At 72.8% G+C, this 49,913-nt stretch carries 42 protein-coding genes; 9 read left to right on the top strand and 33 right to left on the bottom strand.

The features are described 5' to 3' along the window. From B5D66_RS25635 to B5D66_RS03180, 3 genes are all read right to left on the bottom strand, one after another. Window positions 1-632 (bottom strand): hypothetical protein (locus B5D66_RS25635; protein WP_200813501.1); only part of this gene is annotated, 632 nt, incomplete at its 3' end. 25 nt (window positions 633-657) lie between these two features. Beyond that, window positions 658-2,058 carry a hypothetical protein gene (locus B5D66_RS03185; protein ID WP_078760084.1) on the bottom strand — a complete coding sequence of 467 codons (1,401 nt, stop codon included), beginning with the start codon at window positions 2,056-2,058 and terminating at the stop codon, window positions 658-660. Between the two features lie 538 nt (window positions 2,059-2,596). Continuing rightward, window positions 2,597-3,607 (bottom strand): hypothetical protein, encoded by a 1,011-nt coding sequence (locus tag B5D66_RS03180; RefSeq protein WP_078760083.1) that lies wholly within the window; start codon window positions 3,605-3,607, stop codon window positions 2,597-2,599. A gap of 594 nt (window positions 3,608-4,201) precedes the next feature. On the opposite strand from B5D66_RS03180, the gene B5D66_RS03175 reads away from it, so the two are divergent. After that, a complete protein-coding gene (locus B5D66_RS03175; RefSeq protein ID WP_078760082.1) occupies window positions 4,202-5,398 on the top strand; it encodes a serine hydrolase domain-containing protein in 1,197 nt (398 codons plus the stop codon). Window positions 5,399-5,500: 102 nt separating this feature from the next. Here B5D66_RS03175 and B5D66_RS03170 read toward each other — a convergent pair whose 3' ends face one another. From B5D66_RS03170 to glnII, 4 genes are all read right to left on the bottom strand, one after another. Beyond that, window positions 5,501-5,770, bottom strand: coding sequence for a DUF6406 domain-containing protein (locus B5D66_RS03170; RefSeq protein WP_078760081.1), 270 nt, complete (start codon window positions 5,768-5,770; stop codon window positions 5,501-5,503). A gap of 184 nt (window positions 5,771-5,954) precedes the next feature. Continuing rightward, window positions 5,955-7,064 (bottom strand): barbiturase, encoded by a 1,110-nt coding sequence (bar, locus tag B5D66_RS03165; RefSeq protein ID WP_078760080.1) that lies wholly within the window; start codon window positions 7,062-7,064, stop codon window positions 5,955-5,957. Window positions 7,065-7,603: 539 nt separating this feature from the next. Continuing rightward, window positions 7,604-8,848: a cytochrome P450 gene (locus tag B5D66_RS03155; protein WP_078760078.1), complete on the bottom strand. Its 1,245-nt coding sequence runs from the start codon at window positions 8,846-8,848 to the stop codon at window positions 7,604-7,606. Between the two features lie 84 nt (window positions 8,849-8,932). Then, the gene (gene glnII / locus B5D66_RS03150) at window positions 8,933-9,946 is read right to left on the bottom strand and encodes a glutamine synthetase (RefSeq protein ID WP_078760077.1); all 1,014 of its coding nucleotides are present in this window, start codon (window positions 9,944-9,946) and stop codon (window positions 8,933-8,935) included. A 271-nt stretch (window positions 9,947-10,217) separates the two neighbouring features. Between glnII and B5D66_RS03145 the strand changes: the two genes are divergently transcribed. From B5D66_RS03145 to B5D66_RS03135, 3 genes are read left to right on the top strand one after another with little or no spacing between them, the layout of a single operon-like run. Further along, on the top strand, window positions 10,218-10,730 hold the full coding sequence (locus B5D66_RS03145; protein ID WP_078760076.1) for a (2Fe-2S)-binding protein: 513 nt from the start codon (window positions 10,218-10,220) through the stop codon (window positions 10,728-10,730). Then, complete coding sequence (locus B5D66_RS03140) at window positions 10,727-11,722, top strand: FAD binding domain-containing protein (protein ID WP_078760075.1); 996 nt, start codon at window positions 10,727-10,729, stop codon at window positions 11,720-11,722. Before B5D66_RS03145 ends, B5D66_RS03140 begins: the two co-directional genes overlap by 4 nt. After that, window positions 11,719-13,794, top strand: coding sequence for a xanthine dehydrogenase family protein molybdopterin-binding subunit (locus B5D66_RS03135; RefSeq protein WP_078760074.1), 2,076 nt, complete (start codon window positions 11,719-11,721; stop codon window positions 13,792-13,794). Before B5D66_RS03140 ends, B5D66_RS03135 begins: the two co-directional genes overlap by 4 nt. Before the next feature lie 152 nt (window positions 13,795-13,946). Here B5D66_RS03135 and B5D66_RS24910 read toward each other — a convergent pair whose 3' ends face one another. Both B5D66_RS24910 and B5D66_RS25375 read right to left on the bottom strand, forming a co-directional pair. Next, window positions 13,947-14,153, bottom strand: coding sequence for a hypothetical protein (locus B5D66_RS24910; RefSeq protein ID WP_144290686.1), 207 nt, complete (start codon window positions 14,151-14,153; stop codon window positions 13,947-13,949). Between the two features lie 123 nt (window positions 14,154-14,276). Then, the gene (locus B5D66_RS25375) at window positions 14,277-14,441 is read right to left on the bottom strand and encodes a hypothetical protein (RefSeq protein ID WP_159457207.1); all 165 of its coding nucleotides are present in this window, start codon (window positions 14,439-14,441) and stop codon (window positions 14,277-14,279) included. A 186-nt stretch (window positions 14,442-14,627) separates the two neighbouring features. Between B5D66_RS25375 and B5D66_RS03130 the strand changes: the two genes are divergently transcribed. Further along, a complete protein-coding gene (locus B5D66_RS03130; RefSeq protein ID WP_078760073.1) occupies window positions 14,628-14,918 on the top strand; it encodes a hypothetical protein in 291 nt (96 codons plus the stop codon). Window positions 14,919-15,241: 323 nt separating this feature from the next. Here the strand turns inward: B5D66_RS03130 and B5D66_RS03125 are convergent, their stop codons facing one another. The 18 genes from B5D66_RS03125 to B5D66_RS03040 all read right to left on the bottom strand — a co-directional run bounded on the left by B5D66_RS03125 (window position 15,242) and on the right by B5D66_RS03040 (window position 36,190). Next, the gene (locus B5D66_RS03125; protein ID WP_235000701.1) at window positions 15,242-16,009 is read right to left on the bottom strand and encodes an ABC transporter permease; all 768 of its coding nucleotides are present in this window, start codon (window positions 16,007-16,009) and stop codon (window positions 15,242-15,244) included. Window positions 16,010-16,016: 7 nt separating this feature from the next. After that, on the bottom strand, window positions 16,017-16,925 hold the full coding sequence (locus B5D66_RS03120; protein ID WP_235000699.1) for a 2-aminoethylphosphonate ABC transporter permease subunit: 909 nt from the start codon (window positions 16,923-16,925) through the stop codon (window positions 16,017-16,019). Continuing rightward, window positions 16,922-18,028 (bottom strand): ABC transporter ATP-binding protein, encoded by a 1,107-nt coding sequence (locus tag B5D66_RS03115; protein ID WP_078760071.1) that lies wholly within the window; start codon window positions 18,026-18,028, stop codon window positions 16,922-16,924. The genes B5D66_RS03120 and B5D66_RS03115 overlap by 4 nt, the downstream gene beginning before the upstream one ends. Continuing rightward, a complete protein-coding gene (locus B5D66_RS03110) occupies window positions 18,025-19,062 on the bottom strand; it encodes a 2-aminoethylphosphonate ABC transporter substrate-binding protein (protein ID WP_078760070.1) in 1,038 nt (345 codons plus the stop codon). Before B5D66_RS03110 ends, B5D66_RS03115 begins: the two co-directional genes overlap by 4 nt. Before the next feature lie 3 nt (window positions 19,063-19,065). Then, complete coding sequence (locus B5D66_RS03105) at window positions 19,066-19,731, bottom strand: phosphonatase-like hydrolase (RefSeq protein ID WP_078760508.1); 666 nt, start codon at window positions 19,729-19,731, stop codon at window positions 19,066-19,068. A gap of 35 nt (window positions 19,732-19,766) precedes the next feature. Further along, entirely contained in the window at window positions 19,767-20,876 is a 1,110-nt protein-coding gene (locus tag B5D66_RS03100) for a TIGR03364 family FAD-dependent oxidoreductase (protein WP_200813527.1), read from the bottom strand. A 161-nt stretch (window positions 20,877-21,037) separates the two neighbouring features. Then, window positions 21,038-21,814, bottom strand: coding sequence for a GntR family transcriptional regulator (locus B5D66_RS03095; RefSeq protein WP_078760069.1), 777 nt, complete (start codon window positions 21,812-21,814; stop codon window positions 21,038-21,040). A gap of 62 nt (window positions 21,815-21,876) precedes the next feature. Beyond that, on the bottom strand, window positions 21,877-24,174 hold the full coding sequence (gene secA2 / locus B5D66_RS03090) for an accessory Sec system translocase SecA2 (RefSeq protein ID WP_078760506.1): 2,298 nt from the start codon (window positions 24,172-24,174) through the stop codon (window positions 21,877-21,879). Between the two features lie 119 nt (window positions 24,175-24,293). Further along, on the bottom strand, window positions 24,294-25,523 hold the full coding sequence (locus tag B5D66_RS03085; protein WP_078760068.1) for a styrene monooxygenase/indole monooxygenase family protein: 1,230 nt from the start codon (window positions 25,521-25,523) through the stop codon (window positions 24,294-24,296). A gap of 110 nt (window positions 25,524-25,633) precedes the next feature. Continuing rightward, window positions 25,634-26,869, bottom strand: a complete 1,236-nt coding sequence (locus B5D66_RS03080) for a styrene monooxygenase/indole monooxygenase family protein (protein ID WP_078760067.1) — start codon at window positions 26,867-26,869, stop codon at window positions 25,634-25,636. 9 nt (window positions 26,870-26,878) lie between these two features. Then, a complete protein-coding gene (locus B5D66_RS03075) occupies window positions 26,879-27,466 on the bottom strand; it encodes a GTP-binding protein (protein ID WP_078760066.1) in 588 nt (195 codons plus the stop codon). A gap of 273 nt (window positions 27,467-27,739) precedes the next feature. Then, complete coding sequence (locus B5D66_RS03070) at window positions 27,740-28,402, bottom strand: SRPBCC family protein (protein ID WP_078760065.1); 663 nt, start codon at window positions 28,400-28,402, stop codon at window positions 27,740-27,742. Further along, a complete protein-coding gene (cutA, locus tag B5D66_RS03065; RefSeq protein ID WP_078760064.1) occupies window positions 28,399-30,849 on the bottom strand; it encodes an aerobic carbon-monoxide dehydrogenase large subunit in 2,451 nt (816 codons plus the stop codon). The genes B5D66_RS03070 and cutA overlap by 4 nt, the downstream gene beginning before the upstream one ends. Further along, on the bottom strand, window positions 30,846-31,391 hold the full coding sequence (locus B5D66_RS03060; RefSeq protein ID WP_078760063.1) for a (2Fe-2S)-binding protein: 546 nt from the start codon (window positions 31,389-31,391) through the stop codon (window positions 30,846-30,848). The genes cutA and B5D66_RS03060 overlap by 4 nt, the downstream gene beginning before the upstream one ends. Continuing rightward, the gene (locus B5D66_RS03055) at window positions 31,388-32,293 is read right to left on the bottom strand and encodes an FAD binding domain-containing protein (protein ID WP_078760062.1); all 906 of its coding nucleotides are present in this window, start codon (window positions 32,291-32,293) and stop codon (window positions 31,388-31,390) included. Before B5D66_RS03055 ends, B5D66_RS03060 begins: the two co-directional genes overlap by 4 nt. Continuing rightward, entirely contained in the window at window positions 32,290-33,051 is a 762-nt protein-coding gene (locus B5D66_RS03050; protein WP_078760061.1) for a PucR family transcriptional regulator ligand-binding domain-containing protein, read from the bottom strand. Before B5D66_RS03050 ends, B5D66_RS03055 begins: the two co-directional genes overlap by 4 nt. A gap of 662 nt (window positions 33,052-33,713) precedes the next feature. Then, complete coding sequence (locus B5D66_RS03045) at window positions 33,714-34,730, bottom strand: GNAT family N-acetyltransferase (protein WP_078760060.1); 1,017 nt, start codon at window positions 34,728-34,730, stop codon at window positions 33,714-33,716. A 104-nt stretch (window positions 34,731-34,834) separates the two neighbouring features. After that, window positions 34,835-36,190, bottom strand: coding sequence for a uracil-xanthine permease family protein (locus tag B5D66_RS03040; RefSeq protein ID WP_200813525.1), 1,356 nt, complete (start codon window positions 36,188-36,190; stop codon window positions 34,835-34,837). 193 nt (window positions 36,191-36,383) lie between these two features. Here B5D66_RS03040 and hisS point away from each other — a divergent pair, with 193 nt between their 5' ends. Next, complete coding sequence (gene hisS / locus B5D66_RS03035; protein ID WP_078760058.1) at window positions 36,384-37,703, top strand: histidine--tRNA ligase; 1,320 nt, start codon at window positions 36,384-36,386, stop codon at window positions 37,701-37,703. A gap of 805 nt (window positions 37,704-38,508) precedes the next feature. Here hisS and B5D66_RS03030 read toward each other — a convergent pair. Then, window positions 38,509-39,000 (bottom strand): ATP-binding protein, encoded by a 492-nt coding sequence (locus tag B5D66_RS03030; protein WP_078760057.1) that lies wholly within the window; start codon window positions 38,998-39,000, stop codon window positions 38,509-38,511. A gap of 357 nt (window positions 39,001-39,357) precedes the next feature. Between B5D66_RS03030 and B5D66_RS03025 the strand changes: the two genes are divergently transcribed. After that, the gene (locus tag B5D66_RS03025; protein WP_078760056.1) at window positions 39,358-40,320 is read left to right on the top strand and encodes an ATP-binding protein; all 963 of its coding nucleotides are present in this window, start codon (window positions 39,358-39,360) and stop codon (window positions 40,318-40,320) included. Window positions 40,321-40,376: 56 nt separating this feature from the next. On the opposite strand, the gene B5D66_RS03020 is transcribed toward B5D66_RS03025, so the two are convergent. Next, window positions 40,377-41,810: an extracellular solute-binding protein gene (locus tag B5D66_RS03020; RefSeq protein ID WP_078760055.1), complete on the bottom strand. Its 1,434-nt coding sequence runs from the start codon at window positions 41,808-41,810 to the stop codon at window positions 40,377-40,379. Then, window positions 41,797-43,893 carry a vWA domain-containing protein gene (locus tag B5D66_RS03015; protein WP_078760054.1) on the bottom strand — a complete coding sequence of 699 codons (2,097 nt, stop codon included), beginning with the start codon at window positions 43,891-43,893 and terminating at the stop codon, window positions 41,797-41,799. The genes B5D66_RS03020 and B5D66_RS03015 overlap by 14 nt, the downstream gene beginning before the upstream one ends. A 344-nt stretch (window positions 43,894-44,237) precedes the next feature. Between B5D66_RS03015 and B5D66_RS03010 the strand changes: the two genes are divergently transcribed. Together B5D66_RS03010 and B5D66_RS03005 are read left to right on the top strand one after the other, a co-directional pair. Beyond that, a complete protein-coding gene (locus tag B5D66_RS03010; protein WP_078760053.1) occupies window positions 44,238-44,960 on the top strand; it encodes a Crp/Fnr family transcriptional regulator in 723 nt (240 codons plus the stop codon). Between the two features lie 82 nt (window positions 44,961-45,042). Next, a complete protein-coding gene (locus B5D66_RS03005; RefSeq protein WP_144290685.1) occupies window positions 45,043-45,804 on the top strand; it encodes a hypothetical protein in 762 nt (253 codons plus the stop codon). A 143-nt stretch (window positions 45,805-45,947) separates the two neighbouring features. Here the strand turns inward: B5D66_RS03005 and B5D66_RS03000 are convergent, their stop codons facing one another. The 3 genes from B5D66_RS03000 to B5D66_RS02990 all read right to left on the bottom strand — a co-directional run bounded on the left by B5D66_RS03000 (window position 45,948) and on the right by B5D66_RS02990 (window position 49,451). Next, complete coding sequence (locus B5D66_RS03000; protein WP_078760505.1) at window positions 45,948-46,790, bottom strand: GNAT family N-acetyltransferase; 843 nt, start codon at window positions 46,788-46,790, stop codon at window positions 45,948-45,950. A 139-nt stretch (window positions 46,791-46,929) separates the two neighbouring features. After that, complete coding sequence (locus tag B5D66_RS02995) at window positions 46,930-48,534, bottom strand: alpha/beta hydrolase (RefSeq protein ID WP_235000698.1); 1,605 nt, start codon at window positions 48,532-48,534, stop codon at window positions 46,930-46,932. Window positions 48,535-48,944: 410 nt separating this feature from the next. Next, a complete protein-coding gene (locus tag B5D66_RS02990) occupies window positions 48,945-49,451 on the bottom strand; it encodes an NUDIX hydrolase (RefSeq protein WP_159457206.1) in 507 nt (168 codons plus the stop codon). Window positions 49,452-49,913 lie beyond the last annotated feature (462 nt).

Raw genomic sequence — 49,913 nt, 5'->3', positions numbered from 1 at the left:
CCGCCGTTGTCACCACCACCGGGGTTGCCACCGCCGTTGTCACCACCGCCGGGGTTGCCACCGTCGTCGTCACCACCGCCGTTGTCACCGCCACCGTCACCACCACCGGGGTTACCCGGGCCGGGGTTAGGGCCGGGAGTGGGGTCGGTGCCACCGCCGTTGTCACCGCCATCGTCGCCCCCACCGGGGTTACCCGGCTCGGGGTCGGGGTCAGGGGTGGGGTCGGTGCCACCGCCGTTGTCACCGCCACCGTCACCACCACCGGGGTTACCCGGCTCGGGGTCGGGGTCAGGGGTGGGGTCGGTGCCACCGCCGTTGTCACCACCGCCCGGCTGGTCGTAGGTGGTGAACACCGGAGCGCTCTCGGCCCGCATCTGGACCGGGGCGGCGGGGACCACCGGGGAGACCCCGGAAACGGCCGGGGTGATCTCAAGAGCGGCCGGAGCCTCGACCGGAGCCGGGGCAGCGGCCGGAACGACCACCGCGGCCTCTTCGACGACAGGGGAGGCGGCAGCCGGCAGGACGGAGGCGTCGACGGCCTCCGTGGTCTCGGCGAACGCCGGAGCAGCGGAGAAGCCGAAGGCCAGCAGAGCGCCGACGGCTATACCGGCCATGCGTGCTGAATGGGACATCCATTCTCCATTCTTGGTCGGGGGGTCATTCGGGAGCCAGGGCGTAGAGGGCACCGGCACCGGCGACGACCGCGTGGCCGTCGAGAAGGCCCCAGGGGCGGGCGGTGTCCTCTTCCAGCTCCACCGGCTCGCCGTCATGGCCGAGAGCCACGGGCGCGCCGTCCACCTCGCCGTAGAGGGTGTCTCCGGCGGATGTCAGGGGGGTGAAACCCGGCACGATACGAGCCGTGCCCTTCGAGGGCTCCACCAGTACGGGGCCGTAGGCGGCGAGGTCGTCGCTCTCCTCCCAGCGGGCCTCGGCGAGGTCGTCGGGGGCCACCTCGGCCGCTGCGACGACCGCCCCGTCGCCCGCGTCGTGCACGGCGAGGAGCACACGTGCGTCATCCGCCGTGGTCCAGCGCACGATGACGTGGCGCTCCGACGCGGTGACGACCGCGTCCAGTTCGCGCGCGCCGTCCGGCTTCGCCGGGCTCACCTCGCGCGGGTCCTCGCCGGGAGCCACCCACGCCCACGGTCCGTCGACGGAGGCCGCCAGGACACGGTCGCGGTCGGCCAGCAGCGCGCTCATCCCCTCGGGGAGCTCGACGGGCGTCGCCCTGCCCCCGGAGACGACGAGTCCGCGATCGCCGTCGGCGATGAGCGGGGAGGTGCCCGCGAAGGTCACGGTGGCCTCGTCGGGCAGGTCCACGCGCTCGGGCTCGCCTCCCTCGGCGGGCCAGATCCACAGGGCGCCGTCGGCCACGAACGCGATCCGGAAGACGTCGCCGTCGGCGATGAAACGCAACGGCTGGTCGATCGCGTCCAGGGGGACCGGCGCGTCGGAACTCCAGGCGGGAGTGCCATCGGGGCCGAGAACGGTCAACCGGTCATCGGGACCGAAGAGGGCGGCGGCCGACCCGTCGGGCGCGACAGCCGGTGAGGTGCCCTCGGCCATGGGCAACCGCCAGGCCGCCTGGTCGGTGAAGCCCGGAGGTACCGGCCGGGAGTCGAAGACGATGCGCTCCGCCTCTTCCTGGGCGGTGACCTCGGCGGGACCGGACAGCAGCTGGACGACGGTGAAACCGGCGCCGGCCAACAACGCGACGGCCACCGCTCCCCCCGCCGCCACCAGGGCGATCTTGCGCCCGTTGCGGGGGCGTGGGCGAACCGGCCGGGGCGCCCCGGGGGCGTCGGCGGCGCGGACCACTCCCGTCGGGGTAGCGGTCAACCGCCAGGAGCGGTAGGCGTCCCGGGCGTCGATCAGCACCGTCCGACCGGTGCGCGCGGCGTAGCCGGTCGCGATGGCCAGCGCGGCCCTGCGGGTCTCCTTCGGGTCGCGTCCGGTCACGACGTGGGATTGCCCGGCGACGGTGACCTCGGCGCTGAGCTCGTCGGCGGAGACGACGAGGATGACATGGTCGGGGTGCGAAACGGCGCCGGACATCATGGGCCTTCCCACCGGATGTGCCGGGTGCGTGACGGGGGAACTGGAGTCGCCACTGTCGTGAACCTGTCCGTGTACGGTGCGGAACCACCAGCCGGCGAGTGTCCGTTGCGATGTCCCGGTCGTCGGATGTGGGGAGCGGATCCGCTCTCTTCCGAGTACCGCCTGGAGCTCCGGCCGGGAGTCAGCTGGGGAGGGAGTGCTGAAAGCGTTTGCGGGGTCACGCCGATGATACTGATTCGGGAGCGTTTCGGCCTCCTGATTCCGGACATCTCTCCTCTCCCGCGTTCCGGAGCCGGGAAGTGGACGGCGGCCACGCGGGGAGCCGAACACTCCCGCCCGACCTGGGGCGACGGAACACGGATCGAGCCGGGGCCCGCCCCCTTGCCCCCGCCCGCGCCGGAGGAGGCCGACCGGCCTTGATCCACCTGTCCGAATCCGGCCGAACCTTCCGTTTTACGGACAGAGGACTGTGGCCGTTTCGGAACCCGCCGTGACCCCGGAAGGACGGTTTCCGGGGCCACGGAGCACATGGTCGGGGTCAGGACTCACCGTCACCGAGGTCACGGGCGGTCTTCCGCTTCCGGCCCAGGTACAGCGCGACGCCACCTCCACCGAGCGCCGCCAGCCCCACGGCCGCCAGGCCGCCGAACACGATACCGGTCGCCGGAATACCTCCGGAGAGCCTGCCGGCCGAGCTGTTGGCGAGCCTCACCGTGCCGATGTAGTCCTCGCCGACGAGGATGTCGACGACGAGTTCGGCGTTGGCGTACCCCTCTTCCACCTCCTCGTTCTCCAGGAGCTGGAAGGTGAGCTCGGTCTGTGTGCCGTCGGCGTAGGTGACCGCCTGGGAGACGGGGCCGTCGGACAGGTCCTGACCGTTGGCCCGCACCCCCGTGTACTCGACCGAGGCCGACCCCACGCCCTTGGCGTCGAAGGCGGCGGTGGAGGTCACCGACGCGGCCTCGATGTCGATCAGGACCTGGTCGAGGTGGGCGTCGGCGAACTGGGCCGCCACCGGGGAGGACGCGTCGACCGACGGGGCGGCCTCCGGCTCGACGCCCCCTTCCGGTTCCTCTTCAGGTTCAGGAGTCTCCTCGGGGGTTGACCCGGTGTCGTCGCCGGTCTCCTCCCGTTCCTGGGGAGAGGGCGCGACGGGGGACTCGCCGAGCAGTTCGGCGAGCTCCTTGCCGGTCAGTTCGAAGTCGAAATCGGTCATCTCCGAGGAGGCGGTGGGCAGACCGTCGACCACCGACGCCGTCGAACGTCCTTCGACTCCCTTGACCGCGCCGGCCAGGGGCCCGCGGGCGATGGAACGGTCACCGGTGACGGTCCCGTCCTCGCTGTAGACCTCGCCGAAGTAGAACTCGGCATAGTCGTCCTCGTTCGGCCCCACCATGCCCCAGGCCAGGTCGGCGTAGGCGTAGAGGGCGGTCGCGGCGTTCTGGTCGGCCTGCGCCGGAAGCGCCGCGGCCACCGACAGCGCGCCGGCCGCGGCGAACGCGGCACCGCCCTGGAACAGGCGGCGCGCGGAGACTCTCGGGAATGCCATGCACACTCCTTGCGTGCTCGACGGCCCTCGGTGGGGCCGTTGCGGTCTCCGGTCGGGGCAGCGCGCGATGCACCGGGGGGTGGGAGGGCATCGCGCTCCGGCCGGAGACCGGGGAGGGGTCGGGGGCGGACGCTCAGGCGGGCACCGGCTCTCGTCGTCGCACCCGGCCGGTCGCATCGGGACCGGCCCCGGGTGGAGCGAGGGTGCTCCGTCACGAGAGACGGTAGCGGCAGCCGGACGGGGAACACCGAATTTCAGATAACCGAAATATCTCAATTCACCTGGCCAGCGCCCCACTTCCCCACTGTCTCGGGCATCAGGCATGGAAATACCCGAGTGTCACCGCGGGCTCTCCCCCCCAGAATGCCGGACTTCACCACACGAGAGCGCATTTTGTCCGCTTATGGCCGAAGTCGTAACTCATACCGCCCCCGGTAAACCGGCAGGACCGGCAAAGCGTCGCTTCCACCCACCGTCGCCCGCGAACCGGATTCTGTGATGGCCGAAACCCAGCACTTGTTCCTTCCCCCGCCCTCCGCCCACCCGCGAAGGGGTCCTAGGGTCGTGTGGGCGACCGAAAGGGGGATCGGAACCATGAGCACGGGGGACGGGATCCACGGCGCGTGCGCGCCGGAGTTCGCGCGGGTGCGCACCGTCTTCGAGAACAACTTCGCGCGCGGCCTGGAGACGGGCGCCGCCATCACCGTCTATCTCGGTGACGAACCGGTGGTCGAGCTGTGGGGCGGGACCGCCGACCGCCGCATCGGGCGGCCCTGGGAACGCGACACCCCCTGCCTCGCCTTCTCCTGCACCAAGGCGATCACCGCCGCGGCGGCGCTCCGGGTCGCCGAGCGCGGCGGACACGACCTGAAGGCACCGGTAGGCGACTGGTGGCCGGAGTTCACCGCGGCCGGTAAGGGCAGGACCACGGGAGAGGACCTGCTGGCCCACCGCGCCGGCCTGCCCGCCTTCGCCCGCCCGGTCGGGGCGCGCGAGGCGGTCGATCCCGCCGCGATGGCGACGCTGCTCGCCGAGCAGGCCCCCCTTTGGGAACCGGGAAGCGCGCACGGCTACCACGCGCTCACCTATGGCTGGCTGGCCGGCGAGATCGTGCGCCGGTTGGACGGACGCACCGTCGGGGAGTACGTCGCCGACGAGTTCGCCGGCCCGCTCGGTCTGGACCTGTGGGTCGGAGCGCCCGACGGGGTGATCCAGCGCGCGGCACGATTGGCCCCGGGCTCCTCCGGCAGCGGCGCGTCCCGGCCCGCTCCCGCCTCCTCCCCCTCCGCCGACAACCCGGTCGCCCGGATGAACCGTGACGTGGCCGATCCGGACAGTCTGCTGTCACGCGCGATGAACCGCCCCGAGGTCGCGTCCCTCCCCGGCGGCTATGACAACCCCGTGGTGCTCTCGGCCGGTTGGCCCGCCGCGGGTGTCGTGACGACGGCCTCGGGTCTGGCCGGCTTCTACCGGGACCTGTTGGCCGGGCGGATCGTCTCCCCCGCCACCCTGCGCGACGCCGTGGTGCCCCGGTCCCATGGTCCCGACCGCGTGCTGGGCATCGACAGCGCCTTCGGCCTGGGGTTCATGCGCCCCTCGCTGGCCTTCGCCCTTCCCCGCGCGGCGCAACAGACAGCGTTCGGCCACACGGGCGCGGGGGGCTCGATCGGTCTCGCCGATCTGGAGCGGGAGGTCGCGATCGGGTACGTGATGAACCAGACCGGAGCCGAACTCTCCGGCGGAATTCGGGCCATGCGTCTGGTCAAGGCGGTCTACGACTGCCTCGGTTGATCCGCCCGGCGGAATGGGCGGAGCGAAACGGACGGAGCGGGAATCCCTCGATCAGGGGTGAAATCGCGAGCCCCACTCCGGTCGACGTCCCATTGGTCTCGGTCAACCGACCCGGGTCGTCAGAAGGTAGGCCTGCGGGCTCTCCGGATCGGCGATATCGGTGATCCGCCAGGTCTGTCCGCCGACGGTGAAGGTGTCACCGACGCGCACGTCGATCATCCTGTTCGGCCACCAGTCGGGAGGGCCGCCGATCCGCGCGGTGGGCCTCCCCTGTTCGTCCACCCAGAACCGGCCGCCGCCGACCGGACCGCCCTCGAAACGGTCATTTCGCCCATAAGTAATCTTTTCCTGTGCGCCGACTTCGTGGGCCACGTCTGGACTCTTTTCCTGCCTGATGAAGATGAGCCACGGTCATGGTAGTGCCGAACGCCCAGCATTACCGATCAATCGATTCCACGCGCGGTTTTTCGAATGCTATCCAGCTCACATGAAATTGCATATGGGAAAAGAGCACTTGACAGCGCCCGCCCGATCGGGCACGGGCGGGCGCCCTGCCTCACTCCCCGAGATCGACCACGGCCGCGACCGGGCCGCCCCCCGGCGGTCCCTGGTGAACCGCAGCCACGGACACGAACACCGCGGGATCCCCGGTGACAGCGGCGGCCACCCCGCCCACCGCGGCCTTGATCTGCCGATGCCAGTGCACGTCGGAGTCGTCGAGCATGATGTTGCGCCGGCCACGCACCCGCCCACCGGGATCGGCCTCGCACTTGAGGAACACGTTGACCAACCGCCCCTTGAGGTCGTCGGGGTGGGGGCGCTCGGGCAGCTCCAACCCCGCTGAACGGATCGCCGACCACACGCCGTCGGCGTCCAGGGCGTCGCGCATGACACCGTGGCCGGCGCGGAACCTCCCGCCGATGCCACGCGCGTTGCCGACCACGACGATCTGTGCCCGGTCCAGCTCCACCCCGGAGGAGCACGAGGCCACCGATGAGTACAGCGACAGGTCGGTGTGGATCTGCTCGGCCCGCGGTTCCTCGATCTCCCCCAGCGCCACCGCGATGCCCAACGCCGTCGTGGAGTTGGAGATGTCCATCGACTTCAGCGTGTCCTCGGTGACGACGTCGCGGCCTCGCGCCTTCGCCTCGTTGATGGTGTCGAGGACCAGCAGGGGCGTCTTCGTCTGCACGTAGTGGACGTCGGCGGGGTCGGTGATCCCGGCCCGTTCCATCGCCACGCGCACCCCCTCGGCGACCTTGCGCACCATCTCGGGGCGGCCGATGTCCTCGGGCAGGATCTCCCGGCTCATCGCGACACCGACCGTGACCCTGAGCTCGTCGGTGGCCGGATAGCGGTCCCGGGGAGCGTAGGCGAACACCGTCGCGTGGGGGGACAGCACGCCGTCGGTGCCACCGGACCACACCAGCGGAACCTCGCCGACCTCGGCCGCGCTCCGTCCCCCCTTGGCCACCAGCACCTCACGGAAGGCCCGATCGGCCAGGATGCGGGTGTAGTCGTTGACCCCGCCGTTCCCCTCGGTCTTACCGATGACGGCGAGGACGTCATCGGCGCTGAACACCCCGTCGTCGATGAGCCGGGCGAGCCCGGACCCGTCGGTGACGCTCTCGATCGCCACCTTGTGTACCTCGATCGGCCTGGGCATCCGCGCCCACCCCTCTCTCCGTCCGTCCGGCCTGTACTGTCGCCGTCGCGCCGGCTCCCGGCGCGCCTCCGCGGCCCTTAGGTACCCCCCTCGGGGCGCGGAGCACCACGAGACCCCACGGCCGGCCGCTCCCCGGTCGACGAACGGCGCCTCCCCTGGTCCGGTGATCACCACGCCGTAGTCGGTGGGCGCCGCGTCGCGTGTGCCCTCGCCCCGGCGCACGCCGTCGAGGACGGCGATGACGTGGCGCTCCAGCGGCTCCGCCCCGGCGTCCAGGGGACCGCGCCATCGGGCAGGGACGCGGCGGGGCGCGATGGGGGCGCCGGTGCCGATCGGCCCGGTTCCGCCCCCGCCGGAGCGGCTCGGCGCGGACCCCGCCGTCGTGGCGCGCCGTCCACGCGGCTCCTCATGGGCAGTGGGGCTGGTACGGATTCGACTACGCCACGACGCACCGGCGACCTCCACCAAGGGCCGGGAGAAACCTCGTGCCCCCACCGTGGCGGATCCCGTCCGCGCCCTTCCCCGCCAGGAGCGAAGGGTCAGGCGGACCGCCCGACGGCGATGGCGACGCCGCTGCGCGGACGGGCGGGGACACGTCTCAGCGAGATCGTCAGGTCCTGGTCGACCACGGCGTAGTCGAGGCGCGCCAACCGTGGTACGAGCGCCTGGAGCAGCGCCACGGTGATCCCCTCGCCCGGGCAGCGGTGGCCGGTGGCCGGATCCCCGCCCCCTTGGGGCACCAGGTCGTCACGGCCGGGCGGGTGGCGCAGGAAACGGCCCGGGTCGAAGGCGTAGGGGTCGGGCCACAGTCCGGCGTCGTGGTTCTGGCCGTACAGGTCGAGCAGGACGAGCGCCCCCGCGGGGATCGGCTCCCCACGCCAGGACAGGTCCCGCACGGCCCTGCCCGCGACGAAGGGCGCGAAGGGGTAGAAGCGGCGGACCTCGTGGACGAACGCCTCGACGTAGGCGGTGCCGTCCTGGCGCAGCCGTGGCCGATGCCGCGGCCACAGGTGCAGGGCGTGCGCCGCGTAGGTGACGAACCAGGCGACCGCGACCGTGGGACGCAGGATGTTGAGGAGTTCCACCGCCGCCGTGCGGGGAGCGAGGAGCCCCGTGTCGGGGTCGCGGTGGCCTGCCACGACGTCGACCGCGGAGCCGCGCGCCGGGGACGCCGCACCGGCGCGCACGTCACCCACCAGCCGGGCCAGTTGGGCTTCGCGCCGCCCCCGCGCGGCCCGCGCCCGCCAGTGACGCGGGCCCAGCGTGGCGAACCCGTCCACCAGCGCCACCAGGTCACGGGCCATGGGGGCGACCTCGCCCTCCGTCAGGGGAACCCCCGCCCAGGCGCAGACACCGCGGGCGAGCACCCGGCTGGCCTCGTCGAACAGGACGATCCGGGGCCGTTCCCGCCACCGCGGAACCGCCTCGTCCCAGGCCGCGGTGGTGTGGCGGACGAGGCCGGCGACGGCCGCGGGGTCGGCGAGCAGCGTCAGGAACATCGCCTTGCGGGCGCGGTGGGCCGCGCCGTCCAGGGTGTGCACCGCGCCGTTTCCGGTCAGCGTGCCGCGCACGGGCTCGGGCAGGGCCGAGGCGCGCCGCACGTGCCGTTCGTCGTAGAAGAAGCGGACCGCCTCGGGACCACACAGGCCCACCGCGTGCCGGCCCAGCAGCCGGGAGCGCACCATGCCGTCGGCCGTGGCCCGCCGGCGATCGGGCAGCCAGGCGTATCCGGCCGCCAGCAACGGGAGGGTCCGGTCGAGAACGGGGACGCGGTCGGGATCCATGCGGGAACGCTCTGCCCCACGCCTCCACGGTGAAACGCGACGGCCCCGCGGGCGGCGACGCCCACGGGGCCGGAGCCCGGCGACTCAGACCTGCTCGGCCTTCTCCAGGGCGGCGCAGCAGGTGTCGACGATGAGGCGGGTGACGACGTAGGGGTCGCAGTTGGCGTTGGGGCGACGGTCCTCGATGTAGCCCTTCTTGTCGACCTCGACCTGCCACGGGATGCGCACCGAGGCGCCGCGGTCGGAGACGCCGTAGCTGTACTCGCTCCACGGGGCGGTCTCGTGCAGGCCCGTCAGGCGGCTCTCGATGTCGTCGCCGTAGCCGCGCACGTGCTCCTGGGCCTTCTCGCCGAGGGCCTCGCAGGCGGTGATGATCGGCTCGTAGCCCTCACGCATGGCCTTGGTCGAGAAGTTGGTGTGCGCGCCGGCGCCGTTCCAGTCGCCCCGGACCGGCTTGGGGTCGAGGGTGGCGGAGACACCGAACTCCTCGGCGGTGCGGTACAGCAGCCAACGGGCCACCCACAGCTGGTCGGAGACCTCCAGCGGGGACAGCGGCCCCACCTGGAACTCCCACTGGCCGGGCATGACCTCGGCGTTGATACCGGAGATGGACAGGCCGGCGGCGAGGCAGTTGTCGAGGTGCTTCTCGACGATCTCGCGGCCGAAGATCTCGTCGGCGCCGACACCGCAGTAGTAGCCGCCCTGCGGGGCGGGGAACCCGCCCTCGGGGAAGCCGAGCGGGCGGGCGCCGGCGAAGAAGGTGTACTCCTGCTCGATGCCGAAGATCGGCTCCTGACCGGCGAACCGCTCGGCGACCGGGGTGAGCAGCACCCGGGTGTTGGAGGGGTGGGGGGTCATGTCGGGCAGCAGGACCTCGTTGAGCACGAGCACGTTGTCGCCGCCGCGGATCGGGTCGGGGCAGACGAACACCGGCTTGAGGACGCAGTCCGACGAGGCCCCGTGGGCCTGGTTGGTGCTGGATCCGTCGAAGCCCCACACCGGCGGCTCGACACCGTCGGGCAGGACCTTGGTCTTCGAACGCAGCTTGGCGGTCGGCTGGGTGCCGTCGATCCAGATGTACTCGGCCTTGTAGCTCACGGCTGGCTTCCTCGGGGCGAAGGGGCGAATGCTTCCAGCAGCGTCACAAGCGCCTTTTTCCCGGCTGTTTCCCGTTTGTGAACAGGGTGTGAACCCCCCGGTCCGCACCCTTGCGTGTGGCCCCCGCCACCGGCGGTGACGTCCCGTCCGCGAGCGCGGCGCCCGGCCGGGACGGCGCGCGTCTTCGCGCGCCCGTCGCGCGCGCGGGCTTAAGGGGAGGGCGCCTCGGGTAGCCGGGGATGAGCCGGAGCTTCGAAACGAGAGGCATGCGATGGAGAGCGACATCATACTTCGGGTGAACGGGCGGGAGTGGCCGCTGCGCGTGGACACGCGGACCACGCTGCTGGACGCGCTGCGCGAACGTCTCGGCGTGACCTCCCCCAAGAAGGGCTGCGACCACGGCCAGTGCGGTGCCTGCACCGTGCTGCTCGACGGCCGCAGGATCAACGGCTGCCTGGTGCTGGCGGTGGCCTGTGACGGTTCCGAGGTGGTGACCGCCGAGGGCCTGGGAACCGACGGGGAGCTCCACCCCGTCCAGCAGGCCTTCGTCGACCATGACGGGTTCCAGTGCGGCTACTGCACCCCGGGGCAGGTCTGCTCGGCCGTGGGGATGCTGGAGGAGGTCGCCGCCGGATGGCCCAGCGCCGCCGGGCGTCCCGTCGCCGACACCCCCGTCCTCGACGACGCCGAGATCCGTGAGCGGATGAGCGGGAACCTGTGCCGCTGTGGCGCCTACGCCAACATCGTCACCGCGGTGCGCGCGGCGAAGGAGGTCTCCCGGTGAACCCGTTCGACTACCGTCGCGCCGAGGACGCCGCCGGCGCGGTCGCGACCGTGGCCGCCGACCCACGGGCGATGTTCCTCGGCGGCGGCACCAACCTCGTCGACCACCTCAAGCTCGGCATCGTCGACCCCGACCTGCTCGTGGACGTCACCCGGCTGCTTCCCGACGGGGTCGAACCGCTGCCCGACGGAGGGGTCCGCATCGGCGCCGGCATGCGCAACAGCGACCTCGCCGCCGACCCGCTGATCCGACGGCGCTACCCGGTGCTGTCGCAGGCGTTGCTGTCGGGCGCCTCCGGACAGCTCCGCAACGCCGCCACCACGGGGGGCAACCTGCTGCAACGGACCCGGTGCGTGTACTTCCAGGACGTCACCATGGCGTGCAACAAGCGCCGGCCCGGCTCGGGATGCTCGGCGTTCGGCGGCTACACCCGCTACCACGCCATTCTCGGCGCCTCCGAGCACTGCATCGCCACCCACCCCTCGGACATGGCGGTCGCGTTGAGCGCGCTGGACGCCACCGTCGTCGTCCAGGGGACCGACGGCGAACGGCGCGTCGCGATGACCGAGCTGCACCGGCTTCCCGGGGACGCCCCCGAGCGCGACACCGTCCTGCGCCACGGCGACCTCATCACCGCCGTGGAACTGCCCGACCTGCCCTTCGCCGCACGCTCGCGCTACCGGAAGGTCCGCGACCGGGCCTCCTACGCCTTCGCGCTGGTCTCCGTCGCCGCCGCGGTGGACCTGTCCGACGGGGTGATCCGCGAGGCGCGGATCGCGCTGGGCGGGGTGGCGCACAAGCCGTGGCGGGCCACCCGCGCCGAGGCCGAGCTGCGTGGCGCCCGCCCCACCGAGGAGACGTTGCGCGCCGCCGCCGAGGCCGAACTCGCCGAGGCCCGGCCGGTGGAGGGCAACGAGTTCAAACCCACCCTGGCCCGCAACACACTGGTGGCCACGCTGCGCGACCTCGTCGAGGAGGAGAGGACACGATGAGCGGTCTGCTGGAGAACACCTCGACCCGGGCCATCGGCGCCGACATCGGCCGTGTCGACGGCCCCGCCAAGGTCACCGGAACCGCAACCTACGCCTTCGAACACCAGCTGAACGCCCCCGCCTACCTGCATCCGATCCAGGCCACCGTGGTCCGTGGGCGGGTGCGCGAGTTCGACACGCGCGACGCCGAGGCGGTGCCCGGCGTCCTCACCGTGCTCACCCACGACAACGCGGCCCGGCTCGCCGACATCGGCGACGCCGAACTGGCCGTCCTCCAGTCCGACGAGGTCGCCCACCGGGGACAGGTCATCGGCGCCGTCCTGGCGGAGACCCCCGAAGCCGCGCGGCAGGCGGTGCGGCTCGTCCGCGTCCACTACGAGGAGCGGTCCCACGACGTGCGCTTCTCGGCCGCGCGCACCGACCTGTACACGCCGGGCGAGGCGGAGGACGACGAGCAGGGCGACCTCGCCGGTGCGATGGCGTCCGCGCCCGTGACCGTGGACCACACCTACACCACCCCGATGGAGCACAACAACCCGATGGAGCCGCACAGCACCATCGCGGTGTGGGAGGACGCCGGGCTCACCCTGTACGAGTCCACCCAGGGCGTGCACTCGGTCCGGTCGACGATGGCCGAGCTGTTCGGCCTCGACCCCGAGCGGGTCCGCGTGATCGCCCCCCACGTCGGCGGCGGTTTCGGTTCGAAGGGGCCGCTGCACCCGCCCGTGGTCCTGGCGGCCCTGGCCGCCCGCCTGCTGCCGGGCCGGCCCGTCAAACTCGCCCTGACCCGCCAGCAGATGTTCGACCTGGTGGGCTACCGCTCCCCCACCATCCAGCGGGTGCGGCTGGCCGCCGAGCCCGACGGCCGGCTGACCGGGATCGGCATCGACGTGACGGCCCAGACCGCGCGTTTCAAGGAGTTCCTGGAGCAGGCCGGCAAACCGACCGAGGTCATGTACGCGGCGCCCAACCGCCGGATCACCCACCGGCTGGCCGCGCTGGACGTGGCGCCGCCCACGTGGATGCGCGCCCCCGGCGAGTGTCCGGGGATGTTCGGCCCCGAGGTCGCGATGGACGAGCTCGCCGTGGCCTGCGGTGTCGATCCGGTCGAGCTGCGCGTCCGCAACGAGCCCGGCACCGAGCCGGCGTCCGGCCGCCCCTTCTCCAGCCGCAATCTCGTCGCCTGCCTGCGCGAGGGGGCCCGCCGGTTCGGCTGGCAAGACCGCGATCCGGAGCCTCGCCGCCGGATGGAGGACGGGTGGCTCGTGGGGACCGGGGTGGCGGCGTCCACCTACCCCACCGGGCAGATGCCCGGCTCGGTCGCGGCCGTCCGCTTCGAGGACGGCCACTACCACGTACGGATCGGCGCGGCCGACATCGGCACCGGCGCCTGGACCGTCCTCACCCAGATCGCCGCGGACGCGCTGGGCGTGCCCGTGACGGCGGTGCGGCTGCGTATCGGCGACTCCTCACTGCCTTCGGCCTCTCTGGCGGGCGGGTCCACGGGGACCGTCTCGTGGGGTTCGACGATCGTGGCGGCGGCCCAGGCCTTCCGGGAGCGCCACGGGACGGCCCCCGCCGACGGCGCCGAGGCACGCGCCGGCCTCCCGGACAACCCCAACAGGGAGCGTTACGCCATGCACGCCTTCGGCGCCCAGTTCGCCGAGGTGCGGGTGCACGCCGACACCGGCGAGGTGCGGGTGCCCCGGCTGCTGGGCGTCTTCGCCGCGGGGCGCATCGTCAACCCGCGCACCGCGCGCTCCCAGTTCATCGGCGGGATGACGATGGGCCTGTCCATGGCCCTCCACGAGGACAGCGTGGTGGACCCGAGGTTCGGTTGCGTCGTCAACCACGACCTTGCCGAGTACCACATCGCCGCCAACGCCGACGTGGTGGACCTCCAGGCGCACTGGATCGACGAGGCGGATCCCTACGTCAACCCGCTGGGGGCGAAGGGGATCGGGGAGATCGGCATCGTGGGCACGGCGGCGGCCATCGTCAACGCGGCCTACCACGCGACCGGGGTGCGCGTCCGCGAGCTTCCGATGACCCTGGAGCACTTCCTGGCGTGACGCCGGCCCGGGCCGGCCCGTCGCGGCGCCGGCTTCGGGGCACGACCGGACCGGGAGGCCGGCCCGCCCCCTTTAGGGAAGGGCCGCTGTCGACCGGACCGCCTGCCGCGTCCGTGGGTGTCCGGCGCTCGGGCACCCACGCCGGCCACCGCTCAGTCGTCTTCCTCCGCGTCGTCCTCTCCGCCTCTGATCCTCGCCTCCAGGGCCGCGGGGACCGGCAGACCCACCCGGGACAATCTCTGGTGCGCGTCGGCCGCCTGTTCAGGGGGGAGGCGGGCGATCTGCTCGTCCGTCATGGTCATGATCTCGTACACACCCGGTTTGGGGCCGGGGACGGTGTCGTGTGTGCGATCTTCCACTGTGGCCGTTTCTGTTGGTTCGTCCGAGGGACCGGAGGATCCGAGGCCCAACGGGACCGGCCGGAGCGGCAGCGCGTGGCCGTGAACTCGAAGGGCCGGCGTGTCGTCCCGCGCCGGACGGGTTCAGTCGGAAGCGGAGTCCTCGCGCTGGACCATCGGGAAGGCTCGGGGAGCCAGCGCCGCCGGTGCCGGTGGACCGAAGAAGAAGTCGGGGATCGGATCACCGTTGCACTGTTCGGCGAGGGCTTCGGCGAAGTAGGCGCGGGCGCTCTGTTGGGGACCGGTCACGTCCTGCTCCTGGTCTGCTCGGGTCCCACGGGCACCGAACCGTCGGAGCCCGCGGGGGACTCTTTCGATTGTGCTGCATTCGCGGCCGTCGCGGGAGTGGAGTGCCGCCTCACGTCACGTTTGTCGCCGGATTTCTCACCCTGCGAAGTCCAAGACGCCGCGCGGGCGGACAGGGACGGCGGGGACATGGTGGTTCGCATCGACGCCGGGCGAGGGGGCGAGCCGGCCGGGACGGCGCCGATGGACTCGTCGGCCGTGGTCTCACTGACGAGCAGGCGGCACGTGACGGCCCTGGTGGGGTGCTCGCAGCGGGTCCGCCACCCGCTTCCCGAGCGGGCGACCGGCCCGGCCCTGTCGCCGGCCGAGCGGGTCGGCGGCGTGGGCCTGTTCGACGCGCGGCCCGGCATGGCCGCCCGAGCCGGGAACACCCGACCGCACCACCACGCCCCCTCGCCGGTGCGGTCGGGGGCGCGCTGACATCGATAACCGGCCGGGACCTCCCCGCCGACCGGTGTACCGGCCGCGCCCGGCCGGCACCGCCCCGGGCCGCGCCCGCGCGGCCCGGCGGGCGCGGCCTCCCGGCCCCGGCGACCTGGGCGCGGCGGGATCGCGGCGCCCCTGCCCCGGCCGGCGTCCTTCACCGCCCTTGAGGCCGTGTCTCCCGGGCGCGGTGCCGGAGCGTCACGGAGCACCCCACCACGGCCGGGCGCCGCCTCCTGTTCGGGCCGCTCACGCCCGGCCGGGAGCGCCGCTGTGCCGCCCCGAGCCACGAGGGGCCTGCGGCCGCTCCCCGGCCCTCCTCACCGTTCGGCGGCCCTGGTGCGCACCGAGTTGAGGGCGAGCAGCCCCACGAGGGTCAGGCCGAGCAGCACCACGGTGCTCGCCGACGCCGCGAACAGCGCGCCCCGGTCGGACTGGGCGAAGATCCCCACCGGCAGCGTCCGCCAGTCCGGCGGATAGAGCATGATCGTGGCCCCCAGCTCTCCCATGGACAGGGCCAGCGCCAGCCCCGCGGAGGCCGCCAACGCCGGAAGCGCCAAGGGGAGCCGGACGGTCAGCAGCACCCGGGCGGGAGAGGCGCCCAGGCAGGCCGCCACCAACGCGATGTCGGGGTCGGCCCGCTCCAGCGCCGCCGACACCGTGCTGTAGCTGAACGGGAGCACCAGCACGAGGTGGGCGATGAGCACGATCCACCGGGTCCCGTTGAGCAGCAGCGGAGGGTGGCTGAACGCCACCAGCAGCCCCAGCCCGACGACGACCGACGGCACGGCCATGGGCAGGTGGAGCAGGCCGTCGGCGAGGCGGCGGATCCGCCCCCGGGAGCCGTGCAACGCGAACGCCGCCCACCCGCCCAGCAGAACCGACCCGGCCGAGGCGATCAGCGCCGTCTGCACGCTCACCAGGGCGCTGGCCAGCGCGTCGCCGCCGGTGGCCGCGGCGAGGTGGGCTCCCGTGAGACCCCCGGGCAGCACGCCCCGCCACGACGCGGCGACGGCGGCCAATCCGATCACCGCCAAGGGCGCCACGACGATGACGCCGAAGACGACCACGAACAGGACGACCAGCACCGATCGGCTAGTCCTCGTCCACACGAGCACGCCGCTTCCCCCTTCCCGACAGCACCCAGCGGTAGACGCCGTACAACAGCAGCGACAGCACCACGTTGACGACCGCGACGACGCACGCCGCCGGATAGTCGAAGGTGACGATGCCCCAGGTGTAGACGAGGACGGGGAGGGTGACCACGTCCTTGGCCCCGATGAACAGCACGATCCCGAACTCGTTGGCCGCCATCAGCAGCACCAGGCAGGTCGCGGCGGCCAGCGCGGGACGGACCTCGGGCAGCACCACCTGCCACAGCACCCGCCAGGGACGCGCTCCCAGGCTCGCCGCGACGTCGAGCCGCGCCCGGGGGATCTGCCCGAACGCGGCGACCAGCGGACGCATCACGAACGGGGTGAACAGGGTGATCTCCGCCAGGAGCACCCCCCACGGGGTGTAGAGGAAGTCCAGGGAGCCGCCGAGGAGGGCGTTGAGCGCGCCCGCGCTGCCGTAGAGGAAGGTGAAGGACAAGACGATCAGGAACCCGGGGACCGCCGGCAGCACCGCCACCAGGCCCGACACCAGGCGCACCCCCGGGAACGGGGCGAAGGACACGACCAACGCCAGGAAGGTCCCGATCAGCGCGCACCCCGCCGCGGCCCCCACGGCGATGAGGACCGTGCGGGCGACACCCGCCCCGAACTCCGGCGACGTCACCACGTCGGCCCACACCGCGAGGGTCGGACCGCCGGTCTCGGCGATGAAGGACTGCGCGACGACGAGGGCGAGCGGGTAACAGAAGAAGTCGGCGACGACGATCAGCGGCGGCAGCGCCCACAGCGCCGCCCTGCGCCCGGTTCCACGCGCCGGCGCGGCGGGCGCCGTCCCGGCCGGGACGGCCGGGCTCTCCTGCGCCGCCCCTGTCACGGCCTCGACGCTCACGTCTCCTCCTCGGGGGAGGCGTCCGCGATCAGCGGGCAGCCGTCGGGAACGGTCAGCGCCACCCGCCCACCGACCGGGGGCAGCCCCTCGATCGAGGCGACCTCGGCGCGCACCCGCACCTCCTGGCCGGAGTGCGCCGCCCCGTCCAGGCGCAGATCCAGGCGGAACACCTCGCCGCGCCACTGGGCGGCGAGCAGGCGTGCCGGCAGTCCGCCGGTTCCCTCGGCGTGGACGCCGACCCGTTGCGGGCGCACACCGAGCACGGCGCGGCGCCGCCCGTCGAGCTCCCCGGAGACGCGGGCCCGCATGATCGCGTCTCCCAGCCGCACCGTCGCGCCCCCCTCGCCGTCGACCTCGACGACCTCCACCGGCAGCAGGTTGGCCGCGCCGAGGAAGGCCGCGGTGAACTCGGTGCGCGGGGTCCGGTACATCTCGCGGGCCGGTCCCACGTCGACCAGGCGGGCGTCGCGCATGACCGCGATGCGGTGCGCGAGCGCGAGCGCCTCGCTCTGGTCGTGGGTGACATGGACGATGGTGGTGTCGGGCAGTTCGGCGCGCAGCCGGAGCAGTTCGCCCACCATCTCCTCGCGCAACGCCGCGTCCAGGGCCGACAGCGGCTCGTCCAGGAGCAGGACCGCCGGGCGGATCGCCAGCGCCCGGGCGATGGCGACCCGCTGCTGCTGTCCCCCGGACAGCTGGCGGGGCGAGCGGTCGGCGAACGCCGACATGCCGACCAGGTCCAAGACCTCGGCGACCCGCTCCCGGATCTCGGCGCGGGGCGCGCGCCGCGCCCGAAGCCCGAACCCGACGTTGGCCGCCACACTCATGTGGGGGAACAGGGCGTAGTTCTGCACCACGACGCCGATGCCCCGTTGATGCGGGGGCAGGTCGGTGACGTCGCGCCCCTCGAGCAGCACCCGCCCACGCGAGGGGCGGACGAAACCGGCGACGGCCTTGAGCGCGGTGGACTTCCCCGAGCCCGAGGGGCCGAGCAGGGCGAGGGTCTCGCCCCGCTCGACGGTGAGGTCGAGGTCGGCCAGCGCGGTCTTGCGCCCGTAGTCCACGCCCACGCCGCGCAGCTGGATGGCGGGGGCCGCGCTCATCGTCCGACCGCCTCCTCGTAGGCGGCGAGGTCGGCGTCGAGGTTGTCCAGGACGACCGTCCAGTCGGGCTGGCGCACCTCGACGCCCGACAGCAGCTCCTCGATGCGCTTGGCCCGCTCGTCGGTGGCCTCGACGTCGTCGCGCACGGGGTCGCCGTAGACCTCGGAGAGACTGGCCTGCACCTCGGCGGAGTACAGGAAGTCCAGGAGGCGCTTCCCGTTCTCCGTCTGCGGGGCCCCGGCGACGAGTCCGGCGTAGTAGGGGATGGCCAGCGTCGACCGCTCGCCGTCGGCGTCAGCGGGGAAGAAGACCTCGAACCCCGCGCCGTCCTGTTCGATGGAGGTGAGGTTCATCTGCACGTCGCCGTTGGCGACGTGCAGCTCGCCCTTGTCCACCTTGGGTTGCAGCCGCCCGGTGGAGGAGGAGGGGCCGACGTTGTTGGCCTCGAGCTCGCCGAGGTAGTCCAGCGCCTCCTGTTCGCCCATGACCTGCTGGAGGTGGAGCAGGACCGCGGTGCCGTCGCCGGCCTGGCCGGGCGTGGAGTACTGGACCTTGCCCTTCAGGCCGGGGTCCAGCAGGTCCTCCCAGGTGTCGGGGAGGGGGTCGGCGTGTTCGGTGTTGCGGATGAAGGACAGGTAGTTGTCGACCAGCGGGGCGTAGCGGTCCTCGCCGTCGCGTCGTTCGGCGGGGACCTGCTCGATCCCCTCGGGGGCGTAGCTCGCGAGCAGATCCTCGCGGGCGGCCTGCTGCACGAACGGGGGCAGGGTCACCAGCACGTCGGCCTGGACGTTGGCCCGCTCCTTCTCCAGACGGGAGACGACCTCCCCCGAACCGGCCTCGACCAGTTCGACGGCGATGCCCGTCTGCTCCTCGAACTCGGCGAAGCGGTCGTCATACCAGGGCTTGAGGCCGTCGGCGCTGTAGACGGTGACGGTCTCGGATTCGGCCTGGGCCGCGCCGGTCCCGCCGCACGCGGTGCCCAGCAGGAGAAGGGGCAGGGCCGCGCCGGCGAGGGCGCGATGGGTGGAACGCATGGGTCACTCCTGGGAGGCGGGGTCGGTCCCGGTGGAGGCGATGAGCGCCGGGAGGTCGCGGACCGAGTCGATGACGTGGGTGGCGCCGGCCTCCGTCAGCGCGGCGCGGTCGTGGGCGCCGGTGAGGACGCCGACGGCCAGGCCGGCCCCCGCGCTGCGGGCGCAGCGCATGTCGGAGGCGGTGTCGCCGGTGACGGCGACGGCGCGGACGTCCGCCACGCCCAGTCGCAGCACGGCGGTCAGCACCATGTCGGGGTAGGGGCGGCCACGGCCGGCGTCGACCGGGCTGAGGGCGAGGTCGGCGAGGTCGCGCCACCCGAGGCTGGAGAGGATCGCGTCCCGGGTGACCGGGGCGAACCCGGTGGTGAACGCGACCGCCACCCCGGCCTCCCGCAGGGAGCGCACGGCCTCCTGCGCGCCGGGGACGGGCGCGCAGCGGCCCGCGGCGACGAGGTCGGCGTAGGCCTCCTCGAAGGCGGCGTTGGCGCGCTGGGCCACCTCCTCGGAGCCGAAGAGGGCGCGAAAGACGGTGATCTTGGACTGGCCCATGGTGTCGCGCACGTAGCGCAGGGCACGGTCGTGGGCGTCGTCGGCGACCCCGGCGGCGGCGAAGGCCCGGGTGGCGGCCTCCTCGACCAGGCCGTCGTCCAAGACGGTGGTACCGGCCATGTCCACGACGGCGAGGGAGACGGGCGGGTGGTGGGTCACAGTCCGAGCTCCTCGACGGTTTCCTCGGCGATGGCGGGCGAGCAGGTCATGCCGCCGCCTCCGGTGCCGGTCAGCAGCCACACGCCGTCGCTGACGCGCCGGCGGTAGACGACGTCGCCGTCGTCGGCCTGGGCGTAGACGCCGGCCCAGCGCCGTCGGACGGACGGCAGGGGACGGCCGAGCAGTTCGGCGACGCGCGTCTCCAGGTGGTCGTAGGGCTCGGTGGCGACGTCGAAGTCGAAGGGCTCCGCGTAGGCGTGGGTGTCGCCGATGGTCAGCCCTCCGTCGGCCCGCTGCACCATGAGCAGTTGCATGCGGTGGTGGGCCGCGACCTCGGGCTGCGGCTCGGTCTCGACGAGCCGTTCCAGCGCCGGGCCCGCGTAGGCCGGGTAGTAGCGCAGGCTGTCGCCGTCGGCGACGGAGGTGGTGAGGCGCTCCCCCAGCGGCGCGGTCTGCATCATCTGCAACCGGACCCGGCGGACCGGGATCGGGCCGGCGAGTTCGCGGACCAGGCCCGACAGGGCCGCCCCGGGGCACACGATGATCACGTCGCCGTGGTGGCGGTCGCCGTGGTCGTCCACCGCGACCCCGGTGTCGACGTGGCGTACCTCGCGTCCGGGAAGCCAGGTGTAGCGTCCGCCGGCGAGCAGGTGGGCGCGGAGTTCCCGCTGGGCGACGCGGGGTTCCACCGCCGCGTCCCGCTCGCACCACAGGGCGCCGAGCATGGGGCCGCGCAGGGCCGGGTTGACGGTTCGCGCCTCCTCGGGGTCGACCAGCCGGGTGCCCCGGCTGTCGAGGCTCCCCCCTTGGGCGAACTCCTGGGCGACGGCGAGCTCGCCCGGGGTGCGCAGCACCGTCAGGGAGCCGTTGGCCCGGAAGCCGAGGCCGGGGACGCGCCCGCCGATCCGCTCCCACAGGGTGCGGGCGCGCAACGCGATCTGTAGTCCCCGCCCGGCGGGGCGACCGCTCACCCACACCAGGCCGAAGTTGCGCAGCGAGGCGCCCCTGGAGTCGGCCTCGCGTTCGATCTGGACGACTTCATGTCCGCGTTCGACGGCGTGCCAGGCGTGCATGGTGCCCAGGACGCCGCCACCGATGACGACGATTCTCACGTGAACGATCGTGGGCCGCCCGGTCATCGGGAAACCTGCCCGGCGGGGAAGGGGAGGTGAACCACGAGGGAAGCTTGGTCTAGATCAGTTACCTTTTCGTTATCAAAAAAGGAGGGTCCTCCCCGGGACGCGCGGACACGGCCCCGATCCCCTCCTCACCCCGACGGGGACAACCGGGCCACGAAGCTGTAGCGATCCCCCCGGTACAGCGAACGGACCCGCTCGAAGGGCACCCCGTCGGTGTCACGCGACACCCGGTGCAACAGCAGCATCGGCAGCTTGGGGTTGTTGCCGATCAGCAGGGCCTCGCGCGGCGTCGCCAGCACGGTCTCGATGCGCTCCTCCGCCTCGCCGAACACCACCCCCAGGCGCTGCTGGAGACAGGCGTACAGCGACTCGGCCGGATCGAACACCCTCTCCAGGTCCGGGAAGCGCCGCTCGGGCAGGTAGGTCGACTCCAGGCCCACCCGCTCGTCGTCGGCGAGCAGGACCCGTTCGATGTGCAGGACCGGTTCCCCTGGCCTCAGGGCGAGGTCCGCGGCCAGCCCGTCATCGCAGGCAAGACGCTCCATCGTGACGAGCGTGCGGCCGGGACGCACCCCCTGGCTGCGCATCCCCTCGGTGTAACTGGCCAGGGCCAGCGGATGGGACAGCTTGGGCGGGGCGACGCGGGTCCCGCTCCCCCGGCGGCGGCGCAGCACCCCGTCGAGGACGAGGTCGTCCACCGCCTGGCGCAGCGTCATCCGCGAAACCCCGAAGCGTTCGGCCAGCTCCCGCTCGGGCGGCAGGGCGGCGTCCTCGGCGAGCTCCTCGACCAGTTCCAGCAGCCGGGCCTTGGCCTCGTAGTAACGGGGGATGCGCCCGTGCTCGGGGATGCCGGCGCGTACCGGACGGCCGGCCCGGTGCGGGGGGATCTGCGGTTGTACGGCCACGTTCGGCAAGGATAGCGAGCGCCCCGCCCCGCGCGAGCGGGACGGGGCGGGGCGGCGACGGTCTAACCGCGGCCCAACGCGCTCCTGATCCGGCCGGCCGCGTTCTCGAACTCCGTGCTGAAGGGATGCTCCTGGACCATGTAGGTCCAGGTGATCGAGGGACGCTTGACGCCGGCCTGCGCCACATCGATGCGCCCGTCGACCACCGGGGCCTCGTTGAACGTCTCGGCCGCGCGGGCGCGGGCGTCGTCGAGGAAGCCCTTGAAGGCCGGCGCCGCCTCGGCGTTGAACTCGTCCAGCGGATTGCGCCGCCCCAGGAAGCGCAGGTGGATCCCCTCGCGCAGGTCGGCGAGGAACGCCAGGTGGTCCACCCACCCCTGGTCCAGGTGGTACAGGGTGATCAGCCGCGCGGCGCGGGCGACCTCCTCGGCGCCGACCTCCTCGACCAGCTCGGCGTGGCGTTCGGGACAGTCCACGGCGAGCTGGCGGTCGCCCTGGTCGGCGTGGAGCACCTCGGAGCGGTGTTCCAGCACGACCCCGCGTTGCAGGTCGATGAGCTTGTTGTAGCGCCAGGTGTTGCGGTGCAGCTCCATGAGCCGGCCCTCGGCGACGCGCTGGGCGTGGTTGACCACGTCCCGCCAGGACGGATCGGTGATCTCCCCCTCGGCCGTCACGTCGTACCCGCGGGTCTCGGGGGCGTTGGCGGCGACCAGTTCGTCCTCGACGCTGACGAAGAACCGGGAGCTTCCCGGGTCGCCCTGGCGGCCGGCGCGTCCCCGCAGCTGGTCGTCCAGCCGGCTGCTGGGGTAGCGGCCGTAGCCCATGACGTAGAGGCCGCCCGTCTCGACCACGCGGTCGCGGTCGGAGGTGTCGCTGCCGCCCAGGCGGATGTCGGTGCCGCGGCCGGCCATCTGGGTGGAGACCGTGATGGCGCCGTAGGCTCCGGCCTCGGCGATGACCGGGGCCTCCTCGGCGTCGTTCTTGGCGTTGAGCACGGAGCAGGTCAGCCCCTCGGCGGCGAGCCGCCGCGCGATCCGCTCCGACTCGGCCACGTCCTGGGTACCGATCAGGATGGGCCGGCCGGTCGCGTGGACCTCGGCGACCTCGGCGACGAGCGCGTCCTCCTTCTCCTCCTGCGTCGCGTAGAGACGGTCGGGTTCGTCCACCCGCACGCAGGGTTTGTTCGGTTCGATGACCGCGACCTCGAGCTCGTAGAACTCGCGGAGCTGCTCGGCGACGGCCATGGCGGTGCCGGTCATGCCGCAGCGGACCGGGTAGCGCAGCAGCAGCGCCTGCACCGTGATGGAGTCGAGGACCTCGCCGGAGTCGCTGGCCGCCACCCCCTCCTTGGCCTCGACCGCCGCCTGGAGGCCGTCAGGCCACCGTTGCAGCAGGGCGATGCGGCCCCGCGACTCGTTGATGAGCTTGACCTCGCCGTCGCGCACCACGTAGTGGACGTCGCGCTGGAACAGCGCGTGGGCGTGCAGGGCGAGGTTGACCCGCGGCAGGATGGAGGTGTCGTCGGCGGAGTACAGGTCCACACCGCCGAGCGCCTCCTCGACGGCCTCGATGCCGGTGTCGGTCAGGTGGACGTTGCGCCCCTCGTCGTCGACCTCGTAGTGGCGCCCCGGCCGCAGTCCCCGGACCAGCTCGGCCATCGCCACGTCGGACTCGACCGCCTCGGCGGCGCCGGCCAGGACCAGCGGCACGCGCGCCTCGTCCACCAGCACCGAGTCGGCCTCGTCGATGAGGGCGACCCCCGGATCGGGGACCACCAGGTCGGCGGGGTCGGTGGCGAGGCGGTCGCGGAGCACGTCGAAGCCCAGCTCGCTGACCGAGGCGTAGGTGACCTCGGCCGCGTAGGCCGCGCGGCGTTCCTTGGCGTCGGCCTCCTGCCCGATCCAGCCGACGGTGACGCCGAGGAGGTCGTAGAGGGGCCGCATCCATTCGGCGTCGCGGCGGGCGAGGTAGTCGTTGACGCTGATGACGTGGACCCGGCGCCCGCGCAGCGCGAACCCGGCCGCGGCCAGCGCGCCGGCGAGGGTCTTGCCCTCGCCCGTGGCCATCTGGGCGATGCGTCCGTCCAGCAGCGCCATGACACCGACGAGCTGGACGTCGAAGGGGCGCTCGCCGAGCGCGCGGCGGGCCGCCTCGCGTCCCACGGCGCACAGTTCGACGAGATCGTCACGTTCGTAGGGCAGCTCGGCGTCACCGAGCTCGGCGGCCTTGGCGGTCAGCTCCGTATCGCTGAGGCCGCCCAGTTCCGCCTCACGGTCCTCGATCGGCTTGAGCAGTTTCACATAGGGCCGCAGATCCACCGAACCGGGTCTACCGAGCACCCGCCGGACACTCTCGGCCATTCGTCCGAACACCACAGCAGGGTAACGCGACGGCGGGGCGCGTGGTTCCCCGCACCCGCCGCTTGAAGTGGCGGACGCCACACGGGCCCGCCGCGTCCATGGGTGCGGCGGGCCGGGGTTCAGCCGGCGACGGCCCCCGCCAGGGCGGCCGGCGCGGCGGCGGAGTCGAGGAACCACGTCTCCAGGTCGGCGGGGTCGTCGAAGGCGTTGGCGTAGCGGTCGGCGATGTCCTGACGGGTTCCGGCGGCCTGCAACAGCCCCAGGATGCGGGGTGTGGGGCGCAGCATCGCCTCGGTCCAGGCCGTGACGTGACGGACGTGGGCCCGGTATTCGGCGAACGTCGCGTTCATGAACGCCTCGTCGAAGGGGCGGTCGCCGTGCGCGACGATCGCCCGCCGGTAGATCTCGGCGCAGCGGGCCGCGGAGTTGGCCCCCTGGGAGGTGATCGGGGCGTTGGCGACGACGACGTCGGCCATGCCGAACACGAGGGTGCCGCCGATGCGGCCGACCGGCCGGCGCGCGATCGGGGTGTGGGCGCCCGAGAGGACCCCCCGCGCATCGGTGGGTTCGGCGTCTTGGAAGCGCTCGCCCTCCCAGGGGAAGAAGCGCTCGATGAGCTCCCGGGTGTGTTCCAGGTGCTCGTCGGGGTCGCCGACCCCTTCGAACACGTCCAGCGGGCCTCCCGGCACGCCGGCGAGGAACAGGATGTCGCAGGGGCCGCTGAGCGTGTAGGAGGGAACGACGAAGAACTCGCCGACCCCCGGGGCGATGGCGCAGTGCAGCGCGGTGGTCTCCGGCCGCCCGGGGCGCGGCCCCGCACCGTGCACGTAGGCGAGGGCGAGGGAGCGGCTGGGACCGGGGTGCGCGACACGGGCGGGGTCGGGATCGAACACCTGGGCGATCTCCCCGCGTCCCGCGGCGACCACGACGAGGTCGTACATGCGGGCGAAGCCCTCCAGGTCCGAGACCGTCACGCCGTGGATGACGACGCGACCGCCGCGCTCCTCGAACTCCTCCAGCCACTCGGCCATCTTCACGCGCTGGTCCACCGATTGGGCGTCGCCGTGGAGCCGGCCGAGCCAGTCGGCGGTCCGCTCCCCGCCGGCTCCGGTGAGGGAGACGCCGACCCCTTCGATGCGGGGCGCCTCGTCGGCCCACAGGTCCAGGCCGAGGGCGCGCTCAAGGCCGAGCGCCGTGGCGAACAGGCACTGGGTGGAGGTGACCCGGCCGGCCCGGATCTCCTCGGAGGTACGCGCGGAAACGACGGTGACGTCGTAGCCGTCCTCAAGCAGGCCCAGGGCGAGCTGCAACCCCGACTGGCCGGCACCGACGATCAAGATCCTTCGCATGGGGACGCCCGTCTTTCACATTTCAAAAAATGAAACCAGCGAAATGCACCATATGGCCACAAAAAAGACAGGCGCGGGCGGGGTCTGTTTCACCCCCGTTCACATCCGGCTCACACCCCGGTGTGCAGCTCCCGCAAATAGCGCACCGCGCGTTCGGGGTGCAGAAACCACCCGAGGAAGTCGGTGGGATCGTCGAAGCCGTTGGCGAAACGCTCGGCGAGCTCGGGACTGTGCTCCCCCGCCCGCAACAGCTCCAGCACGTGCTGGGGACGGTCCAGCATCGCGTTGGTCCAGGCGATGACGTGGCGGGCGTAGGTCCAGTACCCGTTGAACGCCGCGCGCATGAACGCCTCGTCGAAAGGGCGGTCGCCGTGCGCGACGATCGCCCGCCGGTAAATCTCGGCGCACTTGACCGCCGAGTTGGCCCCCTGGGAGGTGATCGGATCGGTGGCGACGACGACGTCGGCCATGCCGAGCACCACACCCCCCGAGGGCAGCATGCCCACCGGGTGCCGCACGACCGGCAGGTAGGTTCCGGCCAGGGCCGCCCCCGCGTCGACGGGCTCGGCGTCGCGGCACCGCTCGTACTCCCAGGGGGCGTGGCGCCGGATCAGTTCGAGAAAGGCCGCCAGCACCCCGCGGGGGCCGCGCCCCGCATCCTGGAACAGGTCCATCGGTCCACCGGGCGGGATGTCCGCGAACAGGGTCGTGCACGGGCCGTCGAGCGACAGCGACGGTGCGACGACCAGCTCGCCCGCTCCCGCCAGCATGTTCCGGCGCACCACACCGGCGTCCTCGTCGTCGCGGGGCCGCACGCCGTGCACATAGGCGACGGCGACCCTGCGCCACCGCTCCCTTCCCGGCGAGCGCTCCGCGTCGCGGTCGAACAGGTCGACGAGTTCGCCCTTGCCCGCGGCGATGACGACGAGGTCGTACATGCCGGCGAACCACTCCAGGTCCGAGACCGTCGCCCCGTGGATGACCACGCGACCGCCCCGCTCCTCGAACTCCTCCAGCCAGCCCGCCATCTTCAGCCGCTGGTCCACCGATCCGGCGGGCCCGCGCAGCCGTCCGCTCCAGTCGGCCTCGACCTCGCCGTCCTCGCCGGCCAGGGTCACACCGACACGCTCGATCGGCGGCGTCTGCTCCGCCCACAGGTCCAGGCCCTGGCGGCGTTCCCGTTCCAGCGCCGAGGAGAAGAGCACCTGGGTGGAGGTGACCCGGCCGGCCCGGATCTCCTCGGGCGTGCGCATCGACATCAAGGTGACGTCGTAGCCGTCGGAGAGCAGTCCCATGGCCAGGTACAGGCCGGACTGGCCGCTGCCGACGATCAGGATCCTTCGCATGGGGCCGGTCTAGCCCTGGTGCACGAGCTGGCCGCGCTGGCGGGCCTCCATCGCCATGGCGTGCTTGACCAGCTTGATCAGTACGCTGAGCACCGAGTCGCGCTCGCGGGCGTCGCACCACACGACCGGCACGTCGGGTCCCAGGGCGAGCGCGTCGCGCAGTTCGTCGGCGGTGTAGACGTGCTCCTCGGCGAAGGCGTTGACCGCGATGAGGAAGGGCAGCCGGTACTGCTTCTCGAAGTAGTCGATGGCCTGGAAGGACTCCTCCAGGCGGCGGGTGTCGACGAGGATGACCGCTCCGAGGGAGCCCTTCACCATGTCGTCCCACATGAACCAGAAACGCTGCTGGCCGGGGGTGCCGAAGAGGTAGAGCGTCAGGTCGGTGTCGAGCGAGATGCGGCCGAAGTCCATGGCGACGGTCGTGCTCGTCTTGTCCGGCGTCTTGGACAGGTCGTCGATGCCGGCGCTCGCTGCCGTGACCGCGGCCTCCGTGCGCACCGGCGGAATCTCCGAGACCGTGCCCACGAACGTCGTCTTGCCGACGCCGAAACCGCCGGCAACGATGATCTTGGTGGAGAGCTTCGGGGAGTCGTTCACTGGTCTGTGTCCTCGCGACGCGGGCTCAAGGGTCTGGCGATGAAGATCAACTTCGCCCACCTTCCAGTGAACCTAGCATTCCGTTGGACGTGGCGTGGTCGACCCCATACGCAGCGCCCTCACCCCGCCCCTCCCCGCTCCTTCCCGTTCGCCGCCCGCCTCCGCGCCCTGACCTGCGGCGTCGAGGCCCCTTCCCGGCGCGGAGAAGGCGGAGCGGCTCCGGTGAAAGTGGCGTCCCGGTTGGCGGCGAACACCGCTGTTCTCACCGTTTCCTCACCCTTCTCCTCCCGCGCGCCGGGCCACGACGGCGCCCACCACGACCCCGACCAGCGCGATCACCGCGCCGACCAGGGCGCCTTCGACGAACCCCGCTCCCCCGGCCGGCACGGGCGCCCCGCCCGCGCCTGAGGGCACCCGCGGCCCGGCGGGAGCCGATGCGGTGTGCGCCACATCATCGGGGCCCGCCGCCGGCACGGGTGCGCCCTCCGGCGCGGTGCGGCCGGCGAGCTCGCCGTCGATCGCGGCGAAGAACTCCCCGGCCATCCTCTTGGCGACACCGGCCAGGACGCGCTGGCCGACCCCGCCGACCATGCCGCCGACCACCGCGTCGGCGTCGTAGGCGACCTCGGTCCGGCCGTCCCCCAGGTCGGCCAGGCGCACCGCGACCTCGGCCCGGACCGTCCCGGGTCCGCCCGCGCCGGCGGCCCGCAGCGTCAGCGCGGCCGGCCGCCGCAGGTCGGCCAGCTCCACCTCCCCCTGGAAGGTCCCCCGGATCGAGGCGACCCCCGCGGTGATCGTGCCGCGGTAGCGATCGGGACCGGTGGCCTCCAATTGCTCGCAGCCGGGGATGGCGCGGGCCAGCACCCGCGGGTCCAGCAGGGTGTCCCACACCTCCTCGACGGGCGCGTTCAGCGTGGCGTTGCCGGTGACCTTCATACGTCCGGTTCTCCTGTCTCGTTGGCGCGCCGTCCTCGGGCGCGCTCGGCGCGGCGCAGCGGCGGGATCTCGCCGGCCGCGAACCGCCGGCGCAGCCCAAACAGGTCCGACGGCGAGATCGGCATCGAGCGGACGGGGAACCCCTCGGCGTCCTCGATCGCCGAGGCGATGACCGCCGCCCCGGGGATCACCCCCGCCTCTCCCGCCCCCTTGACCCCGAGCGGGTTGAGCGGGCTGGGGGTCTCCAGGTGGGCGATCCGGATCGGCGGGATCTCACTGGCGTAGGGGACGAGGAAGTCCATGAACGAGGCGTTGAGGAGCTGCCCGTCGGCGTCGTAGGCCATGCGCTCGTACAGGGCCCCGGCCACGCCCTGGGCCACCCCGCCGTGGATCTGCCCCTCGACGATGAGCGGGTTGACGAGCCGGCCGCAGTCGTGGACCACGCAGTAGCGCAGGATCGTGATCTCGGCGGTCTCGGGGTCGGTCTCCACGACCACCGCGTGCGCGCCGTTGGCGAAGGTGGAGCGCAACGGCGAATGGAAGTCGGTGCCCTCCAGCCCGGGCGCGTCCCCCTCGGGCACCGGCGGGGCCGCGTGGTCGGCCGGCCGGGCGAACTGGGTCGCCGCCCGGGACGCCTCGTCGAAGGCGTAGCGCAGCGGGTTGGACAGCACCGCCACCGTCCCCAGGTCCATGCCCGCCCCGGGGACGCCGCGCACGTGGACCCGTCCCCCGGCGATCTCCAGGTCGCCGGGGTCGGCCTCCAGCGCGTCGGCGGCCACGCGCAGCGCCTTCTCCCGGACCTTCCGGGCGGCCAGGGCCACGGCGCTGCCGCTCATGACCGCCCCGCGCGAGGCGAAGGTCCCCACCGAGTAGGGCATACGCCGGGTGTCGCCGGTCGTCACCTCGACGTCGGACATCGCAACCCCCAGCTCGTCGGCGACGATCTGGGCCAGGATCGTGTGGTGGCCCTGCCCCTGGCTGGTCAGCCCGGTCGCGACGCGCACCCTGCCGTCGGTCCCGACCTGGACGTGCCCGCCCTCATAGGGGCCGGGGCCGGTGCCCTCGACGTAGCAGGCCAGGCCGATGCCGATCCGCCGCCCCTCGGCACGCGCCCGCTCCCGTTCGGCGGCGAACCCCTCCCAGCCGATCAGCTCCTTGACCATGCGCAGGGTCCGCGGATAGTCACCGGAGTCGTAGACCAGGGGGCGGCCGTCCTGGAACAGCAGGCCCTGGTCATAGGGCATCTCGTCGGGCCGGATGAGGTTGACCTCGCGCACCTCGGCCCGGTCCCTGCCCAGCCGGTCGGCGATGGCGTCCATCGTGCGCTCCATCGCGAAGACGCCCTGGGGCCGGCCGGCGCCCCGGTAGGGGGTGACGATGACGGTGGTGGTGTAGAGGCTGCGAAACTCCACCCGGTAGGCGCCGGGCTTGTAGGGGCCGAGCAGCTGGGTGGACGTCACGATGGGGACGATGACGCCGTAGGGCAGGTAGGCGCCGTTGTCGTGCAGGATCTCCACGTCCAGGCCGAGCAGGCGCCCCTCGTCGTCGAAGCCGGCGCGCACCGTGTGCCGCTGTCCGCGCTCGTGGGCCGCTGCGATGAAGTGCTCGCGGCGGTCCTCGGTCCACTTCACACCGTGGCCCAGCCGGCGGGCGGCCCACGGCACCATCACCTCCTCGGGCCAGGGGTGCATGATCTTGACGCCGAAACCGCCGCCCACGTCGGGCACCACGACCTCGACCCGGCCCACGTCGAGGCCGAGCTTGGCGGCGACGGCGGCGCGCACCCCCGAGGCGGTCTGGGTCGAGCTGTACAGGCGCAGCGAACCGCCGGCCTCGTCCCAACGCGCGTAGACGCCGCGCCCCTCCATCGGGGTGCACGCCGATCGCTCGATGTCGAGGTCCAGCTCCAGGCGGTGGGGGGCCGCGGCGATCGCCGCCCGCGCGTCACCGACCTCCTGCACCAGGTGGGCGGCCACGTTGTCGGACATGCCGGCGTGCACCACGTGTTCGGCGGCGACGGCCGCCTCGATGCCGACGACCGGGGCGAGGACCTCGTAGTCGACGGCGATGCGCTCGGCCGCGTCCTCGGCCAGGTAGCGGTCGCGGGCCACGACCATCGCCACGGGCGCGCCGACGTGGTGGACATACCCGGCGGCCAGGGCGTGGGGGGTGCGGCCGTCGACGATGCAGGGGTGGGGCAGGAGCAGCGGCAGCGGTTCGGCCATGGGGCCGGTCAGGTCCTCGTGGGTGTAGACCGCGATGAGCCCGTCGACGTCGAGCGCGTCGGTGACGTCGACGTCGCGGACGCGCGCGTGGGCATGCGGGCTGCGCACGAACACCGCGGCGTAGGCGTCGGCGCCCAGGTCGTCGAGGTAGGCTCCGCGCCCGGTGAGGAGCCGTTCGTCCTCGGTGCGCTGGACGGGCGCGCCGAACATCCTCGCGCTCATGGGCGTTGCCTCCTGACCGGTCCGCGCGGCGCCGGGTCTCCCGCCTGCGGGTCCCGCCCCGCCGCGCGGCGCAGTTCCGCGGCCCGCAGGACCGCTCGGACGATGTTGACGTACCCCGTGCAGCGGCACAGGTTGCCCCCGATCGCCTCGCGGGCCTGCTCCTCGGTCGGTTCGGGGTTCTCCTCCAGGAACGCCGCCACGACGGTGAGGAAGCCCGGCGTGCAGAAACCGCACTGGAGGCCGTGGCACTCGCGGAAGGCCCGCTGGACGGGGTGCGGTGTCCCGTCGGCGGCGGCCAGTCCCTCGACGGTGGTGACCTCGTGGCCGTCGGCGCCGACGGCGAACATCAGGCATGAGCGCACCGGCCGCCCGTCGAGCAGCACGGTGCAGGCGCCGCACACCCCGTGTTCGCAGCCGACGTGCGTGCCGGTCAGTCCGAGGTCGTGGCGCAGGCAGTCCGACAGCAGTCGGCGGGCCGGGACGGTGGCCGCGCGGGGCACGCCGTTGACACGCAGCCGGATCTCGTGGGTCTCCTCGTTCATGTCGCGCGCTCCGGGTCGGGCCGGGAGGCGCCCAGCGCCCCGACCGCCGCCTCCGCCGCCTCGCGCAGCGCGCGGGCGGTGAGGACCTCGGCCAGGTGGGCGCGGTACTCGGCGGTGGCGTGGATGTCGTCCTCGGGGTCGAGCCGGCCGCGGGCGAGCCGGCCGGCCGCCGCGAAGTCGGCGGTGTCGGGGGGACGTCCGGCCACGGCCTCGATGAGGTCGAGTACGTGGGGGACCGGCGCCATCGACAGGTAGGCCGCGCGCGCGGCGGCCACGCGCAGGTCGTCGTCGAGTGTCACGAGCGCGGCCACCCCGCACACCGCGTAGTCGCCGCGTCTGCGGGCGATCTCGACGAACGCGGTCCCGGTGCCAGGGGCGGGCCGGGGGAAACGCGCGCAGACGGCCAGCTCGTCGGCGCGCAGGCAGCTCTCCAAGGGGCCGACGTACAGGTCCGCGGCGGCCACCGTGCGCCGGCCCGACGCCGAGACGAGGTCGAGACTGCCTCCGAGCAGCGCGAGCACGGCCGGCATCTCGGCGCTCGGGTCGGCGTGGACGAGACTGCCGACGGTGGTGCCGCGGTTGCGGATGACGGGATGGGCGACCAGGCGCAGTCCCTGACGCAGCAGCGGGATCGCCTCCGCGGCGGAGCGGTCGGCCTCCACACGGGCGTGCCGGGCCAGCGCCCCCACGCGCACGCCGCCGTCGTCGACGTCCACCCGGTCGAGCTCCGCGAGGCGGTTGATGTCGATGAGGTGGGCGGGGGCGGCCAGCCGCATGTTGAGCAGAGGGATGAGGCTCTGTCCCCCGGCGAGGATCTTGCCGTGCGGTCCGGTCTCGCCCAGCACGGTCAGCGCGTCGGCCAGCGTGGTCGGGGCGTGGTAGTGGAACGGTGGTGGTTTCACGGGTGTCCTTCCGGCTCGACACGTTGCGCGGGGCCGGCGCCGCCTCCGGTCGCGCCGGAGACCGCGGCCGACGTCAGGTGTCCTCCCCTCCCCCTTCCTTCCCCCCTCCCGGTCCGGGGCCGCGCGGGTGACGGCCGCGCCGCCGACGGCCCCGCTCCCCCGCCGTCTGTGGGAGGCGAGCCGGCCGGGGGCCGAGGTGGGCGCGACCGGTCCTCCCCCGGCCGGGGCCACCCCGACGGGGACGCGGTGGCCCTCCTCGGAGCGGGCCGGCCGGCGGCCTGACGGTTGAGGATGTCGGTCAGGAGCTGGTCGATCACGTCGTCGAAGGCCGCGTCATCCCCCAGGCGCGGGACCGGCAGCCGCGGCTCGGCTGCGGCGCGCAGCATCGCGGGCGGAAGCCCCTCCACGTAGCGCCCCGGCTTGATCGCGCTGGCCGCGAGGTCGCGTTCGGCCAGGTCGCGCACGAGGCGCGGCATCCCCTGGAGGGGGTCGCGCGGCGGGTATCCGGTGCTGAGCGGGGGCTCGTGCGGCTTGACCCGCGGCAGGGTGTCGGGAACCTCCATGACGTCCAGCAACTGGATGACACGGTCCGGCCCGGCCGCCCCGGCGAGGACCCGCGCCCCCGACAGGTTCGACAGGCCGAGCGCCCCGGCGACGGACAGGCCACGCGCCGACGCGCCACGGCGTGTCCCCCGCCCATGACCGTCGCTCGGCGGAACACCTGCACGAGTCGCCGGATCATCGGCAACGTTTCCCATGGGGTGACGATAGTCGTTCACCCACGGTTATCTCGCGGATGAGACCGGTGACGGCCGGGAGGGTGTCACGCCCACGGCGGGGAGGCGGGACGGCCCGCGCGGGGTTTCGGCCATACCTGAGGCGCGGCCTTTAGCATCCCCGGCGGCGGATCTCAACATCCCGGCGCCGTTCCGGGGCGGCTTTACGACATTGTGAGCGGCCCATTCCGGTCGGGGCGGGTACTGGGCGTGCCTGTCATGGCGGTCTACCGTGAACTCAGGGGTGTTCCCTGGCCGGTCGTTGTCGCACTACTGGCACGCGACGCCGCGCGGCCGTCCGACGGAGTACTCCTCGGCGCCCCACAGAGCGCGAGGCCGTTCGCCGGTGTAGCCCCGGACACACCGGTTCGCGTCGGTCGGTGCTCCGTGGAGCTCGCAGGCCCCACCGGCCCGCTCACCGTCCTAGTGGGCCGGTGGTGGCGCCCCCACCCCGCCCCGTCGAAGCGCCGGCCCGGATCAAAGGCGCCGTCGCCGAGCTCTCGGGCCTCCGGTCCGGCGCCCGCGCCGCGCTCATCGACCGCGGTCCAAGCCCACCCCAGCAGGTGGCGGCGTGGTGCGCGGATTCCTGCCCGCCCTCCACCACCTCACCGTCAAGCAGCTCGGGACGAAAGGCGGCAGCGCGATCAGGCCGTCGGCAGGATCCGCTGGACCTCGTACTCGGTTTCGACCGCCCGGAACCCGAAGAGGCGGTTGATCCCCTGCATGGGGTCGTTGACCTGGGCGTTCCAGGTGTGCACCCGTTTCCGTTCGGGGAACTCCCGTTGCAGGACCTCCAGGTTGCGCGCCTTCATCGCGGCCCCCAGCCGCAGTCCCCTGCTGGCCCGCACGACCAGGGTGTCGTCCTGGTAGACCTCGGCGGGCGCGTACCGGGAGACCTGGAGGGTGGTGTAGCCGACGAGGGAGCCGTCCGGGGCCCGGGCCGCGGTGGTGAGGGGGGTGATGCCCTGGACCGCCAGGCGTCGTTCGAGGCGGCGCACCCGCGCGGCGTCCCACTCCAGGGGACGGACGTCGAGATCGCCGACGGGGACGTCGTACTCCATGAGCGTGCACATGGCGACGTAGGCGTCGAGGTGTTCGGCGGGGCAGGGACCGATCCAGGAGAGCAGGTCGTGGCCGGGGTGGTGCGCCGCGGCGCGCTCCCCGACGGCGGCGAGGTCGGCGGCGGGCAACGGGAGCGGCAGGACGAGATGGTCCTCGACGTGGGCCTCGACGAACCCGTTGCGCCGGGCGAACCGGACGTCGGGCCAGGTCTCGGCCTGTTCCCCCACGGGGACGCCGACCACCGCGAGGAGGGTGGTGCGCCCCTTGGCGAGGGCGGTCAGCTCGACGTGGCCGGCCAGGGCCCGGCCGTACCCCCTGCCGCGGAACCGGGGGAGGACCGCGAGCTCGGCATGGACGATGTGGCGGTCGTGCGTCGTGGGCAGTCTCAGGAGCAGGGTTCCCGCGATCTCGTCCCCGGCGAAGGCGGCGTAGGCGAGACGCTCCCAGTCGTCGTCGGCTTCGCGGAGCGAGGCGGCGAGTTCCCCGTAGGGGAGGACCAGGGGGTCGCGCCGCCCGGCGCGCACCGCCTCGCTCATGGCCGCGTGCCAGGCCCGCAGCGCCGTCTCGTCGTGGGGGTCGATGGGACGGATGTCGGTCACGGTCGCTCCCGGGGTCGGCTGACGGCCTCGGATCCCGTTATCCCGTGTCACCCGGGGACGGGGCAACAGGTTTTCCCGGCCCGCCCCGGGACGGGCCGGAAAGGTCAGCGCTCGGGGACCGGCCGGGGTTCGGGGAGCGGCCGGGGCTTCATCCCCTCGGGGGCGAGCCAGGCCAGCAGGTGGTAGCCGAGCAGGGTGATGATCGTGCCCAGGGCGATGCCCTCGATCACGAGGTCGCCGAAGCTCAACCGGACCCCGCCGATGCCGGCGATGAGGCCCGCCGCCAACGGGACGAGCACGACCGGGTTGGCGAAGTCGACCCGGTTCTCCACCCAGATCTTCGCGCCGAGCAGGCCGATCATGCCGTACAGCACCACGGTGATGCCCCCCAGTACCCCACTGGGGGTGGCCGCGACCAGCGCGCCGAACTTCGGGCACAGCCCGAACAGGATCGCCACGATCGCCGCCACGTAGTAGGCCGCCGTCGAGTACACCCGGGTGGCCGCCATGACCCCGATGTTCTCCGCGTAGGTCGTGGTCGGCGGGCCGCCCACAGCGCTGGACAGACCGCTGGCCACGCCGTCGGCGATGATCGCCCGGCCCATGTGGCCGTCCAGCGGCTCGCCGGTCATCTCCTCGACGGCCTTGACGTGTCCGGCGTTCTCCGCGATCAACGCGATCACCAGGGGCAGGGCGAGGAGGATGGCCGAGGCCTCGAAGGCCGGCGCGTGGAAGTCGGGCAGGCCGAACCACGGGGCCTCGGCCACGCCGGACAGGTCCACCCGGAACGCCTCGGCGATACTCCCGTCCTCCTGCGGCACACCGGCCGGGCCGGTCACCGCGTCGAGCACCCACGACAGCGCGAACCCGAACACCAGCCCCAGCAGCACCGTGATCCGGCCGAGGAACCCCTTGAACAGCACCGTCGCCACCACCACGAACACCATCGTGAGGAGAGCGACCCACTGGTCCTGCGGCCAGTAGGTGCCGGCGACCACGGGGGCGAGGTTGAAACCGATGAGCATGACGACCGCGCCGGTGACCGCCGGTGGAAGCGTCTTGAGGATGATCCGCGGACCGACCAGGTGGATGAGCACGCCCGCCAACGCCAGGACGACGCCGACGCACAACGTCGCGCCGGTGATCTCCGCGATCCCGCCGCCCGAGGCGTGGACGGCGGTGGCGACGCCGACGAACGACGCGCTGGAGCCCAGGTAGCTGGGCACCTTGCCGCCGACGATGAGGAGGAACAGGATCGTCGAGACGCCCGACATCATCACGGCAAGGTTCGCGTCCAGCCCCATGAGCAGCGGGAAGACGAAGGTGGCACCGAACATGGCCACGACGTGCTGGGCGCCGAGCCCCACCGTCCGGCCCCACGACAACCGTTCGTCCGGCCGCACCACCTCACCCGGCGGCGGAGCGCTCCCGTCGCCGTAGAGCTTCCATCCCAAGCCCAGTTTCATGCCCCTGTCCTCCCAGAGTCTCCGTTGGGAGCGTGGGGCCGAGCTCGCCGCACGCCAACCGACAATTCTCCCCTAAAGCGATCTCTAGCAACAAATCAGACATGTTGCGCGACGGGTCCTCGCCCGACCAGGGCCTACCATGGGACTGGTCAACCCCGGTGCGAGGCCTAAGGAGCCGACCGAAGCAATGTCCGAACAGCGCGTTGTCCGTCCCACACCCATCAGCGGCTTCCCCGAGTGGACGCCCGAGATCCGGTCCGTGGAGCAGCGCTGGCTGGACCATATCCGCGCCGGGTTCGAGCGTTACGGGTTCGCCTCGGTCGAGACCCCCTCGGTCGAGGCGCTCGACGTGCTGATGGCCAAGGGGGAGACCTCGCAGGAGGTCTACACCCTGCACCGGCTCCAGGCCGACGCCGACGACGACAGCGACGCCCGGCTGGGTCTGCACTTCGACCTGACCGTCCCGTTCGCCCGCTACGTCGCCCAGCACTTCAACGAACTCGTCTTCCCGTTCAAGCGGTACCAGATGCAGCGCGTGTGGCGCGGCGAGCGTCCCCAGGAAGGGCGCTTCCGCGAGTTCACGCAGTGCGACATCGACGTCATCAACGTCGACCGGGTCCCCCTGCACTTCGACGCCGAGCTGCCGCGCATCGTCCACGAGGTCCTCACCGGCCTGGACATCCCCGCCTGGACGCTCAACATCAACAACCGCAAGGTGCTCCAGGGCTTCTACGAGGGCCTGGGCATCGGCGACCCGCTCGCGGTGATCCGGGCGGTCGACAAGCTGCACAAGATCGGCCCCGACGCCGTCCGCGAGATCCTGGTCGACCAGGTCGGGCTGTCCGCCGAACAGGCCACCGCCTGCCTCGACCTCGCCGCCATCCGGGGCGCCGACGCCTCCGTGGTGGAGGAGGTCGCCAAGCTCGGCGTGCGCTCGGAGCTGCTCTCCGAGGGCCTGGAGGAACTGGGCTTCGTGCTCGACTCCCTGTCGGACCTGCCCACGGGCAGCATGGTGGCCGACCTGTCCATCGCGCGCGGCCTGGACTACTACACCGGCACCGTCTACGAGGCGACGTTCGACGACGACCCGGGCTACGGCAGCATCTGCGCGGGCGGCCGTTACGAGAACCTGGCCGGACAGTTCATCCGCCGCAACCTGCCCGGCGTGGGGATCTCCATCGGCCTCACCCGGATCTTCGCCAAGCTCGTCGCCGAGGGGCGGCTGACCGCCGGCCGCTCCTGCCCGACCGACGTGCTGGTCGTGCTTCCCGGCGACGACCGGCGCGCCGAGGCGCTGCGCACCGCGGCGCTGCTGCGCGAGCGCGGGTTCAACACCGAGGTCTACCACCAGGCCGCGAAGATCGGGAAGCAGATCCAATACGCCTCCCGCAAGGGCATCCCGTTCGTGTGGTTCCCCCCGTTCGAGGACGGCCGCCCGCACGAGGTCAAGGACCTGTCCTCCGGCGAGCAGTACGAGGCCGACCCGTCCTCCTGGAGCCGTCCCTGACCTCCCGAGCGTCCGGACGGCCGCGCCGGCCGCCCGTCGGGGATCATCCCGGCCCGGGGCGGGTTCCCCGCCCCGGGCCGCGCCGTCTCCGCGTCCCCGGTGCCGGCCGCCCCGGTCGCGCGGACCGTCCACCCCACATGGTGGCCAGCGCCGTAGGACCCCCGGTGTGGCCGGATCCGGCCGGAGCGTGCCGGGGACGGGGCGTGCCGGCGGCGGCGTGGGGTCAAGGGCCGGCCGGCCCCGTTCGCGCGGGATTCGGACCGGCGACGCCGGACGCGCCGGCCGGAGCCGGCTTAAACCCCTGGTCACCGCTTTCCACGCGTTCCTTCGGCCGGCGTGCCGGTTCCGCCGCAGGGTTCGGGGAGGCTCCTCGCCCGGCACCGCGGAGTCGTCCCGCCTACCGTTCTGTCCTTTTTGTGCACTCCATCGGAGGACAGATCTCCCCTCTCCCCCGCGGGGCACATATGCAGATGCACACGAGAATGCATGTGCAAACGCGCGCGAAGACGTTAGTGTCGTAACCGCGATCCGAGCCCCGCTCGATGCGGGCCGGAGAGCGTATCGCGCGTCCTGGACGCACCTTCCGAGAGGTCGCAGACGTGCGGAACGGACACGGCCGGCCGGGGCCCCGCTTCGTGATCGCGGGGGCGACGGAGCGGACGGCCGCCGTCACCGCCGCGGCGCCTCGGGACCGCGTGGCCGTGAGTGCCCCGAGGGGAGGCACTCGCGGCCCGGGTAACGGGTGATCCGGGTTCGCCACGCGGAGGGGGCGTGGCGAACCCGGTCGCCGCCCGTGGCGACCGTCTCAGAAGACGTCGATCTCGAACCAGGCGACATGGGTGGCCTCGGTCCAGTACTCCCCGCTACGCGAGGTGCAGCTGTCGATGATGAGCTTGCCCCGGCCGTAGTCGCCCTCGCCCTGACGGCTCACCACCCGTCCCTCGCCATCGTCGGCGTCCTTGGCGCCCTGGTCGGCGATCGCGACGCGCACGCGGTCGGCGCCGACTCGGATGTAGAGGGTCATCACCCCGCCGATCCGGCCCGAGCGGGAGTGCAGCAGGGCGTTGGTGGCGAGCTCGCTGACCGCGAGTTCGGCGTCGTCGAGTATGGGGCCCGCGTGACCGGTTCGGGAGAGGAAGTCGCGGACCCGGGCGCGGATGGACCGCACGGCGGTGAGGTTGCCGACACAGCTCCACACCGTGTGGTCGGTCGTCACACCGTCGGGAGCACCGTCGGGCAGTGGCGCATCGAACGGGCCGGTCGCGTCGTATTCCCGGAGTCGCTGCGATTCGGTCATCCCGATGTCACTCCCATCAGCTCCAGACGCTACCCGCCCCCGGCTGCGCCCGGCGCGTTCTCGACGGCCCTCACCCTAGACAAGAGCGTGCCCTGCACAGCACAACACATCCCGCGCTCCGGCATCACGGCTCCCTCACAAAACGCGGCCATGTGTCGGATCGCGATGCGGCAAAGAATCCGTGCGGCGCCCCAACCTCACTTTGACCTGGTGATTCTCCCACATACCAGACAGCAGCGGCCCCCGGGCGGGCTCGGCGACACCAGCGGGGACGGATCCGGTGAAATGCCTGACACCACCCCCCTCTAGGAACGATAATCATTTTCTCCAACCGATCATCGAAGGGGAACACCAGACATGAAGATCGCCTTCGCCGGCAAGGGAGGCAGCGGCAAGACGACGCTGTCGGCCCTGTTCACCCGCCACCTCGCGGCCACCGGCCTGCCGGTGGTGGCCATCGACGCCGACATCAACCAGCATCTGGGGGCCGCCCTGGGCGCCTCCCCCGACCAGCTCCGCGCGCTGCCCCCGCTGGGGTCGCACCTGACCGAGATCAAGGACCTGCTGCGCGGCTCCAACCCCCGCATCGCCTCGGCCGAGCAGATGGTGAAGACGACCCCTCCGGGGCGCGGGTCGCGGCTGCTCGACCTCTCCCCCGACAACCCGGTCCACCGGCGTTTCGGCCTCCCCGTGGCCGGCGCCACGCTGATGCTCACCGGCCCGTTCGCCGAGGACGACCTCGGCGTCGCCTGCTACCACTCCAAGGTGGGGGCGGTCGAGCTGTACCTCAACCACCTCGTGGACGGACCCGACGAGTACGTCGTCGTGGACATGACCGCCGGCGCCGACTCCTTCGCCTCGGGCCTGTTCACCCGCTTCGACGTGACCTTCCTCGTCGCCGAGCCGACCCTTCGGGGCGTCAGCGTCTACCACCAGTACGCCGAGTACGCCCGCGACTACGACGTCACGATCCGCGTCGTGGGCAACAAGGTCGAGGGACCCGAGGACGTGGAGTTCCTGCGCGAGCACGTGGGTGACGCGCTCAGCGTGTGTCTAGGCCGTTCGGCGTTCGTGCGGGCGATGGAGAAGGGACACCACCCGGGGCTGGAGGAGCTCGAGGACGACAACGCCAAGGCGCTGGCCTGGATGCGCGACGCCGTGGACGCCGTTCCCAAGGACTGGGAGCGGTTCACCCGGCAGGGGGTCGAATTCCACCTGCGCAACGCGCGCGCCTGGGCCGACGCCGCCACCGGCGCCGACCTGTCCGCCCAGGTGGACCCCGACTTCGTGATGGGTCCGCTCGCGCTGGCCGCGCGGTAGGGCCACGCGGAGCGCGGGCGAGCGTCCGGTCGCGCGCAAGCCCGCCGGAACAGGGGTCAGGCGCCGCGCAGGGCCATCTCCGCGGCCTCGTGCAGGACCGTCAGGTCCCCCTGGTCGAGGACGCCGCCGTGCCGGGTGAGCAGGTCGTGGAACCCCGTGTGGAAGGCGCCGGTGAACTGCGGATAGTAGGGGGTCACCGGCCGCAGCCGCGCCTCCTCGACCGCCGCGCGCAGGTCCGCGGCGTAGGGGCGCCGATCGTCGAGCGGGCGGGGCGCCGCGCCCGCGCCGTCCGGCTCGCCCGGGCAGGTGCCGTGGAAGTCCCCCTCGTAGGCGCCGGCCCGGGTGGGCGCGTACCCGCCGCAGAAGAACAGGGCGCGCTGCCGCGACTCGGCGGTCAGGAACTCGATGAGCTCACGCGCCTTGGCCGGCTGTTGCGAGGCGGCGGTCAGGGCGAGGCTCTGGCCGCCGAGCGCCGCGGTGCCCTCGGGCAACGGCACCATCGCGAAGTCCGGTCCCGCGCCCGTCCCCTCCGCGCCGTTCTCGGGGCCGCCGGCGAGCTGGTCGTAGCGGGCCGGCCAGTTGCGCATGGCCAGCGCCTCACCGTCGGCGAAGCGCCGCATGCTCTCGGCCTCGGTGTCGTTCCAGGCGTCCTCGGGCAGCAGGCCGCTGCGCAGCCCGGTGACGATGCTGGAGAGCCCCTCACGCGCCGGGGGAGTGTGCAACTGGACCCGGCCCGCCTCGGAGACGATCTCCCCGCCGTGGCCCCACACGAACTCCATGGCGTTGACGGTCAGACCCTCGTAACGCGCGAACTGGCCCGCGTAGGCATACTCGACCGTCCCATCGGCCGCCGCCGTCTCCCGCAGCCGTTCCAGCAGTTCGGGAAAGGTCCTCCCCCGGACGTCGGCGGTCTCCAGCAGGTCGGTGCGGTAGTAGAGCATGCCGACGTCGGCGGTGAAGGGCACCGCCCACACCCTCCCGTCATAGGTGACGGCCTCGACGGGACGCCCGAGGAACCCCTCGGCGCGCAGGTCCGTCTCCACCGGGACGATCCAGCCGGCGCGCGCGAACTCCGCCGTCCACTGGTTGTCGAGGTTGAGGACGTCGTACTCGTGGTGTTCGGGACCGGTGTGGGCCGACTGCGCCCAGCGCACCATCTCCGCGTGCTGGAGGTCGGCCCTGCCCGACAGCTCCACCAGCCGCGCCGGGTGGTCCTCGTTGCCCTCCATCGCGTTCCAGCGGTCGATGAGTTCCTGGTACAGCACCCCGGCCTCGCTGACGTCGCGCCCGGTGGCCACGACGATCGTGCCGGGCGGGTCCCCCGGGGAGCGTTCGACGACCAGCCCGACCAGGGCGGCCACCGACGCGGCCGTCACGGCCAGCGCCACCGCGATGTGCCACAGGGGCGTGCTCCTGCGCCGCTCGGCGATGGGCACGGCCTCGCCCGTCGAGGAGCCGGCCCGCCCCTCCCGTCGCTCATGTGGTGCCATGTCCGCCCGCCTCTCCCGCCCGGGCCTGCGCGAGCAGGCGCCGGCCGGCCTGTCCGGGGTCGTCGGGGTCGACCGCCACGCACTCGATCCGGTCGTCGCGGGTCAGCTCCTCGATCTGGTCGACCTCGCAGGGCGCCTCGTCGCCCCACTGGTCCCGGCCGCCCACGGCGACGATGCGCACCCGCACCTCACTGCCCTGCATCGCCTCGTCGAGTCGGGCCGCGTCCATCCGGCCCCCTCGCGGTCGCCCCACCCCGTCGGTCAGCACGACGAGCATGGGCGGGCCGCCGTCCCGCGCCGAGGTGCCGGCCAGCTCGGTCACCGCCTCGGCGATGACCTCGCGCAGCGGCGTGGACTCGCGCAGGGGGGCGAGCTCCCGCAGACGCTCGCGCACCCGCCCTCCGGTGCCCGCGGCCACGTCGACCAGGCGCTGGGCGTCGGTGTCGGCGGGGTCGGGGGTCCGTGGCAGCGCCCACAGGCCGATCCGGTCGTTGGCGGTGGCCGTCGCCGCCAGGGCGTCGGCTTCGGCGATCGCCGCGTCGAACTTCTCCCCCGGCATGGCCATGGAGGTGGAGACGTCCACCGCGAGCAGGATGTTGGCCTCTCCCAGGGACACCCCGTAGCGTTCCAGCGCCCCGCCGGCGCGGTCGGCGTGGCCGGCGAGGTCGGTGACGGCGCCGTCCCGGCGGGCGGTCAGGTGGGAGCCGAGAGCCGTGACCTGCTCGGCGACCCCGCTGTCGACGCCCCAGTCCAGCCGGACGAACGGGTGGTCCAGCACGAGGTCGTCGGGGAGCACCAGGGGCACCAGGTCGGTGACGGCGCCCCGCCGGCGTTCGCAGTCGGCCGGCAGCTGCTCGGCGGAGCGCAGCGCCTGGAGGGCGTCGAGCGTGGTGAGGGCCGCCGCCGCGTCCCGGCCGAGCCCGCTCGCCTGGCACAGGAGGGCCACCTCTCCCCCAGCCGACGAGGACAGCGCGCCGCCGAGCGATGCCTCGGCCTCGTGGACGGCCTCCTCCGACCGGAGGGTGCCGTCCGGGCCGATCGCGCCGTTGCGCCGGTACAGGAAGGCGGTGTGCAGCAGCGCGGCGGTGGAGCTGCCGGGATCGGCTCGGACCACCGGCCCCTCCTCGGCCGGCGCGACCTCGCGGAGCGCGGCGAGGGGGTCAGCCAGTTCCTGTCCCGGGACCGCTCCCAGCCGCTCCGCCTGCTCCGGCGGCACCGCGAGGATCAGCGGGGACGTCCACATCGACCCGACCACCTCGAAGCGCGCCTCGGGGTTGATGCGGCGCGCCAGCTCGACGTCGACGCTGGAGTCGGGCAGCCACACGTGCGGCAACGGACCCCACGTGGGGTCCCAGCCCTCGATCCCGGCGGCCACGGCCTCGCGCACGTCCTCGGCCTGTTCGACGGCGAAGACGGTGACGTGGACCTGCCGGCACCCGTCCGGGGCGTCCCGGCGCAGCTCGTCCGTGTAGGCCCGCGTCGCCTCCTCCACCCGGACGACGGCGTCCCGCGTGGTGGCGATCGCGATCTCCGCGGGCGGCCGGCAGTCCGAACGTTGCAGGAACGGCAGCGCGAAATGGCCGGCGACCAGGCCCAGCGCGACCACGACGCTGATCACGGCGACCACGCGCAGGTTGCGGACCAGCCATTTCCGGACCCGCCATCCGTCCCACCAGCCGCGAATGGCCAGGTAGCGATCGTGTCCGGCGAAATAGCGGACCAGGAGCCGGAAGGCGTAAACGCCTCCCACGCCGGCGGCGCAGGCGCACAGGAAAGCCAGATAGACGTCCCCGACCCATTGGAGGATCGAACGGATCGCCGATCCGATATCGGTAAGCTCGTCCTCGAAGACGATTCCCAAAAGCTCGGGAACGAGGTTGTCGGCGATCCAGCCGAGCAGGCTGCCGACGATCAGCAGTCCCAACGGCCGCACCGGAGGCCGTTCCCCCTCCGGCTCGGGGCGCTCCTCCCCTGTGGGGTCGGGTGCCGGACCGAGCAGGTTGACGGTCAGCCCGCGCAGCAGACGCCGCGGCCGGCCCGGGCGCGGCGCTCTGTCGGACGTGTCCGGGTCGGCGTCCTCCATCTCCCCACCCTCCGCCCGGATCGGTTCTGCGCCCCACGAAAACGGCAAGGCCCGTCAGGAGAAAAAGTAGTGCACTTCACTGACTTTCGGACCGCGCGCGTTCATTGGTTCTCTGTCCGGATCCGGCATCGGGATACCGGGAACCACACGCCGACTCGCCTCGTCGCTTTACCAGACGTCACACTGGATATCGCATTACCCTGAAGCAACACCTTTCTTCCCTACTCTCTCGTTTTCGGGCGGTCCATTTCCGGGAATGGCTACGCCCGCCCGTTCGGACACGCGGGACCCCTGGACCCCCTCCGACCGGAGTTCGGTATCCGCGATACGGAGATCCCTGCACCATGCGGCTCGACGGCTCCTCCCCCCGCCCCTGGCCGGCCACCAGCGTCGTCGGCCTTTTGAGCGAGACCCCGCGCGCGGACCTGCTCTCACTCGGCGTCCGGCGCGAGTTCGCGGCCGGACAGGTCCTCCTCCACCAGGGCGAGCGCAGCACCCACGTGTTCGTCCTCCTCACCGGCCACGTCAAGATCCTCAGCGAGTCCGGCAGCGGGCGCACGATCCTGCTGGCCGTGCGCTCCAGGGGGGACCTCGTGGGCGAGCTCGCCGGCATGGACGGCAGCAGCCGCATGGCCCGGGTCGTGGCGATCAGGGCGATCGCGGCGCAACTGCTCCCCTTCGACGAGTTCGAGGGGTTCCTGCACCGCCACCCCGAGGCCCTGCGCGTCGTCAACGCCTCCATCGCGGCGAAGCTGCGCTCGGCGACCGACAAGATCATCGACTTCAGCAGCCAGGAGGTCCCCGTCCGGGTCGCCCGGGCCCTGCTGCGCATCCTCGCCGACCACGGAACCCCCGCCGAGGGCGGCGGCACCTCGATCGGCATCCCGCTGACCCAGCCGGAGCTCGCGGCGATCGTCTCCGCCTCCGAGCCGGCCGTGCACAAGGCGCTGGCCGAACTGCGCAAGCACGAGGTGATCAGCGTGGGATACCGCAGCTACGTTGTGCGCGACCTTCCCCGGCTACGGGATTTCGCCGAACTGCCCCCGGAGATCATGGCGAAACCGTAGCGATACGGGATCCCCCGCCCCGCCGCGCGTCATCGTGGATGCCGGCTCCCCGCAGCAGTCCTCCCCCGAGAAAGGTGACCGGATGGAGTACCCCACTCCCGCCATTCGCCGCATGTGCCTGGCCGTCGACGCGGAGTCCTACGGCGACCGCGGCCGGCGCGCCCAGCACGACGTACAGCAATGGCTGGTCAGGATCATGGACCTGGTCTGCAAGAACGCCGACCTGGACCGCTCCTGCTGGGACGTCCAGCCCCAGGGGGACGGGGAGCTCGCCCTGCTCCAGCCCGGCATCGAGGAGGCGCGGGTGATCGCCTACTTCACCCACGAACTCGCGATGGCCCTCTACCACCACAACGCCGGCCTGCGCGACGACGCCCGGCTCCGGTTGCGGGTGGCCTTCGACCAGGGCAACGTCGCCCTGGGGCCCAACGGCTACACCGGCGCCGCGGTGGTGTCGGTGTGCCGGCTGCGCGACTCCCTCCCGGCCCGCAGGGCGCTACGCGACCACCCCGACGTCGACTTCGCGCTGGTCGTCTCCGACTCGATCTACACCGACGTCGTCTACGAGGGCGACTACGACCTCTACGAGCGCGACTTCACCCCGGTCGACATCGACGAGCCCGAGAAGAGGTTCCGGGCGCGCGCCTGGATCCACGTCCCCACGACCCGGCAGCGCGACCGCGGCGCCCACCCGCCCACCGAGATCACCCAGCCCTCTCCCGACCGGGTTCGCTGGCAGGCGCCCTACGTCACCCACAACGGCCCCCAGGCCCACGTCCGGTACAACTACGGGACGGTGACCGTGCACGGCGGCGGCGACCACTACGGGACCGCGGGAGGGTGACCCAGACCGGGAGGCGGCTCGCCGACTGGCGGCGGCGGCCGGCCTCCCCGTCCACGACCCGACCGGCACGACGGGACGTGGACGAGCCGGGATGGCGCGGCGTGGGACGGACGCGGCGTCATCCCGCTGGCCTGTCCGGGCCTTCAGAACAGGACCGACATCACCGCGCCGACCTCGCGGAACCCCACGCGCGCGTAGGTGGCGCGGGCCGCGGCGTTGTAGTCGTTGACATAAAGCGTGACCCGGGGCGCGATCTCGGCCAGCGCCATCCGCACGACCGCGGCCATGCCCCCCAACGAGTGCCCGCGCCCCCGCAGCTCCGGGTGGACCCAGACGCCCTGCACCTGGCAGACCTGGGGGGTGACCGCGCCGACCTCGGCCTTGAACACCACCCGCCCCTCCTCGATACGGGCGAAGGCGCGACCGGTGCGGACCAGCTCCTCGACCCTGGCCCGGTACAGCGCGCCGCCGTCACCGGAGTCCGGCGGGACGCCGACCTCCTCGGTGAACATCGCGACGCAGGCGGGCACTAAGACGCCGAGCTCCTCCACCCGCACACGGCGGACCAAGGGATCGGGTTCGACCAGCGGCGGCCCCGAGATCTCCAGCACCGGCTGGCGGGCGCGGATGGCCCGGGCGGGACCCCAGTAGGGGGTGAGCCGCGCCCACAGGTCCTCGACGGCCGGGATCGGCCCGACGATCGAGGAGCAGCGGCGCCCCTGCCAGCGGGCGTGTTCGGCGAAGTGGCGGATGGCGTCGGGGCCGGCGTTGACCGGCACCAGGTTGGCGCCGGCGTAGCACAACGCGGTGATGCGGCCCCGTTCGACGTACCCCCACAGTTCCGCGCCGAGCCGACCCGGGTCGAGCCCCGCGGTGCGCAGCCGGGAGCTGACGAAGACGTTGCCGACGGGGTCGGCGTCGAGGAGCGCCATGACCTCGGCTCGATCCCGCTCGCCGAGGATCCGCACCGGGGAGGTCCGGAGCATCCGCATCACCCCACCCGCTCTCGACCGCCCGCAGGCGGTACGACGGAACCGTCCAGCGTCATGCTATCCAGCCGCCGCCGCGGACGACCACGCTCCCCGGGCCCACCACCGGCGGCCGGAAAGCGGCGCCGGGCCGGCCTCACGCCGGCCGCCGTTCGACGCCGAAGGGGTCGGTGTCGCCCCGCTCCCCCGCCGGGTCCGGCTGCGGGAGGGCGGCGCAGGTGAGGTCGGCCCCTCCACCGCCGCCCCCCGCCGCGGGGAGGACGCCCTCACGCAGGTAGGCGGTGACGACGTCGTCCACGCAGTCGTTGCCGTTGAAGGAGACGCCGTGGGAGACCCCTCCCTCCTCGACGACCAGCCGCCCCTCGGGGAAGCGGCGGCGCATCGCGTGGGCGCCGGCCAGCGGGGTGGGACCGTCGTCGGTGGCCTGCACCAGCAGGGCCCCCTCGACCCGTGAACCGTCCACCTGGAACCACTCGCCGCCCTCGACCGGCCACGTCATGCACGGCGCGTTGTACCAGGTGTTGCCCCACCCCTGGAAGGGCGCCTGGGCGTGGACCGCCCGGGCGTCGGCGCGCCAGATCGGCCAGCTCCGCGGCCAGGGCGCGTCCGTGCACTCGGTGGCGAGGTAGACGGCGTAGCCGGGGTCGTCCTGCGCGCTCTCCCCGTAGCGTTCGTGGGCGGCCAGCAGCGCCGCGGAGTCCGTGCCCACCACGTGGTCGGCCAGCGCCTTGGCGAGCCTGGGCCAGTAGGCGCTGTTGTAGGCCACGATGATGAAGGTCCCCTCCAGTTCGGTGGGGCCGAGGACGCCCTCCAGCGGCTCGGCCGCCAGGGATTCGCGCAGGCCGTAGTAGCGCTCGGCGACCTCCTCGCCGGTGGTCCCCAGGCGGTAGGTGGCGTCGTTGCGCGCCACCCAGTCGAAGAAGTTGCGGGCCGCCGCGTCCAGCGCGAGGCTCTGGCGGTGGTTGCTCTCGTACCAGGGCAGGTCGGGGTTGACGATGCTGTCGAGCACCAGCCGGCGCACGCGGTCGGGGTACAGCGTCGCGTAGGTGGCGCCGAGGTAGGAGCCGTAGGAGTAGCCGAGGTAGTCGATGCGCTCGGTGCCCAGGGCTGCGCGGACCGCCTCCAGGTCGTGGGCGTTGTCGACCGTCCGCATGTGTTCCAGCAGTTCGCCGTTTGCCTCGCCGCACGCCTTGGCGTAACCGCCCGCGCGGTCCAGCAGTTCGGTCTCGTCCAGCTCGTCGCCCGGCACGGTGTTGGGCCGTACCGGGTCGAAGTAGGTGGGATCGCACGTCACCGACGGGGTGGAGGCTCCAGTGCCGCGGGGGTCGAAGCCCACCACGTCGTAGGAGTCGCGCAGGTCGTCGGGGAGCCCGAGGGCGGTGATCGACGCCCAGGCGCGTCCGGGGCTGCCCGGCCCGCCGGGGTTGACCACGAGCACGCCCTGGCGTTCGCCGCGCGCGGGGACGCGGGACAGGGCGAGGCGGACCACCGGTTCCTCCTGTGGCCGGCCGGCCCGTGGGCTCCGCGCGCCGTCGTGGTCCATCGGGACGGACAGCGTGGCGCACTCCAGCGTCTCGTCCCCTCGCGGGTCGAGGTCGGCGCAGGCGCCCCAGTCGAGGGGCGCCGGTTCCGTGGGGGCCGCGCCGTCCGGTCCCGGTTGCGCGGCGGCACCTCCCGCCATGACGGTGACCAGTGCCGTCCCCACCGCGATCCCCGCCGTCGCGCTCACACGTCTTCTCATCGCTACCACCCCTCGCCGAGAGCACCCGCTCGAATTCTCTCCGTAGCGCGACCTCGCGCGCGGAAGCGACACGGCGGACCCACCGCCCCGCCGGACCCGCCTCCACCGGGGCGGCGATCACGCCGGCCGGAACCGCCCGGCCCAGCGGAGACGCCGTGGAACCTCCGGGCTCCACCCGGCGCCGCGACCCGACGGCGGCACGCCCCGGAGAAGCCACCGGCCCGCACCGGCCGCCCGGAACCCTCCACTCCGGGGCGGGACGGCGGGGAACAGCGGCATGGAACGGCCCTCCCTCACCTGATGAGGGAGCTCTCTCACCCGTCTGGAACGAGGGCGTGGCGGGGACAGGGAAACGCCGACTTTACGACGTAGATTCGAAACGACCGCGAGGATCATCTCCTCGGCGAGGCTCACCGGAGCTGCGCGGAGAAGGCCGGCGCCCCTCCCTCCTTCAGGTACGTCTCGACGAGATCGGTGAGCTCGGCCGGGTAGACCGGCTCGGTGCCGGCCGCGATCTCCTCCAGGTGCCACCAACGCCGCTCTTGGATGTTGTCGGTCTGCGTCCCGGTGACGGCATCGACCCGCGCCGCGTCCACACGGGTGAGGTAGTAGGTCTCCACCTGGCGGCGCTGGACGGTGCCGACCCTGTGATCCTTGATCCGGCGGGCCAGGGGCGGGGACAGCGAGATGCCGTCGAGTCCGAGCTCTTCAGCGACCTCCCGCAGGGCCGCCCCTTCCTCGCTCTCTCCCGCCTCCAGCGAGCCGCCCGGAGTGGCCCAGAAGACGCGGCCGTGGTCGACGATGCGCAGCAGCAGGACGCGGCCGGCCTCGTCCAGGACGATGACACGGGCGGCCCGGCGCAGCGGTGGAGGGGTCGGCGGGGTGCCGTCATCGATGACGCCCTGAGGAGCTCGCATCCCAACGGATGGGCTGAGCACGGCACGGACCTCAGCCGACGCGGGGCCGACTCCTCGGGCGGGAGAGGGGTCGGGGGTCTCCACTGTCATGAACCACGCGGCGCGCACATCGGGTGCGCGCGATCGCGTGACACCTCTCGGTCCGGCCGGTCCCGCACTGCCAGGTCCTCCCGACGACCTTCACACCGAGGCCGGTCCTCTCGGCGGGTTCTTCCCGGGCAAGGCCACACCGCCACCGGAGGCCGCTCCCCCTGTCCGGGCATACCGAACCCCCGCCCCATAGTGATCCAGCCGATCCTCCGGCCAGCCTAGGACGGGGATTCCCGCCTGGCAGGAAGTTCAGGTCACAGCGCGAGAAGGCCACTGAGACCATCCCCGCGTGCGCGGGGAGCACGACCGGCCATACCGGCGCAGCATCAACGGCGAGGGACCATCCCCGCGTGCGCGGGGAGCACTCCGCAC

The sequence above is a fragment of the Marinactinospora thermotolerans DSM 45154 genome (assembly GCF_900167435.1).
Taxonomy (GTDB): Bacteria; Actinomycetota; Actinomycetes; order Streptosporangiales; family Streptosporangiaceae; genus Marinactinospora; species Marinactinospora thermotolerans.
This window is presented reverse-complemented; position numbering and strand designations above follow the sequence as displayed.

Bases quoted from the DNA above. Each gene is read 5' to 3' on its own strand.
- bar (WP_078760080.1), bottom strand. From the start codon at position 7,064: ATGCCCAGGCCGATCGAGGTACACAAGGTGGCGATCGAGAGCGTCACC.
- B5D66_RS03015 (WP_078760054.1), bottom strand. From the start codon at position 43,893: ATGGAGGACGCCGACCCGGACACGTCCGACAGAGCGCCGCGCCCGGGC.
- B5D66_RS03080 (WP_078760067.1), bottom strand. From the start codon at position 26,869: ATGCGAAGGATCCTGATCGTCGGCAGCGGCCAGTCCGGCCTGTACCTG.
- B5D66_RS03185 (WP_078760084.1), bottom strand. From the start codon at position 2,058: ATGATGTCCGGCGCCGTTTCGCACCCCGACCATGTCATCCTCGTCGTC.
- B5D66_RS03000 (WP_078760505.1), bottom strand. From the start codon at position 46,790: ATGCTCCGGACCTCCCCGGTGCGGATCCTCGGCGAGCGGGATCGAGCC.
- B5D66_RS03010 (WP_078760053.1), top strand. From the start codon at position 44,238: ATGCGGCTCGACGGCTCCTCCCCCCGCCCCTGGCCGGCCACCAGCGTC.
- cutA (WP_078760064.1), bottom strand. From the start codon at position 30,849: ATGAGCGCGAGGATGTTCGGCGCGCCCGTCCAGCGCACCGAGGACGAA.
- B5D66_RS03135 (WP_078760074.1), top strand. From the start codon at position 11,719: ATGAGCGGTCTGCTGGAGAACACCTCGACCCGGGCCATCGGCGCCGAC.
- B5D66_RS03145 (WP_078760076.1), top strand. From the start codon at position 10,218: ATGGAGAGCGACATCATACTTCGGGTGAACGGGCGGGAGTGGCCGCTG.
- B5D66_RS03130 (WP_078760073.1), top strand. From the start codon at position 14,628: ATGGTGGTTCGCATCGACGCCGGGCGAGGGGGCGAGCCGGCCGGGACG.
- B5D66_RS02995 (WP_235000698.1), bottom strand. From the start codon at position 48,534: ATGAGAAGACGTGTGAGCGCGACGGCGGGGATCGCGGTGGGGACGGCA.
- B5D66_RS03070 (WP_078760065.1), bottom strand. From the start codon at position 28,402: ATGAAGGTCACCGGCAACGCCACGCTGAACGCGCCCGTCGAGGAGGTG.
- hisS (WP_078760058.1), top strand. From the start codon at position 36,384: ATGTCCGAACAGCGCGTTGTCCGTCCCACACCCATCAGCGGCTTCCCC.
- B5D66_RS03155 (WP_078760078.1), bottom strand. From the start codon at position 8,848: ATGGATCCCGACCGCGTCCCCGTTCTCGACCGGACCCTCCCGTTGCTG.
- secA2 (WP_078760506.1), bottom strand. From the start codon at position 24,174: ATGGCCGAGAGTGTCCGGCGGGTGCTCGGTAGACCCGGTTCGGTGGAT.
- B5D66_RS03025 (WP_078760056.1), top strand. From the start codon at position 39,358: ATGAAGATCGCCTTCGCCGGCAAGGGAGGCAGCGGCAAGACGACGCTG.
- B5D66_RS03050 (WP_078760061.1), bottom strand. From the start codon at position 33,051: ATGGGAAACGTTGCCGATGATCCGGCGACTCGTGCAGGTGTTCCGCCG.
- B5D66_RS03175 (WP_078760082.1), top strand. From the start codon at position 4,202: ATGAGCACGGGGGACGGGATCCACGGCGCGTGCGCGCCGGAGTTCGCG.
- B5D66_RS03060 (WP_078760063.1), bottom strand. From the start codon at position 31,391: ATGAACGAGGAGACCCACGAGATCCGGCTGCGTGTCAACGGCGTGCCC.
- B5D66_RS03105 (WP_078760508.1), bottom strand. From the start codon at position 19,731: ATGGCCGGTACCACCGTCTTGGACGACGGCCTGGTCGAGGAGGCCGCC.
- B5D66_RS02990 (WP_159457206.1), bottom strand. From the start codon at position 49,451: ATGCGAGCTCCTCAGGGCGTCATCGATGACGGCACCCCGCCGACCCCT.
- B5D66_RS03180 (WP_078760083.1), bottom strand. From the start codon at position 3,607: ATGGCATTCCCGAGAGTCTCCGCGCGCCGCCTGTTCCAGGGCGGTGCC.
- B5D66_RS03020 (WP_078760055.1), bottom strand. From the start codon at position 41,810: ATGGCACCACATGAGCGACGGGAGGGGCGGGCCGGCTCCTCGACGGGC.
- B5D66_RS03110 (WP_078760070.1), bottom strand. From the start codon at position 19,062: ATGCGTTCCACCCATCGCGCCCTCGCCGGCGCGGCCCTGCCCCTTCTC.
- B5D66_RS03085 (WP_078760068.1), bottom strand. From the start codon at position 25,523: ATGCGAAGGATCTTGATCGTCGGTGCCGGCCAGTCGGGGTTGCAGCTC.
- B5D66_RS03115 (WP_078760071.1), bottom strand. From the start codon at position 18,028: ATGAGCGCGGCCCCCGCCATCCAGCTGCGCGGCGTGGGCGTGGACTAC.
- B5D66_RS03030 (WP_078760057.1), bottom strand. From the start codon at position 39,000: ATGACCGAATCGCAGCGACTCCGGGAATACGACGCGACCGGCCCGTTC.
- B5D66_RS03005 (WP_144290685.1), top strand. From the start codon at position 45,043: ATGGAGTACCCCACTCCCGCCATTCGCCGCATGTGCCTGGCCGTCGAC.